General features: G+C 63.1%; 37 protein-coding genes, 1 tRNA gene, 1 pseudogene and 1 riboswitch. Of the genes and pseudogenes, 22 read left to right on the top strand and 17 right to left on the bottom strand.

Going from position 1 to position 42,749, the window contains the following annotated elements; genetic code table 11:
• On the top strand, window positions 1–353 hold a 353-nt coding region (locus GEU01_RS09450), incomplete at its 5' end, for an IS5/IS1182 family transposase (RefSeq protein ID WP_019085232.1).
• A 69-nt stretch (window positions 354–422) separates the two neighbouring features.
• Here the strand turns inward: GEU01_RS09450 and eda are convergent.
• The 3 genes from eda to GEU01_RS09435 form a co-directional block, all read right to left on the bottom strand.
• Window positions 423–1,037, bottom strand: coding sequence for a bifunctional 4-hydroxy-2-oxoglutarate aldolase/2-dehydro-3-deoxy-phosphogluconate aldolase (gene eda / locus GEU01_RS09445; RefSeq protein ID WP_019085887.1), 615 nt, complete (start codon window positions 1,035–1,037; stop codon window positions 423–425).
• Between the two features lie 46 nt (window positions 1,038–1,083).
• Window positions 1,084–2,922 (bottom strand): phosphogluconate dehydratase, encoded by a 1,839-nt coding sequence (gene edd, locus GEU01_RS09440; RefSeq protein ID WP_010507177.1) that lies wholly within the window; start codon window positions 2,920–2,922, stop codon window positions 1,084–1,086.
• 618 nt (window positions 2,923–3,540) lie between these two features.
• On the bottom strand, window positions 3,541–4,098 hold the full coding sequence (locus GEU01_RS09435; RefSeq protein WP_019085886.1) for a recombinase family protein: 558 nt from the start codon (window positions 4,096–4,098) through the stop codon (window positions 3,541–3,543).
• A 309-nt stretch (window positions 4,099–4,407) separates the two neighbouring features.
• On the opposite strand from GEU01_RS09435, the gene GEU01_RS09430 reads away from it, so the two are divergent.
• Window positions 4,408–4,620 (top strand): hypothetical protein, encoded by a 213-nt coding sequence (locus tag GEU01_RS09430; RefSeq protein WP_010513978.1) that lies wholly within the window; start codon window positions 4,408–4,410, stop codon window positions 4,618–4,620.
• Between the two features lie 614 nt (window positions 4,621–5,234).
• Here the strand turns inward: GEU01_RS09430 and GEU01_RS09420 are convergent.
• The 6 genes from GEU01_RS09420 to ssb all read right to left on the bottom strand — a co-directional run bounded on the left by GEU01_RS09420 (window position 5,235) and on the right by ssb (window position 11,442).
• Window positions 5,235–6,473 (bottom strand): tyrosine-type recombinase/integrase, encoded by a 1,239-nt coding sequence (locus tag GEU01_RS09420; protein WP_010513975.1) that lies wholly within the window; start codon window positions 6,471–6,473, stop codon window positions 5,235–5,237.
• A 110-nt stretch (window positions 6,474–6,583) separates the two neighbouring features.
• A tRNA-Lys gene (locus GEU01_RS09415) sits at window positions 6,584–6,656 on the bottom strand.
• A 225-nt stretch (window positions 6,657–6,881) separates the two neighbouring features.
• Complete coding sequence (locus GEU01_RS09410; RefSeq protein WP_010507175.1) at window positions 6,882–7,373, bottom strand: peptidylprolyl isomerase; 492 nt, start codon at window positions 7,371–7,373, stop codon at window positions 6,882–6,884.
• A 62-nt stretch (window positions 7,374–7,435) separates the two neighbouring features.
• Entirely contained in the window at window positions 7,436–7,948 is a 513-nt protein-coding gene (coaD, locus tag GEU01_RS09405) for a pantetheine-phosphate adenylyltransferase (RefSeq protein ID WP_010507173.1), read from the bottom strand.
• Entirely contained in the window at window positions 7,941–10,739 is a 2,799-nt protein-coding gene (gene gyrA / locus GEU01_RS09400; RefSeq protein ID WP_019085882.1) for a DNA gyrase subunit A, read from the bottom strand. Before gyrA ends, coaD begins: the two co-directional genes overlap by 8 nt.
• A gap of 163 nt (window positions 10,740–10,902) precedes the next feature.
• The gene (ssb, locus tag GEU01_RS09395; protein WP_010507163.1) at window positions 10,903–11,442 is read right to left on the bottom strand and encodes a single-stranded DNA-binding protein; all 540 of its coding nucleotides are present in this window, start codon (window positions 11,440–11,442) and stop codon (window positions 10,903–10,905) included.
• 295 nt (window positions 11,443–11,737) lie between these two features.
• On the opposite strand from ssb, the gene uvrA reads away from it, so the two are divergent.
• From uvrA to speE, 3 genes are all read left to right on the top strand, one after another.
• Window positions 11,738–14,776 (top strand): excinuclease ABC subunit UvrA, encoded by a 3,039-nt coding sequence (uvrA, locus tag GEU01_RS09390; RefSeq protein ID WP_019085881.1) that lies wholly within the window; start codon window positions 11,738–11,740, stop codon window positions 14,774–14,776.
• A gap of 159 nt (window positions 14,777–14,935) precedes the next feature.
• The gene (speD, locus tag GEU01_RS09385) at window positions 14,936–15,400 is read left to right on the top strand and encodes an adenosylmethionine decarboxylase (RefSeq protein WP_025437442.1); all 465 of its coding nucleotides are present in this window, start codon (window positions 14,936–14,938) and stop codon (window positions 15,398–15,400) included.
• 133 nt (window positions 15,401–15,533) lie between these two features.
• Window positions 15,534–16,394 carry a polyamine aminopropyltransferase gene (gene speE / locus GEU01_RS09380; RefSeq protein ID WP_019085880.1) on the top strand — a complete coding sequence of 287 codons (861 nt, stop codon included), beginning with the start codon at window positions 15,534–15,536 and terminating at the stop codon, window positions 16,392–16,394.
• Between the two features lie 84 nt (window positions 16,395–16,478).
• Here speE and GEU01_RS09375 read toward each other — a convergent pair whose 3' ends face one another.
• Window positions 16,479–16,790: an antibiotic biosynthesis monooxygenase family protein gene (locus tag GEU01_RS09375; RefSeq protein ID WP_019085879.1), complete on the bottom strand. Its 312-nt coding sequence runs from the start codon at window positions 16,788–16,790 to the stop codon at window positions 16,479–16,481.
• Between the two features lie 126 nt (window positions 16,791–16,916).
• Window positions 16,917–17,004, top strand: a riboswitch (glycine riboswitch).
• A gap of 259 nt (window positions 17,005–17,263) precedes the next feature.
• On the opposite strand from GEU01_RS09375, the gene gcvT reads away from it, so the two are divergent.
• The 6 genes from gcvT (at window position 17,264) to GEU01_RS09340 (ending at window position 24,784) form a co-directional block, all read left to right on the top strand.
• Window positions 17,264–18,397, top strand: a complete 1,134-nt coding sequence (gcvT, locus tag GEU01_RS09365) for a glycine cleavage system aminomethyltransferase GcvT (RefSeq protein WP_019085877.1) — start codon at window positions 17,264–17,266, stop codon at window positions 18,395–18,397.
• 48 nt (window positions 18,398–18,445) lie between these two features.
• Window positions 18,446–18,811, top strand: a complete 366-nt coding sequence (gene gcvH, locus GEU01_RS09360) for a glycine cleavage system protein GcvH (RefSeq protein WP_019085876.1) — start codon at window positions 18,446–18,448, stop codon at window positions 18,809–18,811.
• Window positions 18,812–18,852: 41 nt separating this feature from the next.
• Entirely contained in the window at window positions 18,853–21,738 is a 2,886-nt protein-coding gene (gcvP, locus tag GEU01_RS09355; protein WP_019085875.1) for an aminomethyl-transferring glycine dehydrogenase, read from the top strand.
• A 225-nt stretch (window positions 21,739–21,963) separates the two neighbouring features.
• Window positions 21,964–23,037, top strand: a complete 1,074-nt coding sequence (locus tag GEU01_RS09350; protein ID WP_019085874.1) for an ABC transporter substrate-binding protein — start codon at window positions 21,964–21,966, stop codon at window positions 23,035–23,037.
• Window positions 23,034–24,041, top strand: coding sequence for a FecCD family ABC transporter permease (locus GEU01_RS09345; protein WP_019085873.1), 1,008 nt, complete (start codon window positions 23,034–23,036; stop codon window positions 24,039–24,041). The genes GEU01_RS09350 and GEU01_RS09345 overlap by 4 nt, the downstream gene beginning before the upstream one ends.
• On the top strand, window positions 24,038–24,784 hold the full coding sequence (locus GEU01_RS09340) for an ABC transporter ATP-binding protein (RefSeq protein ID WP_010507140.1): 747 nt from the start codon (window positions 24,038–24,040) through the stop codon (window positions 24,782–24,784). The genes GEU01_RS09345 and GEU01_RS09340 overlap by 4 nt, the downstream gene beginning before the upstream one ends.
• A 101-nt stretch (window positions 24,785–24,885) precedes the next feature.
• On the opposite strand, the gene GEU01_RS09335 is transcribed toward GEU01_RS09340, so the two are convergent.
• The 3 genes from GEU01_RS09335 to GEU01_RS09325 form a co-directional block, all read right to left on the bottom strand.
• Window positions 24,886–25,188 (bottom strand): hypothetical protein, encoded by a 303-nt coding sequence (locus GEU01_RS09335; RefSeq protein ID WP_010507138.1) that lies wholly within the window; start codon window positions 25,186–25,188, stop codon window positions 24,886–24,888.
• A 156-nt stretch (window positions 25,189–25,344) separates the two neighbouring features.
• Window positions 25,345–27,225 (bottom strand): hypothetical protein, encoded by a 1,881-nt coding sequence (locus tag GEU01_RS09330; protein WP_019085872.1) that lies wholly within the window; start codon window positions 27,223–27,225, stop codon window positions 25,345–25,347.
• 163 nt (window positions 27,226–27,388) lie between these two features.
• Window positions 27,389–28,033 carry a class I SAM-dependent methyltransferase gene (locus tag GEU01_RS09325; RefSeq protein WP_010507134.1) on the bottom strand — a complete coding sequence of 215 codons (645 nt, stop codon included), beginning with the start codon at window positions 28,031–28,033 and terminating at the stop codon, window positions 27,389–27,391.
• An 89-nt stretch (window positions 28,034–28,122) separates the two neighbouring features.
• On the opposite strand from GEU01_RS09325, the gene GEU01_RS09320 reads away from it, so the two are divergent.
• From GEU01_RS09320 to ftsY, 4 genes are all read left to right on the top strand, one after another.
• Window positions 28,123–28,524, top strand: coding sequence for a VOC family protein (locus GEU01_RS09320; protein ID WP_010507132.1), 402 nt, complete (start codon window positions 28,123–28,125; stop codon window positions 28,522–28,524).
• A 73-nt stretch (window positions 28,525–28,597) separates the two neighbouring features.
• Window positions 28,598–29,422, top strand: coding sequence for a diaminopimelate epimerase (dapF, locus tag GEU01_RS09315; protein WP_019085871.1), 825 nt, complete (start codon window positions 28,598–28,600; stop codon window positions 29,420–29,422).
• Entirely contained in the window at window positions 29,419–30,666 is a 1,248-nt protein-coding gene (gene mtaB / locus GEU01_RS09310; RefSeq protein WP_010507129.1) for a tRNA (N(6)-L-threonylcarbamoyladenosine(37)-C(2))-methylthiotransferase MtaB, read from the top strand. The genes dapF and mtaB overlap by 4 nt, the downstream gene beginning before the upstream one ends.
• Window position 30,667: 1 nt before the next feature.
• A complete protein-coding gene (gene ftsY, locus GEU01_RS09305) occupies window positions 30,668–31,684 on the top strand; it encodes a signal recognition particle-docking protein FtsY (protein ID WP_019085870.1) in 1,017 nt (338 codons plus the stop codon).
• 127 nt (window positions 31,685–31,811) lie between these two features.
• On the opposite strand, the gene GEU01_RS09300 is transcribed toward ftsY, so the two are convergent.
• Genes GEU01_RS09300 through GEU01_RS09290 form a run of 3 tightly spaced genes read right to left on the bottom strand, consistent with a single transcriptional unit; the run spans window position 31,812 to window position 36,016 of the window.
• Window positions 31,812–33,035 carry a phosphoglycerate kinase gene (locus GEU01_RS09300; protein ID WP_019085869.1) on the bottom strand — a complete coding sequence of 408 codons (1,224 nt, stop codon included), beginning with the start codon at window positions 33,033–33,035 and terminating at the stop codon, window positions 31,812–31,814.
• Window positions 33,035–34,057, bottom strand: a complete 1,023-nt coding sequence (gene gap / locus GEU01_RS09295) for a type I glyceraldehyde-3-phosphate dehydrogenase (RefSeq protein ID WP_019085868.1) — start codon at window positions 34,055–34,057, stop codon at window positions 33,035–33,037. The genes GEU01_RS09300 and gap overlap by 1 nt, the downstream gene beginning before the upstream one ends.
• A 30-nt stretch (window positions 34,058–34,087) precedes the next feature.
• Window positions 34,088–36,016, bottom strand: a complete 1,929-nt coding sequence (locus GEU01_RS09290) for a transketolase-like TK C-terminal-containing protein (protein ID WP_019085867.1) — start codon at window positions 36,014–36,016, stop codon at window positions 34,088–34,090.
• A gap of 135 nt (window positions 36,017–36,151) precedes the next feature.
• Between GEU01_RS09290 and GEU01_RS09285 the strand changes: the two genes are divergently transcribed.
• Complete coding sequence (locus GEU01_RS09285; protein ID WP_019085866.1) at window positions 36,152–36,616, top strand: hypothetical protein; 465 nt, start codon at window positions 36,152–36,154, stop codon at window positions 36,614–36,616.
• Between the two features lie 135 nt (window positions 36,617–36,751).
• Window positions 36,752–38,081, top strand: a pseudogene (hemA, locus tag GEU01_RS22555) (5-aminolevulinate synthase).
• A 69-nt stretch (window positions 38,082–38,150) separates the two neighbouring features.
• Here the strand turns inward: hemA and GEU01_RS09275 are convergent.
• Entirely contained in the window at window positions 38,151–38,945 is a 795-nt protein-coding gene (locus tag GEU01_RS09275; protein WP_019085865.1) for a DsbA family protein, read from the bottom strand.
• A gap of 246 nt (window positions 38,946–39,191) precedes the next feature.
• Between GEU01_RS09275 and GEU01_RS09270 the strand changes: the two genes are divergently transcribed.
• The 5 genes from GEU01_RS09270 to GEU01_RS09250 form a co-directional block, all read left to right on the top strand.
• Window positions 39,192–40,613, top strand: a complete 1,422-nt coding sequence (locus GEU01_RS09270) for a gamma-glutamyltransferase (RefSeq protein WP_019085864.1) — start codon at window positions 39,192–39,194, stop codon at window positions 40,611–40,613.
• Window positions 40,614–40,790: 177 nt separating this feature from the next.
• Window positions 40,791–41,837, top strand: a complete 1,047-nt coding sequence (recA, locus tag GEU01_RS09260; protein WP_010507117.1) for a recombinase RecA — start codon at window positions 40,791–40,793, stop codon at window positions 41,835–41,837.
• On the top strand, window positions 41,815–41,946 hold the full coding sequence (locus tag GEU01_RS27315; RefSeq protein ID WP_265000616.1) for a hypothetical protein: 132 nt from the start codon (window positions 41,815–41,817) through the stop codon (window positions 41,944–41,946). Before recA ends, GEU01_RS27315 begins: the two co-directional genes overlap by 23 nt.
• Window positions 41,947–41,960: 14 nt before the next feature.
• Window positions 41,961–42,332 carry a hypothetical protein gene (locus GEU01_RS09255; RefSeq protein WP_010507114.1) on the top strand — a complete coding sequence of 124 codons (372 nt, stop codon included), beginning with the start codon at window positions 41,961–41,963 and terminating at the stop codon, window positions 42,330–42,332.
• A 116-nt stretch (window positions 42,333–42,448) separates the two neighbouring features.
• On the top strand, window positions 42,449–42,749 hold a 301-nt coding region (locus tag GEU01_RS09250; protein WP_039794389.1), incomplete at its 3' end, for an IS5 family transposase.

The following is a 42,749-nucleotide window of genomic DNA, read 5'->3' as shown; positions in this document are numbered from 1 at the left end:
TGGGCAATCTGGTCCGCTTTACGCTTATCCCCGGCCAGCATTACGATACGGTCGGGGTGGCGCCTCTCCTTGAACCGGCTGATTTTGAGGGACTTCTTGCTGACAAGGCGTTCGATGTCCACTGGATCGTGGACACCATACGCGCGCAAGGGGCCCGCGTGGTCATTCCCCAGCGTCGGAACCGCCTCGACAGGCGACCCTTCGATGGAGCCCTGTTCAAGGCACGCCATCTCATCGAGAACTTCTTCTGCAAGCTCAAGGAGTTCAAGCGCATCGCCATGCGAAGCGACAAGACCGACAGATCATTCGCAGCGATGATTTATCTTACCGCCGCAATCATCAATTCGCGTTAATTCCCAACAGGCCCTGAAAAAAGGCGGCACCCGGTAAACTTTTATTTTTATCAATGAGTTATGAGGAAATCAGGCTTTCAGGGCGGCTGCCTGCTTTGCGCGCGCCGTAATCGCCGCGACATCGGGCGTGCCCGCAGGTACCAGCCATGACCCACCCACGCACAGAACGGAGGGCAGGCCCAGCCAGTCCGCTGCCGTATCGGCCTTGATGCCGCCGGTGGGGCAGAAACGCGCTTGGCCAAACGGGGCGGACAGGGCCTTCAGCGCCGGGATGCCACCCGCAGCGACGGCGGGGAAGAACTTGAAATGCGTAAGCCCCAGGTCCAGCCCGCGCATGATGTCGCTGGCATTGGCCGTGCCGGGCAGCAGCGGGACTTCGCACGCATTCGCGGCATGGGCGACATTGGCGGTCAGGCCGGGGCTGACGATAAAGCGGGCGCCCGCGTCAACCGAACTTTTCAGGTCATCGCCATTCAGCACGGTGCCAGCGCCCACCACGGCGCCTTCCACCTTGGCCATATCGGCAATGACGTCCAGCGCGCATTCGGTGCGCAGCGTTACTTCCAGCGCACGCAGGCCACCGGCCACAAGGGCCTCGGCCACCGGGCGGGCATGGGCGGGATCGTGAATGACCAGCACCGGAATAACCGGGGCAAGGGTCATGATGTCTTCAATGCGGGCCATGTCGGCTTCCCTTTTTCACAACGTTTCGCGGCGCGTGCGCCGGGGTTCAGGCGTCTTCTTGTGCCGCCATGTGGTCCATGGAGGCAAGGATGGCCGACGCCCCCTGTTCTGGCATGTCCACATTTGCGCGCATGAGCGCGAACAGTTCACGCCCCGTGCCAAACTGCGGCGCGGGCGGGCGCGACGGCGTGCGGTTTGCCAGTTCCGTGGCCGACACCAGCGTATCGATCTGACCCGTCCGCGCGCATACGCGCACCATGTCGCCATCGCGCAGCAGCGACAGCGGGCCGCCGACATAGGCTTCGGGGCCGATGTGGATGGCGGCGGGCACCTTGCCGCTTGCGCCCGACATGCGGCCATCGGTCACCAGCGCCACCTTGTGCCCACGATCCTGCAGCACCGCCAGCGTCGGCGTCAGCTTGTGCAGTTCGGGCATGCCGTTGGCGGCGGGACCCTGGAAGCGCACGACGACAACCACGTCCCGGTCCAGCTTTCCATCACGGAAGGCCGTCAGCACGTCTTCCTGATGGTCGAACACGGCGGCCGGGGCTTCGATCGTCCAGCGTTCGGGGGCGACGGAACTGGTCTTGTAAATGCCGCGGCCCAGATTGCCGTCCATGACCTTCATGCCGCCATCGGCGCGAAAGGGGTTGGCGGGCGCGCGCAGGATGGTGTCGTCGGTGGAGGGGCCAGCCTCTTCCCATGTCAGCGCATCGTCCTTCATGCAGGGTTTCCTGCGGTATTCGGCAAAGCCACCACGGGCCACGGTCATGATGTCGGGATGCAGCAGCCCGGCATCCAGCAGGGAGCCGATCAGGCTGGGCATGCCGCCCACCGCATGGAAGGCGTTCACGTCCGCCGATCCGTTGGGATAGACACGGGTCAGTTGCGGCACGACGGAGGAAAGCTGATCCAGATCGTCCCAGTCGATCACGATGCCCGCCGCCCGCGCCATGGCGGGCAGGTGAATGGCAAGGTTGGTCGATCCGCCCGTGGCCAGCAGCCCGACGGCGGCATTGACGATGGCGCGTTCATCCACGCACTGGCCCAGCGGGCGATAGTCCTCGCCGCGTGCGCCGATTTCGCTTAGCCGGTGGATGGCGGCCCGCGTCAGTTCCTGCCGCAGTTTCGTATTGGGCGGCACGAAGGAGGAACCGGGCAGGTGCAGCCCCATCACTTCCATCAGCATCTGGTTGGTGTTGGCCGTGCCATAGAACGTGCAGGTGCCCGCCGCATGATAGGAATCGGATTCCGCATCCATCAGGCGTTCCTTGTCCACCTTGCCTTCGGCGTAAAGCTGGCGGATGCGCTGCTTTTCGCTGTTGGGCAGGCCCGATGGCATTGGCCCCGACGGGATCAGGATGGTGGGCAGATGGCCAAAGCGCAGCGCGCCGATCAGCAGGCCGGGCACGATCTTGTCACAGATGCCCAGCATGGCGACGCCTTCGTACATGCCATGACTCAGCCCCACCGCCGTGGACATGGCGATCACGTCGCGGCTGAACAGGGAGATTTCCATCCCCGGCTGCCCCTGCGTCACGCCATCGCACATGGCGGGTGTTGCCCCCGCGACCTGCGCCGTGCCGCCCACTTCGCGCGCGAACAGCTTGATCTGGTCGGGATAGCGGCCATAGGGCTGATGGGCGGACAGCATGTCGTTGTATGACGTGATGATCCCGATATTCATGCCGCGCGCCGATCGCAGCCCCGTCTTGTCATCGCCCGATGCCGCGATGGCGTGCGCAAGGTTGCCGCAGGCGAGGCGGGGGCGGCTTATGCCGTTTTCACGCTCACGCGCGATCAGGTCCAGGTAGGCGCTGCGGCTACGGGCCGAACGGGAAATGACCCGTTCGGTCACGGCGGTCAGGACGGGGTGCAGGGTCATGGGCTCTCACAGACATTGATAGACCTGCCCCGAAAGCAGGGTGGGCAGGTTCGCCATCCATTGCACCGGCAACGACAGCGGGTTTAAAAGCGGCCGGAATGTGCGAATATCCTGTGACCGCACGGCGAATGGTGATTTATTTGAAAAAATAAGCGCAAATCAAGACATAAAATTATAAAAACAATCAAAAACAGATAACTTAATTATTAAATCGAACATCCATATGCCCGTGGGCGCGCATGATCGCCCCACCGCTCCCGCCCTGATGGGGCGGAGACAGGCGACGGTTTCCCCCGATGCCAGAGGGAGGATAGCCCATGAAATATTATGTTCTGGTGAACCGGGCCATGAACCCGGCCGGTTCGCATCGCGGTGCGCGAACGGGTCCGGCAACGGGTTCGAACGCCCGGAAAGGACGCGTGGCCCGAAGGGGACGGTCTGCATGGCATTGGAAAAGGGAAGACAGGAATGGTGAGCCGGGTGGGGTTCGAACCCACGACCATTCGATTAAAAGTGGAAATGGATTACGTATAATCATTTGAAAACAAACGAAAACACATATGAAAATATGCTAAATCTGCTACATTCCACAAAATAAAATGTAGATAGGCTCTACAATCACTTTTCCGTGATGCGATAAACTGTCATGCGGCTGATATCCAATTCACGGGCAATGGCTGTTGCCCCCATACCCGCCTGATGTCGTTCCATAACCTGTTTACGGATAGATTCAGCCAAGGGCTTGCGCCCTTTATAGCGGCCATCTGCCTTTGCCTTGGCGATCCCTTCCGCCTGCCTTTCCTTCATAAGATCGCGTTCAAATTCCGCCACAGCGGCAAGCATGGTTAGCATCAGTTTGCTGGTCGGATTGCGGGTATCCAATTCCTGACCTCCCATTGAAAGGATCAACAGGGCAGCGTCTTTGGCTTCAATATCTTTAACCAGAGCCAACAAATCCGCCGTCGAACGTGCCAGACGATCAGGCTTGGCAACCACCAGCACATCACCGGCCCGTAGGTTATCCATACAAGCTGTCAATTCTGGCCTACGGGCGGAGGTAGCTGATATCTGCTCCGCATACACCTTGGCACAGCCCTTGGCTTTCAGCTCCCTAACCTGACCTTCCAAACCGGCCACCTGATCCGTTGTGCTGGTCCGTGCGTAACCGATAAGCATGCGCCACCTCCGAATGTGTAACTTTAGGATTTAAGACCCTGACGAATATATGTCACATAAATCTAAAAACAACCCTAAAGTTACATAAAAGTGTCACATCCGAAAGGTAACTTTAGAGCAAGGTCTAAAGTTACAGATTGAGCCTTACCCCTTTTTAATTTGGCTTCCCCATTTGTTTTGATAAATCCATGAGCGGACGCATACCGCGTCTAACCCCAAAACTGAAGACAAATCCACCCGCACCTGTCGGGGCTTCAGCATGTTTAAAAAGGAGACTGAATGACATCAGAAGAAAAATTATTACATTTCATGTCCACACATAGCGCAATCGAATATGCGGCCATTAAAAGCGATTATGAACTGGATGAGTGGGATGGGGCCACTATCTGCTGTGGCCCCTATTCAGCGAATCTGGTGGATGAGTGCTACCAGATATGGGCCAGCAATGAGGGATTGCCCTACAACCTGTATGACTGGACACCTGAACATATCGGGAAGTTCCGCACATTCGTGATTGGATAACAAAAAGAGCCGGGGAATGAACCCGGCTCTTTTTTGAGCATTCACTTTTTAAGGTGTTACCTCTCTTAATCTGCCAAAATTTTAGCGAAAACCCTATTATATAATAGGTATTTCGCTAAATTTTTGGCAAGGCCCATCCCGTATGTTTTAGGAGTTTGGAGGTAAGGTCCTGGGTATATGAACGCTCATACCCCCCCCCTACAGGGGTCATTTTCAAAAAGGCATGCCTACCTAACGCAACAACCCCTTATTTTTTTGCGCGCGGGTTTTTTTGAAAAGTGGTTTCTTGGCAGTTATCCGGGAATGAATCGACGGGCCAAGACTAAAGCCAATCCTGCCATATGTCTGTGGCTCATGTGCCAGCCGGGGATGTCCCAGGCCATGGCTTGCCAGTGAGCAAGGGGTAGTTCTTAACCGGGTCTTCGGTAATCAGAGCCAAGGCGGTTGCTAGATATCCGCTCATGGTCCAACCGTTTTCCTTGAGGATGGCTTTAGCCTGTTCCTTGGTCTCACGCTCTATAGTGAAGCGTATGCGTGTCATCTTCATTCCAGTCCCCGACTTCAATATGAGGTTGCCCGAGGTCTCAAATCCTCACGCATGGATTCAAGAAATGTCATAGCCGGGAACCTTCGGGGCGTAGGCGATCCCGCATGGCCCCTAATGTCACATGAGAATAAAATTTTTCGATCATCTGGACGGATGTCCCGCAGTTCCTTGCCACATCATATATGTCCACCTTAGCGTTTAGCAGGTATGTGATATAGTAATGTCTGAAAGAATACGCCGTCCTCTTTGCTCCCCGGTAATCCATACGAAGATGACACTCATTGAGAAGGGCCACGACTTCCGGGTTAAAGGTCACAATGGGCTTCTGATGGACATTCCGAAAGATAAGATCAGAGGGCAGGGGTTGTTTGCCCCATAGGGTTGTCTGTGCGTTCCAGATGGACAGGAAATCAGCAATAACTCCATCAAGTGGCACAAATTCACGGGACTTGGATTTGCCATGAACCCGGATGGTCAGTTCCCCTTTTCCAATGGGAGAGGTCCGGCATTGCTCAAATCCAAGTAAGTCAGCCCAAGTTAGCTTCTGACATTCAAGGGGACGCATACCGCTTCCCCACATGATCCCCACGTATGCGAACAAGAGCATATGCGGGTAACGTTCTATCGGGGTCAGGCTTGGAGCCAACATCCTTTTGCGGAGCGTGCTGATAAGCAAATCCAGTTCGGCCTTTGAGAATCCGGGTCTGTTATGGACCTCCCCCTTTATCTTTTCGAATTTGGGGATTGTCTTGATTTGCCCGTGGTTCTGACACCAGGTCAGGAACTTCTTTAGGACCACCTGCTCACTTTTGAGCGTGGATGAACTTGGAACCTTACGGGTGGGCGGTCGTCTTATGGTTCTACCATCTCGCTGGTAGGTAATGAACTCAATGTCCTTGCCCGGTCCCTTGGTCCAATAGGATACCCGCCAATCCGTAAATTCCGTTAATGTTTTGTATGTGATTTCGGCAGGTTTCATGTCCCCGAAGAACTCAATCACATAACGGAGGGCAGATAGTTCAGGGGCTGTTAGCTTTCCCTCCTCCTTCCATTCCTCCACCAGCACGCTTACGGCCTTGTCACGGGCCTCTAAGCCCTGTTCGGCTCTCAAGAGGGCGGAGTAGTAAACTCTCGGGGCAATGGCATGGGCTTCGTGTTCATCGGGTGTCTGAAGGGATTTGCGAATCTGTCCCTGCCCCCGAATCGAAAATCGGATAAACCAATTTTGAGAATGTTTCTGGCGGAAGACAGTCCAAGGAGAACGAAGGAAAGCTCCCTTGGCTATGCTAGAACTATGCTGATCCACCCCATAACCCCTTGATTTCACATAAGCCGATTTGGCTATGCTAAGGCTATGCTAGGGCCCCTTTGCTATCAAGCAAAACGCTAACCGCTTGATAACAAAGGGGAAAATTATGAGCCGGGTGGGGCTCGAACCCACGACCATTCGATTAAAAGTCGAATGCTCTACCGACTGAGCTACCGGCTCACATCATCTGTATGAAGGGGCTGGCCATGGTCGGAAACCGTGGCGTTACACCTTGGGCAGGTCTCTAAACATCCCCGGCGGGGGTGTCAACCTGTGCGTGACCGCATAAGGCCCGCAAAAAAACAGGCCGGGACACCAGGGGCCCGCGTGAAACGGGCCACCCGTATCCCGGCCACTGACCGGACAGCCCGCATCCTGTGGGGGCCGTCCGGTCAGGCAGGATAATCAGGCTTCGGCGTCGGCCGGGCGCATCTTGATGATGCGGTCGGGATCCTGGACCATGCCGCTCTGGCCCGCGCCACGCTTGACCTTGTCAATGTGGTCCATGCCTTCGATTACCTGGCCCACGATGGTGTACTGGCCATCAAGGTGCGGGGAGGGTTCGAACATGATGAAGAACTGGCTGTTCGCGCTGTCGGGGTTCATGGTGCGGGCCATGCCGACCGTGCCGCGTTCGAACTTGGCCTTGTTGGTGAATTCGGCCTTCAGGTCCGGCAGCTTGCTGCCTGACGTGCCGGTGCCCGTCGGGTCACCGCCCTGCGCCATGAAGCCGTGGATCACGCGGTGGAAGGGCGTGTTGTCATAAAACCCTTCCGCCGACAGCGTACGGATGCGTTCGGCGGCCAGCGGGGCAAGGTCGGGACGCAGGCGGATCACCACCCGTCCTGTCTTGAGATCCATGTTGATCAGGTCGGACTTGTTTTCTGTAGCAGACATCGTGATCCGTTTCGTAAAGTGAAGGGTGGGAGGAACGGGACCAGACAGGCGGCCCCGGTCCATCAGCCACGCAGGCGGCCGAGGATGTGCCTGCGGGTAAAGGGCGGGACAAAACCGGAAATGTCCCCATCCAGCCGGGCGATTTCCTTGATCAGCCGGGAGGAGATGTACTGGTGCCCCTCCCGCGCCATCAGGAACAGTGCGTCAATGTCCGGTGCCATATGCTGGTTCATACCAAACATCTGGTTCTCGTATTCGAAATCCGCAACCGCCCGCAGCCCGCGAATGATTGCATGCGCCCCATGCGTACGCGCGGCATGCACCACCAGCCCGGTAAAACCGACCACGGTGATGGGAATGGCGCGCCCGGCATTCAGCGGTTCGATATCGGTGCGCAGGCACAAAAGCCGTTCCTCCAGCGGGAGGAGGGGATGCTTGTCCCGGTTTTCCGCAACCCCGATCACCAGCCGGTCAACCAGGGCTGCCGCACGTTCGATGATATCCATGTGCCCGCTGGTCACGGGATCGAACGTGCCGGGATAGAACCCCGTGCGGATGGTCGTGGCCTCAGTCATCCTGCCCTGCGTCGCGGGTGGGGGTGTCATCGGTGGGTTCGGTTACGTCGCCTTCACCGTCCTCGCCTTCCTCCCCGTCATCCATGACCGGGAAGACGCTGGTGACTTCTTCCGTGTCATTCAGGCGGAACAGGGTCACGCCACTGGCCTGGCGCGACATGATGCGCACCTGGTTGATGGGCAGGCGGATCAGCCGACCCGCATCGGTCACCAGCATGATGTCCGTGCCCGCCAGCACCGGCAGCGTCGCCACCACGGCATTGCCACGCTTGTTGGCGGAGAAGGTCATGTTGTTGATGCCCTGCCCGCCACGTCCGCTGACACGGTAATCATAGGCCGAGGACCGGCGGCCAAAGCCCGCGTTGCTGACGATCAGCAGCACTTCCTCCGCCGCCTCCAGTTCGGCAAAGCGTTCCGGCGTCAGGGGCAGGTCATCGGCCGGGATTTCGGCGTCATCGGCAGGCGTGACCTCATCCGCCTCCTCGCCTTCCATGGCGGCTTCGGCCCGGCGGCGGGCATTGGCCATGCGCAGGTAGGCGGCGCGTTCCTCCACCGTGGCCTCGACGTGGTTGAGCACGCACAGGCTGTTCACGCTGTCGCCTTCGGCCAGCCTGATGCCGCGTACGCCCGAACTGCCGCGCCCGGCGAACACGCGCAGCGTGTCATCGGTGATCTGGAAGCGGATGCAGCGCGCGTTGCGGGTGCCCAGGAACACGTCCTGACCCTCGCGGCAGGTGGCGACGCCGATCAGGCGGTCATCCTCATCCAGCTTCATGGCGATCAGGCCCGATGAGCGGATGTTGCGGAAATCGCTCAGCCGGTTACGCCGCACGCTGCCCGATGCGGTTGCAAAGACAAGGTGCAGGTTTTCCCACAGTTCCTCATCCTGCGGCAGCGGCAGGACGGCGGTGATCGTGTCGCTGCCAAGGTCGGGCAGCAGGTTGACCAGCGCGCGGCCCTTGGCGGTCGGGCTGGCTTCAGGCAGGCGCCAGACCTTTTCCCGATACGCTTTCCCGCCCGAGGAGAAGAACAGCACCCACTGGTGCGTATGCGCGTTGAACGAACGGACGATGATGTCATCGCCCCGCCGTCCCGCCGCCGTCCGGCCGCGTCCACCACGGTTCTGGGCGCGGAAGACATCCAGCGGAGTGCGCTTGATGAAGCCTTCGCGCGTGATGGTGACGACCATCTGTCCCGGTTCGATCAGGCTTTCATCGGTCTGGTCGCCGGCGTAATCGGCAATGTCGGTGGCGCGTGGCGTGGCCAGTTCGGCGCGGATGGTGGCCAGTTCGTTGCGCATGACCTCCATGCGGCGCGGGCGGCTGGCGATGATGTCCAGCAGGTCGTTGATCTTGACCGCCACTTCGGACAGTTCCTGCTGGATCTTGTCGCGTTCCAGCCCGGTCAGGCGCTGCAGGCGCAGTTCCAGTATGCCGCGCGCCTGTGCTTCCGTCAGGTGGACCTTGCCATCGATGATGACATTGCCCTCGTCATGGATCAGTTCCAGCAGCGGCGCGACATCGGCTGCATCCCATGCGCGCGCCATAAGGGCGGCACGGGCGGATGCCGTGTCGGGGGCGGCGCGGATCAGCGCGATCACCGCGTCGATATTGGCGACCGCGATGACAAGGCCGACCAGCAGGTGGCCACGGTCACGCGCCTTGTTCAGGTCAAAGCGCGCGCGGCGCAGGATCACGTCCTCGCGGAAGCGGATGAACGCTTCCAGCACGTCCTTCAGGCCCATGAGCCGCGGCTGGCCACCATCAAGGGCCAGCATGTTCACGCCAAACGAGGTCTGGAGCTGCGTGAAGCGGTAGAGCTGGTTCAGCACCACCTCCGGCGTCGCCTCGCGCTTGATCTCGATGACGATGCGCATGCCCGAACGGTCGCTTTCGTCACGGATGTCGGAAATGCCCTCGACCTGCTTGGTGCGCACCAGGTCGGCGATGCGTTCCTGCAGCGTGGCCTTGTTCACCTGGTACGGGATCTCGGTCACGATGATCGCGCGGCGGTCCTTGCGGATTTCCTCGATCTCGGCCTTCGCACGGATGATGACCGACCCGCGCCCCGTCTCGAACGCGCTGCGGATGCCCGCGCGGCCAAGGATGGTGCCCCCGGTGGGGAAGTCCGGGCCCGGCACGTATTCCAGAAGGTCATCCAGCGTCATGTCTGGCCGCGCGATCAGCGCCAGGGTCGCGTCAATGATTTCGCTGGGGTTGTGCGGCGGGATGTTGGTCGCCATGCCCACCGCGATGCCGGATGCGCCGTTGACCAGCAGGTTGGGGAAGGCGGCGGGCAGGATCTTGGGTTCCTGCTCGCTTTCGTCATAGTTGGGCTGGAAATCGACGGTATCGCGGTCGATGTCATCCAGCAGGAAGGACGCGGCCTTGGCCAGGCGTGCTTCGGTATAACGCATGGCGGCGGGCGAATCCCCGTCCACCGACCCGAAATTGCCCTGCCCGTCGATCAGCTTCACCCGCATCGACCACGACTGCGCCATGCGCACCATGGCGTCATAGATCGAGGAGTCGCCATGCGGGTGGTATTTACCCATCACGTCACCGACCGCGCGGGCCGATTTGCGATAGGGCTTGTCGTGGGTGAACCCGCTTTCGCGCATGGAATACAGGATGCGGCGATGCACCGGCTTCAGCCCGTCGCGCACGTCCGGCAGGGCGCGGCTGACAATGACGGACATCGCGTAGGCGAGGTAGGAGGAGCGCATTTCCTCCTCGATCGTAACCGGCAGCATGTCGGACGGGGGCAGGGGATCGTCGGGTATCTCGGTCAAGGCAGTTCCGTCATGTCAGGGTTATCCGCCCCCATGGTCGTGGTGGCCATGGGGGTGGAACGGAAGGCAAGGCTATGGCCGGGGCGCGGCCACCATGTCCCTGCGTGTGTATAGCATGTCCTGTCCCCCGGCGCGAAGCGCCACGCGGGGGATAAGTGCGGGCCTAGAAGGGGATTTCGTCGTCCAGGTCGCTGCCGCCGGCGGGCGCGTCCCAGCCGCCGCCACCGCCGCCGCCCGTGGCGGGGCGTTCGTTACGCTGGGGCTGCTGGCGCGCGGGCGCGCTGTAGCCGCCACCGCCACCGCCGCCATAGCCGCCGCCCATGTCATCGCCACCCCCGGCGTCACCGCCGCGGTTGCTGTCCAGCAGCACGAGGTCGCCACGGAAACGGTCCACCACCACCTCGGTGGTGTAGCGGTCCTGGCCGCTCTGGTCGGTCCATTTGCGGGTCTGGAGCGAACCTTCCAGATAGACCTTGCGGCCCTTGCGCAGGAAACGCTCGGCCACGTCGCCAATGCGTTCGTTGAAGATGACGACACGGTGCCATTCCGTCCGCTCGCGCCGCTCACCCGACGCGCGGTCATTCCATGTGTCGCTTGTGGCCAATGTCAGCGAGACGATCTTCGCCCCGCTCTGGCTGGTGCGGACTTCGGGGTCCTTGCCCAGGTTGCCGACCAGAATGACCTTGTTGACGCTGCCCGCCATATGCTGTCCTGCTGCAGTTCGAGTATGGGACCGGCAGCGGGCCTGCCCCCTGCCGGATGCCGCCACCGGCCGCCGGATGGCGGTCGTGGCGAATAGATGCGGCGATCCTACCGGATACGACTTTGAATTGCGAGTGCGCGAAGGAGATCGCTATCGTGCCGCAGTCTGCCCTGCGCGCATGCAGGCCCGTGCATTGCTGCCCTTGTCGTAATGGACCGTCGGGACCAGATATGGGATGGCCCAAGATGGCGGCCGGTATCCGCTTTCCCGCACGGGAACGGAACAGGGAGAGTTCATGAGCGTTTCTTCGCGTCCGGAACAGGTTCCGGCGGCACAGCATGTCAGCCCGCAATCCATCCGTGTACGCGGGGCACGGGCACATAACCTGAAAAATGTCGATATCGACATACCCCGTGACGCGCTGACGGTCATGACCGGGCTGTCGGGGTCCGGCAAGTCGTCACTGGCGTTTGACACCATCTATGCCGAAGGGCAGCGGCGGTACGTGGAAAGCCTGTCGGCCTACGCGCGGCAGTTCCTGGAACTCATGGGCAAGCCGGATGTCGATTCGATCGAGGGGCTGTCGCCCGCGATTTCCATCGAACAGAAGACGACATCGAAGAATCCCCGCTCCACCGTCGGCACAGTAACGGAAGTGCATGATTACATGCGCCTTTTGTGGGCGCGTGCGGGCGTGCCGTATTCGCCCGCCACCGGCCTGCCGATCGAGGCGCAGACGATCAGCCAGATGGTCGATCGCGTCATGGCCATGCCAGAGGGCACGCGCCTCATGCTGCTGGCCCCGGTGCTGCGCGACCGCAAGGGCGAATGCAAGAAGGAACTGGCCGAACTGCAGCGCAAGGGCTTCACCCGCGTGAAGGTGGACGGCACGCTGTACACGATTGACGAAGTGCCGGAACTCAACCGCCGCCTGCGCCATACGGTCGAAGCGGTGGTGGACCGCATCGTGGTCAAGGAAGGCATCGAAAGCCGTCTGGCCGACAGTTTCGAGACCGCACTCGGCCTGTCCGACGGTCTGGTCTATGCGGAGGAAGTGGTGAAGACCCTGCCGGAAGGCGAGGAAGCCCCGCGCACGGTGTTCTCATCGCGCTTCGCGTGTCCCGTCAGCGGCTTCACGCTGGAGGAGGTCGAACCGCGCCTGTTCTCCTTCAACGCGCCGCAGGGTGCGTGCCCGGCGTGCGATGGCATCGGGCAGGAAACATTTTTCGACCCGCGCCTGATCGTGCCCGACGAATCGCTTTCGCTGGCTGCGGGCGCCATTGCGCCCTGGCGCAACAGCCAGAGCCCCTATTACACCCAGACGCTGGCCTCCATTGCCAAACATTATGGCGTGTCGATGGACACGCCGTGGGAAGACCTGCCCGAAGGCGTGCGCGACGTGATCCTGGAGGGCGGAAAAGACCCGATCGAATTCACGTATCGCGATGACCGTCGCGCCTATAGCCTGACCAAGCCGTTCGAGGGCGTGGTCAGGAACCTGCGCCGCCGCATGGCGGAAACCGACAGCGTATGGGTGCGCGAGGAACTGTCGCGCTACCAGTCCGAAAAGCCATGCCATGTGTGTGATGGCGCACGCCTGCGGCCCGAAGCCCTGTCGGTCCGGGTGGCGGGGCTGAACATCGCGCAGGCATCGGACATGCCCATCCGCAAGGCGCTGGACTGGTTCGGCACGGTGGAGGCGACGCTGACGCCCCAGCGGGCCGAGATCGCGCACCGCATATTGCGTGAAATTCTCGATCGCCTGCGTTTTCTTGATGATGTGGGGCTGGACTACCTGACCCTGTCACGCGGATCGGCCACGCTGTCGGGCGGGGAAAGCCAGCGCATCCGGCTGGCCAGCCAGATCGGCTCGGGGCTTACGGGCGTGCTGTATGTGCTCGATGAACCGTCCATCGGGCTGCACCAGCGCGATAATGAACGCCTGCTGGGCACGCTGGACCGGCTCAAGAAACTGGGCAACACCCTGATCGTGGTCGAGCATGACGAGGACGCGATCCGCGCCGCCGACTGGCTGATCGACATGGGGCCGGGTGCTGGCGTGAATGGCGGCACGGTGGTTGCCGCCGGCACGCCGCAGGAAGTGGCCGAAAACCCCAACAGCCTGACGGGGGCGTATCTTTCGGGGCGCAAGTGCATTCCCGTGCCGGCAGAACGCCGGAAAATCGACCCGAAGCGGGAACTGGTGCTGCGTGGGGCGACGGGCAACAACCTCAAGGACGTGACGGCAAGGTTCCCGCTGGGCACCTTTACCTGTGTGACCGGGGTATCGGGTGGCGGCAAGTCCACGCTGGTGATCGACACGCTGTACAAGGCCCTGTCGCGCAGGCTTATGGGGTCAGGGCAGAATCCGGCGCCCTATACGGCCATTGACGGGCTGGACCAGCTCGACAAGATCATCGATATCGACCAGTCCCCCATCGGCCGCACGCCGCGTTCCAACCCGGCGACCTATACCGACCTGTTCGGCCCCATCCGCGACTGGTTCGCCGAACTGCCCGAAAGCAAGGCGCGGGGCTACAAGCCGGGCCGTTTCTCGTTCAACGTCAAGGGCGGGCGGTGCGAGGCCTGTCAGGGCGATGGGGTGCTGAAGATCGAGATGCACTTCCTGCCCGACGTGTTCGTCACCTGCGATACCTGCAAGGGCGCCCGCTACAACCGCGAGACGCTGGACGTAAAGTTCCGGGGCAAGTCGATTGCCGACGTGCTGGCCATGTCGGTGGATGAAGCGCTGCCCTACTTCTCCGCCGTGCCGCGCATCCGTGACCGTCTGGCCATATTGCAGAAGGTGGGGCTGGGTTATGTCGCCCTGGGCCAGCAGGCGACCACCCTTTCAGGTGGTGAGGCGCAGCGCGTCAAGCTGTCCAAGGAACTGGCGCGCCGGGCCACGGGCCGCACGCTGTACATCCTTGATGAACCCACCACCGGCCTGCATACCGAGGACGTGCGCAAGCTGCTGGAGGTGCTGCACGCACTGGTGGACCAGGGCAACACGGTCGTGGTGATCGAACATAACCTGGAGGTCATCAAGACCGCCGACTGGGTGATCGACATGGGGCCGGAGGGCGGTGATGGCGGCGGCCGGATCGTGGCCTGCGGCACGCCCGAACAGGTGGCGGCCAGCCCCGACAGCCATACGGGACGATTCCTGCGCCCGCTGCTGGAACACAGGCCGCTGGTGCCGGTTCCCGAACCGGACGGGAAGCCTGCGGGCAAGACAAAGGCACGCGGCAAAAAAGCCACAGCGGCCAAGGCGCCCGATACCGTCAAAAAGAAGGGGAAACCGGCAAAAACCGGTCGTAAATCTGTAAAATAGACGTCTATTTTCGTGGGTGCTGATGGCTGGGCGGAAAAAAACTTTGGCGGGGGTGCGAAAAACACTTGCGCCATAAGGCCCGCAGGCCCTATCAGCGCCTCTCTTGGCCCAAGGGGGCAATCTTGCCCAACAGGCTGTCTACTGGTTTGGGGGTACGTGATGAACGCACTTGCTCAACTGGGGATGGTCTCGGAACACCCGAGCGATAACCAGATCTCTTCAGCGCCGTTTTCGTCCGAGGACGACCGGAAGGATTATTTCGTCGAGAAAGACGGAATGAAGTTTGCGGGAACGCACCTTCTTGTCGATCTTTGGGATGCCCGGAATCTTGATGATCCCGAGCAGATCGACCGTACCCTGTGCGAAGCCGCCGTGACGGCCGGGGCTACGATTTTGCACAGTCACTTCCATCACTTCACGCCCAATGGCGGCGTGTCGGGCGTGGTCGTGCTGGCGGAAAGCCATATCTCGATCCACACATGGCCCGAGCGGAATTTCGCCGCCGTGGATATTTTTATGTGCGGGGCATGCGATCCGCATCTTGCGATCCCGGTCATGCAGCGCCTGTTCCAGGCCGGCCGGATCGAAGTGGATGAGCAGCGCCGCGGGCGCGTGCAGCTTTAACCGGCTGCGGTCGGGGCGGGGTTTCCTCCGTGTCCCGATGTGACTTTCACGAAAAAACGGAAGTGCCGGGCCGGATTGATTTCCGGCCCGTGCTTTTTCATGTGCATTGATTAGGACGGAAAGGGGGATCGCAATGTCCCGTGAGTGGATCAGCGAAGGCCTGTACGAAGGCTGGCGGCAGGAACTGCGTGTGGACCGGATGCTGGCGCGCAAAAAAAGCGCGTTCCAGGATATCGCCGTGTTCGAGAACGTCGATCTTGGCCGTGTGCTGATGCTTGATGGCGTGGTCCAGATCACGGAACGCGATGAATTCGTCTATCAGGAAATGCTGACCCACGTGCCGCTGCTGGAACATGGCGATGCGAAGCGCGTGCTGATCATTGGCGCGGGCGATGGCGGCGTGCTGCGCCGCGTGCTGGAACACGGCACCGTGGAAAAGGCCGTGATGGTCGAGATCGATGGCGACGTGATCGCGCTGTCCAAGGAATTCCTGCCCTCCATCGCGGGGAATGCATGGAATGACCCGCGCGCCGAGGTGATCGTGGGCGACGGAATCGAATACGTGACCAATGCGGCGGATGGGTCGTTTGATGTCATCATCGTGGACAGCACCGACCCGATCGGTGTGGGCGAAGTGCTGTTTACCGATTCGTTCTACAAACACTGCGCACGCATCCTGACGGCCAACGGCATTATCGTGAACCAGTGCGGCGTGCCGTTCATGCAGGCGGATGAACTGCGTGACACCAGCGCGCGGCGGGCACAGTTCTTTGATCATGTGTCGGCCTATGTCGCGGCGGTTCCCACCTATGTCGGCGGGTTCATGACGCTGGGTGTCGCGGCCAAGGGCAGCGTGCCGGGTCGCCAGCCGGTCGATGTGATCTGCGCGCGCGCGCAGAAGGCCGGTATCAGGGGCACGCGGTACTGGACGCCTGAAATGCACGTCGCATCCTTCACCCTGCCGCCCTATATCGCGCAGAACCTGCCGCGCTAACGCTGTGGTGCGGATGAAATGAAAAAAGGCCGGAGGGCATGTCCCCCCGGCCTTTTTTGTTTTGTTGCGGCGTCAGGCCGGTCGTCAGGACCTGGGCGCAATGCGCGCGGTCTTGCGCAGGCTGACCAGGTCCACGCCCAGTTCCTTCACGCCCACTTCGAAGACCTTGAAGTGGGGGGTGGCGAGATGGGTCTCGAACGCGTCCTCGTCATCATAGACTTCCATCAGGATGACGGTCTGCGGGTCATCCATCGGGCTTATGGCCTCAAAGCGCTGGCAGCCGCTTTCATCCGCCACGGAATGCGCGCTGTCATAGGTGCACAGTTCGAGGAAGTGGTCACGGTTTTCAGCAGGAACGCGGAATTCGGCCACGACGGTCAGCGGGCTTGTGGTCATGCGGGTGGATCCTTTTTTATATTACGGACTCAGAACGTAATGCCTGAATGCCGTGGTGTCACGGTGTCCGGAAGATGGGATGGTTTTCATGGATTGACTTGGCGCGTCCGGTCATGTCAAGTCAGCTTTGTCGACACGGGAGAGACTGGCCCCGCGCCAGCGCCGAAGGAGCAACCGCCCCGGAAACTCTCAGGCCAAAGGACCGGTCGGCCGAGAATTCTGGAAAGAGGCGCCCTGATCCGGGCACCCGCCGACGGGATAGCGATCTCAGGCACATGCGACAGAAGGGGCACTTTTGAATCCATCCGGATTCGATAGGAGTGCCTCATGTCCACGCCATCGCCCGCCCGTGTTTTTTCCCGGTCCTGGCTTCCCATTCCCCGTTCCGCTGGCGCGTATCGTGCCATGTCGCCCGCATGCCGTGCATGTGGGGGTGCCTGCGCGCATGCGGACATGCACAAGGCCCAGCCCGCATGACCCAGCCGCTGCTGCGAACCCCGCTTTATGACCTTCATCTTGAACTCGGCGCGCGGATGGTGCCATTCGCGGGCTATGACATGCCGGTGCAGTATCCTGCCGGGGTCATGGCCGAACACCTGCATACCCGGGCAAAGGCGGGGCTGTTTGATGTCTCGCACATGGGGCAGGTGCGCATCCGCCCGAAATCCGGCCAGGTCGCGGATGCCGCCCATGCGCTGGAGGCACTGGTGCCCGCCGATATCGTCGGCCTGAAACCCGGTCGCCAGCGTTATGCGGTGTTCACCACGGCGGATGGCGGCATCAGCGACGACCTGATGGTCACCAACATGGGCGACTGGCTGCTGCTGGTGGTCAATGCCGCGTGCAAGGATGCCGATTTCGCGCATGTGCGTGACGCGCTGGGGGCGACCTGTGATGTGGACATGCTGGCTGACCGCGCCCTGATCGCGGTGCAGGGGCCCGCAGCCGAGGCCGCCCTTGTTGCCCTTGACCCCAGGGCCGCCGGGATGCGCTTCATGGATGTGGCTGAGATGGAACTGGCGGGCGTGCCCTGCATCGTCTCGCGTTCCGGCTATACGGGCGAGGACGGATTTGAAATCGGCATGGCGAATGATGGTGCCCTCACCGTGGCCCGCGCCCTGCTGGCCCATCCCGATGTCGCGCCCGTGGGCCTTGGCGCGCGCGACAGCCTGCGGCTGGAAGCCGGGCTGTGCCTGTACGGTTCCGATATCGACCTGACCACGACCCCGGTTGAGGCCGCCCTTGAATGGTCCATCCAGAAAAGCCGCAAGCCCGGTGGCGCGCGGGCCGGTGGCTATCCCGGGGCGCAGGTCGTGGCCGACCAGCTGGCTGATGGCACGACGCGCCGCCGCGTGGGCCTGCGTGCGCAGGGCCGCGCGCCGGTGCGCGCAGGGGCCGAACTGTTTGCTGACGAAGCGGGCACGCAGCCCGCGGGCCGCGTGACGTCGGGCGCGTTTGGCCCCAGCGTAGGTGGTCCCGTCGCCATGGGCTACGTGGCGGCTGACCATGCCACCGTCGGCACATCGCTGTTCGCCAGCGTGCGGGGCCGGTTGCTGCCGGTGGCGGTGACGGCGCTGCCCTTCGTGGCGGCGACGTTCAAACGCTAGGTTTCCCGCTGTTTTTTCAAACATATTTCAGATCAATGGAGCATGGACATGACCGTTTATTACACCCGGGAACATGAATGGCTGCGCGTTGACGGTGATGTCGCGGTTGTCGGCATTACCGCCCATGCGGCGAACGAACTGGGCGAACTGGTGTTTGCCGAAGCCCGCGACCCCGGCACGACGGTGGAACAGGGCGACAGCGTGGCCGTGGTGGAATCGGTCAAGGCGGCATCCGACATCTACGCGCCCGTGACGGGTGACGTGCTGGCGTTCAACGATGAGCTGGGCGATGACGCCGCCCTGGTCAACCGCGATCCCGAAGGCGAGGGCTGGATCGTGCGCATGACCATTGCGGATGCATCCCAGCTTGAGGGCCTGATGGACAGGGCCACCTATATCGCGCTGGTTGGCTGATTTTCCTGACCGTCCCCTTGTCTTTACGGAGTACGCTGGCCGTGACGTCTTCCCCGTGTGGTTCTTCTTCCCTGTGGCATGATCTGGGTGATGATGCCGGTGCGTTCTGCGCCCGTCATGTCGGCCCGGACGCGCATGACGTGGCCGACATGCTGCGTGTGGTGGGGGCGGACAGCCTCGATACGCTTATGGCGCAGACCGTGCCGGACGCCATCCGCCTGTCGGGCGCAATGGGTCTTGGCGCGGGTGTGCCCGAACATGTGGCGCTGGCCCGCCTGCGCACGATCGCGGCGGAAAACCGGGTCCTGACATCGCTGATCGGGCAGGGGTATTACGACACGATCCTGCCCGGCGTGATCCAGCGCAACGTGCTGGAAAACCCGGCCTGGTACACGGCCTATACCCCGTACCAGCCCGAAATCAGCCAGGGACGGCTGGAAGCGCTGCTGAACTTCCAGACACTGGTGATCGAACTGACCGGGCTGGACGTGGCCAATGCCTCGCTGCTGGACGAGGGGACGGCGGCAGCCGAAGCCATGGCCATGGCCCGTCGCGTGGCCAAAAGCAAAGCCAACGCCTTCTTTGTCGATGTCGACTGCCACCCGCAGACCATCGCGGTCGTGCGCACCCGCGCCGAACCGATGGGCTGGCAGGTCGTGGTGGGTGATCCCGCCACCGATCTGGACCCGCAGGCGGTGTTTGGCGCGCTGTTCCAGTACCCGGGGTCATCGGGTGAGATCCGTGATCCGCGTGCATGGATCGAAAGCCTGCATGCGACGGGTGCGATTGCGAGTGTCGCGGCGGACCCCATGGCGCTGCTGCTGCTGGAAAGCCCCGGCGCGCTGGGGGCGGATATCGCCATCGGGTCCATGCAGCGTTACGGCATGCCCATGGGGGCCGGTGGCCCACATGCGGCCTACATGGCGACGCGCGATGCATTCCGCCGCAACATTCCGGGGCGGATCGTGGGTGTATCCATCGATTCGCGCGGCAATCCCGCCTACCGTCTGGCGCTGCAGACGCGTGAGCAGCATATCCGCCGTGAAAAGGCGACATCGAACATCTGCACCGCACAGGCGCTGCCCGCCATCGTGTCGTCCATGTATGCGCTGTACCATGGCCCGGCGGGACTGAGGGCCATCGCCACGCGCATCCACAGGCTGGCCACCATCATGGCCGCCGGCCTGCGCGCGCTGGGGGCGAAGGTGGTGACAACGGCGTTCTTTGACACGGTCACGGTTGCAACCGGCACGGAGACGGACGCCGTGATGGCGCGCGCGCTGGATGCGGGCATGAACCTGCGCCGGGTCGATGCGACCCATGTGGGCATCAGTCTGGATGAGACCTCCACGCCGGACACGGTGCGCGCGGTCTGGACCAGCGTCAGTGGCGACGGCGCAGGAGTGGCCGGGGTCGAGGCCGGCCTTGCCGCGGTCGGCAGCCCCATTCCCGTGGGCCTTGCCCGCACGGGTAACATGCTGACGCAGCCCATCTTTTCCGCCTGCCGGTCGGAAACCGACATGCTGCGCTACCTGCGCCGTCTTGCCGACCGTGACCTGGCGCTGGACCGGTCCATGATCCCGCTGGGTTCATGCACCATGAAGCTGAACGCCACGGCGGAAATGCTGCCCATCACGTGGCCGGAATTCTGCAATATCCATCCCTTCGCACCTGCGGACCAGATGCGGGGCTATGCTCGGCTGTTTGCCGATCTTGAACGGATGCTGTGCCGGATCAGCGGTTATGTCGCCGTCTCGCTCCAGCCCAATTCCGGCGCGCAGGGGGAATTCGCGGGGCTCATGGCCATCCGTGGGTACCACCGCGGGCGTGGCGATGTGGGGCGTGACGTGTGCCTGATCCCGGCATCGGCCCATGGCACCAATCCCGCATCGGCCCAGATGGCGGGCATGCGTATTGTGGTGGTGGCGTGCGATCCGCAGGGCAATGTCGATATTGACGACCTGAAGGCGAAGATCGCGAAACATGCCGACCAGCTTGCCGCGATCATGATCACCTATCCCTCCACCCATGGCGTGTTCGAGGACAACGTGCGCGAGATCTGTGCGCTGGTGCATGCGGCGGGCGGACAGGTCTATGTCGATGGTGCGAACCTGAATGCGCAGGTGGGGCTGGCGCAACCGGGCGTGTATGGCGGTGATGTCAGCCATTTCAACCTGCACAAGACCTTCTGCATCCCGCATGGCGGGGGTGGTCCGGGCATGGGACCGATCGGGGTGGGCGCGCATCTTGCCCCCTACCTGCCCGGTGCGCCGCAGCTTGGCGCGGCCAACGCCATTTCGGCTGCTCCCTTCGGGTCTGCCGATGTGCTGCCCATTTCGTGGATGTACATGGTCATGATGGGCGATGCGGGGCTGAAGCGTGCGACCGAGGTCGCAATCCTGAACTCCAACTACATCGCAACGCGGCTTTCGGCGCATTATCCGGTGTTGTACCGGGGTGCGAACGGGCGGGTCGCGCATGAATGCATCATCGACCTGCGCCCGCTGAAGGACAAGGTCGGGGTTACGGTGGATGATATCGCCAAACGCCTGATCGACCATGGCTTCCATGCGCCGACCGTCAGTTTTCCGGTTGCGGGCACGTTCATGATCGAACCCACCGAATCCGAAAGCCGGACCGAACTGGACCGCTTCTGTGATGCGATGATCGCCATCCGCGCCGAAATCATGGCGGTTGAAAATGGCGAACTGACCATCGACGACAGCCCCCTGCGCCACGCCCCGCACACCGTGCGTGACGTGACTGACCCGGACTGGGCCCATGTCTATGACCGTGCGCAGGCCAGCCTGCCGGGCGCCGTGGCGCCAGCCAGCAAATACTGGTCCCCGGTCAACCGGCTGGACAATGCCTATGGGGATCGCAACCTTGTCTGTTCGTGCCCTGATATCAGCACCTATGCTGGTTAGGGGCATTTCAGGATAATGGGTTGACCGGAAATAAAAGAAGTTTTCGGGTGCCGTCTTTTTTTCAGGAAGGCGGCGTTCCCGGAAGCTTTTTGCAAAAAACGTCATCCGAAAACTTCCGTTATTTTCAGCCTTCTTTCGGGGTGGTCTGTCGGCAGGCCTGCCCCCGGGGCTGATTGCGTCCCGGTGGTTCATGTATATATCTGTTTCGATATAATACGTTGGACCATGGAAGGGGACAGCACGGTGAAGATTGGCAGACGCAGGCTGGGCATCGGGGCACTGGCGTGCATGATTGCGGCAGGTGGCCCCATCCTGTCGCCCGCCATGGCGCGCGAGGTGACGGACATGGCGGGCGTTGCCCAGTCCGTGCCCGACCATCCCGCGCGGATTGCCGACCTGTGGTTCGCCCATAACGAACTGGTGCTGATGCTGGGCGGCGCACGGCAGATTGTCATGACCGTGGACCGCCCGCAGGCACGCCCGTGGATGTACAAGGTCTTTCCCACCCTGTATCAGGCACAGGTGGTCAATGGCCCGCAGGTCAATGCCGAAACCCTGCTGCGGGACCGGGTGGACCTTGTATTCATGCCAGATGCCTCGGCTGCCATCGCGGCGTTCCGTGGGGTCGGGGTGCCAACCCTTGTTTCCGCATTCCATGACGTGGACGGATTGCTGCGGGTCATGGACATGACGGCGGCCGCCCTGGGCACGGAACAGGCGCATGTGACTGCCACCCGTTACCGCACCATGATGCTGCAGACCGTCAATGACGCGCGCGACAGGCTGTCCGGCCTGTCCGACGCCCAGCGCCCGCGCGTGCTGCATATCCAGTCGCTGCACCCGCTGAAGGTTGATGGTGCGGACAGCATTGTCGATGAATGGATCACCCTTGCCGGTGGCCGCAACGCCGCGCAGGGCGTAAGCGGCAACATGAAGCCGGTTTCGGTCGAGCAGGTGGCGGCATGGGACCCGGATGTCATCATCCTTGGCCCGGATTGCGGCACGCTGGACCCGGCGGCCAATGGCGGCGTGTGGCAGCGCCTGCGCGCGGTGCGGGAGGGCAGGGTGCATAACAACCCGTCGGGTGTTTTCCCGTGGGACCGGTATGGCAGCGAACTGCCGCTGCAGATCAGCTGGGCTGCCAGGACCCTGCACCCCGACCGGTTTGCCGATGTGGACCCGCTGACCCTGACACGTGAATTCTACGATACCTATTTCCATTATGCCCTGAGTGCACAGGACGCGGCCCGCATTCTTGCGGGGCAGCCACCCGAACCCGTGGCGGACAGGACGCCGTGAACCTGCGCGCGCGCGTGGTCGGGTGCCTGTGTGTGGTGGGCCTGCTGGTGCTGGCGCTGCTGTCGGCATGTATCGGGCGCTTCCCGTTGCAGCCGGGGCAGGTGCTGCATGCCCTGCTGACGGTGGGGCATGTCCCGGCGCAGGGCGATATGGTGCATACCGTCCTGTTTGGCGCGCGCCTGCCCCGGATCGGGGGGGCGATGTGCGTGGGGGCGGCGCTGTCGGTGGCGGGGGCTGCGTACCAGGCGGTGTTTCGTAATCCGCTGGTCTCTCCCGGCCTGCTTGGCGTGCTGGCGGGTGCCGGCATGGGGGCGGCGCTGGGTATTGTATGGGGCATGGGCCATGCCGGTGTGGCCGCCCTGTCCTTCCTTGGCGGTCTGGCGGCGGTGGCGTTCGGGGTGGGGGTGGCGCAGATGTTTGATGCGACGTCCATGCTGATGCTGATATTCGGCGGGCTGATCAGTTCGGCGCTGTTTACGGCGCTGCTGTCGCTGCTCAAATACGTGGCGGACCCGCAGAACCAGTTGCCCGATATCGTATTCTGGCTGCTGGGCAGCCTGACGCAGGTGACACCGCAGGCGCTGGTCGTGCTGGTGGGGCCGGTGGTGATGGGGATCGTACTGCTGTCGGCATGTGGGCGGATGCTGGACGGGCTTGCCATGGGCGATGAGGAAGCGCGCACGCTGGGCATACCGGTCATGGCGCTGCGATACGGGGTGATTGGCGGGGCTACGGTGCTGGCGGCCATGACGGTCGCGGTCGCGGGCATGATTGGCTGGGTCGGGCTGGTTGTGCCCCATGTCGCGCGCCTGCTGGTCGGGCCATGCAACATGCGCGTGCTGCCGGTCAGTGCCTGCGTGGGGGCGATGTTCCTGCTGGTCTGTGATGACCTGGCGCGCACCCTGTCGGCGGAGGAAATTCCCGTGGGCCTGATTGCCGACCTGCTGGGGGTGGTGGTGTTTGTCGCGGTGCTGCCGCTGTTGCGGCGCGGGTGGCGGGCATGAGTGGGGGCAGCGCCATCCTGCGGGTGGACCATGCGGGTTTCCACCGGGGACATCGCACGGTGCTGCATGATGTCTCGCTGGATATCCGCACGGGTGAGATGACGGCCCTGCTGGGGCCAAATGGCGCGGGCAAGACCACGCTGCTGCGCCTGCTGCTGGGTCTTGCCCGCCCGGATTCAGGCCGGGTCTGGCTGGATGGCAGGCCCATGGCGGACTGGTCCCGGCGGGACATCGCGCGCCGCATCGCCTATGTACCGCAGGGGCATGTGCCGCTGTTCCCCTATAGCGTGCGTGATATCGTGGGCATGGGACGACTGGCGGAAACGCCGTTTGCGCCCACGCTGCATGAACGCGATCGTGAAGCGGTAGCGCATGCGCTGGCGCAACTGTCGATCACCCATCTTGCCGCGCGGCCCTATACCGAACTGTCCGGCGGGGAACGGCAGGCCGTGCTGCTGGCCCGTGCGCTGGCGCAGGGGGGGCAGGTCCTGATTCTGGATGAACCGGAAACCGGTCTTGATTACGGGCAGAAACAGCGGCTGTACGCCCTGCTGCGCCGGCTGTCGGCACAGGGCCGCGCCATTGTCGCCACCACGCATGACCCGGTTCAGGCTGCGGGCATATTCGATCGGGCCATCCTGCTGCGTCATGGCCGGGTCATGGCGGATGGACCGGCCGCATCCCTGCTGGCGCCGCCCATGCTGGATCAGCTTTATGCGCCACAGGAGCGGGAAAAAAACTGAAGAAAGTTTCTGGTGAAGCTTTTTTCAAAACGCTTCGGGAAACGTCACCTGTTTGAAAAAAGGTGGCGCCCAAAAACGTTTATTGTTTTCCAGACAGTCTTTTAGCGGCCGTACGGGTTGGTATCGACACGCACGGCCTTGCCGGTCCGGTCATAATACAGGACGGCGGTGCCGCGTCGTTCCGCATAGCCGTCCGGTTCCCCCGTGGGGGTCCAGAACAGCAGGCGGTTCAGGTCCGGCTGTTCCTTGATCTTGTCACCCGGCGGGATGTAGCGGTACTGGCTGTAATCCATGTGCAGCCGTGGCAGCGGCGGCTTCTTGGAAAGCTGATGCATGGAAAAATGGCGCTGCGAGGCCTCGCCGGGGTCTTCGTTGCCAGCGTCGGCATGTCCCCCGTCGGCCATTGCCACACCCGGCACGACAGGGGCACATAATACGCCCAGCAGAACCAAGTGCCGTAACCTGATTGACATGAGCGCTGGCCTTTCCATCATTCCTGATTGCGGGCCACCATCCTCCTTTTCCATGCCGGACGCAATATCCCCCACCGCAAGGGGGGATTACTGGAATGGCAGGTAGCGGAAGTCAAAGAAGATTTCGCTCAGGCTGGTTGTCGGCGCGCCACCCATGCCGCCCCATGTATGCACGCGCGAATAGGCCAGCTGCGTGCCCGCCTGCACCGTGCCGTACTGGCCGTGGATGAAGCGGTACCATGCGCCGATGGTGAATTCCTCCACCGAACGGATGTTGGCGGTGCAGTTGCCCAGGGCGGCGCTGACCGCATCGGAGGTTTCCGTCTCGCACCCGGTATTGTTCGCCATGGGGTTGCCATAGCCATAGGCCTGCCCATCCGAATCAAAATAGCTGCGGCCTGAACGCTGCATGCCGAAATAGCCATAGACGTCCAGGACCTTGTTCGGGTGCGCGATCACGCCCGCGGTTGTCTGCGCGCTGGACAGCAGGGCCGGCGCGCCATTGGCCCGCAACGTGGCGTCAGGCAGCAGGACCGAGCCGTAGCGGCCAATGCCCCGGCCCGCCAGTCCCGCCAGCCGCACTTCCAGCTTGTGCGGAATGACTGGCAGGATCATCGACCCACCAGCCCCCCATGCAATGGCGGTATGGTTCTGGCCCGTGCCATTGATGACGGAACGGTCGTGGGGGAAGTGCAGCAGTCCCTCGATTTCGTAATGGCCCCATGTCGGGTCCCATGCCACCTTGCCGATGATGTCGGGGGCGATTTCGTTGGAATAGTTGGTGGTGGAACTGGTCAGCCCCACACCGTTCGAGCCGACCTTGGCATAGTTGCCGCTGCCCGGCAGGCTGTATTCCCCGTTATCCCCCGAAGCGGAGAAGCCGGTCGTGTCATAGATGGTGGCCGGGTTTTCAATCGAGAAACCCGTCCAGACGCGATGGTTCATGAAATCCTTGACCACGCGCACCTGCCACTGCCGCGACCATGTCTGTCCGGCGAGGATGGAGGATTCGATTGTTTCGGGCAGGCTTTCCTGTCGCGGCACGATGCCCACGCGGTCAGGCGTCAGCATGGTCCAGGCCTGACCGATCAGGAAATGCATGTTGGCGTGCGAATCATCCAGCGTCAGGTAAGCCTGCCGCAGCCGGGGCACGTAGGAATTGCTTTCATACGGGTTGGTGGTTTCGGCACTCGCGCCAAAATCCGTTTCCACGAACCCCGCCACCGTCAGGTGCGGGTTGAGCTGTCCCCGCGCCATGAGCGAGAAGCGCGAATACCGCGCATCCCCATTGAAGTTGGTGGTGTGGAAATTCGAGCTGTCGCGGAAGGGGATCGCGTTCCAGTAATTGAAGATGCCCGATGAAACCTGCCGGTTTTCCACCATCGCTGCCGCATCGAAGAAACCGCCAAGGATGATGGACACGGGACCAAGGTGGAACACCTTGCTGCCCAGCGCGCCTGCCGACTGCGCGCCCACCGTTTCGCGGTTATGCGGGCCGACATTATTGTTGGCCATGTGGGAAATCAGGTCTTCCTCACGGTGCGCCACGACCGATTCATAGGTCGGCTGGTCGCCCAGTTCGGATACCGGGTCGGAATGGCCGCCGATATGCGGGCGCGCCATGGAGGCGATCCCCGCCGTCTGGGACGGTGCGGGGCTGTGCCCTTCCACCGGCGTCCAGCCGCCGTGTACATGCCCGCCCGACCCCGTGACCTCCAGCGGGTGGCCGCCATGGGCCGCCGTGCCACCCATCTGGGCGCGGTGCTGGATGATCTGCTGGCGCATGGCCTGCAGGCTTTTCTGTAGCGCCATCTGCTGCTGCTGCAACTGTTCCATCTGGCGTTCCATGATATCCAGTGATTCTGGATCTTCATCGGCCCAGACGGGCAGGGGGGCCAGAACGGAACACACCAACAGCACGTGCGACAGACGCACATGCCGGGTTATGGAAAAGGACGGAATCCGCATGTATTGTCAGGGGGCCCCAAATCAGGTTTCACAGAATATATGTCAAAACATTTCCAGATAAAGGGGTAAATGATAATTTCTTTTAATATCGGCCCACCCACTGGCCTGCGCTGTGTATCAGCATGATAATATAACGGCACAGGGTCGTATTATTGATCTAATGTTACAAAATGTCAGGACGGCGCGCCGTCATGGCGTGAACGGCGTCATGCCAGAACAGGTCCTCGGGCGCAGGGGTGACATTGCCATTGTCCACCGGGCCAAAACCGGCGCGCTGCAGCAGGATTGACAGCATGCGGCGGCGGTCCCCTTCATCAAGCGCCTGCCACAGGGCCGTGGCCTTCTGCGGGATGAAGCGGTCACCGAATGTAATGATGATCAGGCCGCCGGGTTGCAGCACGCGGGCAATGTCGCGAAAGACCTGCGTCGGCTGGCGCAGATAGGGCACCACGTCGCACAGCAGGGCGGCATCCATGCTTTCATCCGCCAGTGGCAGGTCGGGCGTTTCGTTTATGTCTTCCACCACACGGTCGGTCAGGCGCGGATTGCTGTCCAGCGCCTGCGTGTTGACGCCTATGCCGATCACGCTGTCGAATTCCATGTCGGGCGGCAGGTGGCTGTCCGGTCCGGCCATGATGTCGAGGATATTGCCATCTTCGGGCAGCAGCGTGCGGTACAGCGCGGTAATGGCCGTAAGCGCCCCCTGGTCCAGCATGGGTCCGGCCGGCCTGCGGGAATGGAATGCCGTATCGGATTCAGTCGAGGCGACTGTGAAGGAATGCGGGTGGAACCCGTGCAGGTCGTTCATGAATGTGCCAGACAGTACGGAAGTAACAACGCCATGTGCGGTGGGCGTATTATCACGCGCTCCGCCATGGGGAACAGGAGAAAAGCAGAATGGCCCGTATGATCCATTCGATGATCCGCGTGCGTGATGAAGCCGCGAGCCTTGCATTCTATGATACGGCTTTTGGCCTGAAGGTGGCCGACCGGCTTGTTTTCGATACTTTCACCCTTATCTACCTGTCCAATGACGAACAGACGTTCGAGCTGGAACTGACCGTCAACCACGATCGCACGACGCCCTATGACCTGGGTGATGGCTATGGCCACCTGGCGGTGTCGGTTGCGGATGTGGACGCGGAACATGCCCGTCTTGCGGCTGCGGGCCTGTCGCCGCTGGCGGTAAAGGACATGTCGTGCGGGGAGCGGTTCGTGGGGCGGTTCTTCTTCATTACCGACCCGGATGGCTACAGGATCGAGGTGCTGCAGCGCGGCCGGCCGGGGCGTTTTCTCTGATCGGGCTTGCAAGGCCTGGCGCGGGGTGCCATCCCGCTCGCATATATGGATGGGTTGGCCCTATACAGGACGGATGATGACCGGTTTTCTCAAGATGCATGGGCTGGGCAATGATTTTGTGGTGGTGGATGAACGTGTCCACCGCCATGACCTGACACCTGCCCGCATTGCCGCATTATCCGACCGCCATACCGGCATCGGCTGCGATCAGTTCGTGACCCTGCGCCCCGCCTGTGCGGAAGGCGCGGATGTATTCGTGCGCTTCTTCAACGCCGACGGCACGGAATCGGGGGCGTGCGGCAATGCCTCGCGCTGCATTGCCGATCTTGTGGCGCATGAGACGGGGCAGGATCACGTCGGGCTGCAGACCCGCGCGGGCGTGCTGCATGCCACCATTATCCGCCCCGGCCTGGTCACGGTGGATATGGGAACACCCGCGCCGGACTGGGCGGATGTGCCGCTGTCCGGACCGATGGACACGCTGCACCTGCCCATTGCGGGTGATCCGGCGGCCGTGTCCATGGGCAACCCGCATGCGACCTTTTTCATGTCCGGTGCCGATGCGATGGATCCATGCGTGGCGGGGCCGGAACTGGAACATCATCCCCTGTTCCCTGAACGCGCCAATATCGGGTTTGCCCATGTGACGGGCCGTGACGCCATGCGGCTGCGGGTATGGGAACGTGGCAGCGGCCTGACGCGGGCCTGCGGGTCGGGCGCGTGTGCCGCCGTGGTCAATGCCGTGCGGCGCGGGCTGGTGGACCGGACCTGTACCGTGGCGATGGATGGCGGCGAACTGACCATTACGTGGCGCGAAAGCGATGGCCATGTGTTGATGACCGGCCCCGCGGAAACCAGTTTCACGGGCACGTTCAACCCGGAAGACTACCCCCGATGAAGAAGCCGGAAATCCTGACCTTCGGCTGTCGCCTCAATACATATGAAAGCGAGGTGATGCGCAATCACGCCGCCGCGCTGGATAATGTGGTGATCGTGAACACCTGCGCGGTCACGGGGGAGGCCGAGCGCCAGGCCCGGCAGGCCGTGCGCCGCGCCCATCGTGACCGGCCCGACGCGCGCATCGTGGTCACGGGCTGCGCCGCCCAGATCGATCCGGACCGCTGGGCGGCATTGCCCGGCGTGACCCGCGTGCTGGGCAATCGCGAAAAGCTGGACGCCGCAAGCTGGAGCGAGATGGCGCTGGGGCAGGGCAATGCCGTGTCCGACATCATGGCCGCGCGTGAAACCGCGCCGCACCTTGTGACCGAATTCGCCGGTCGCACCCGCGCGTTCGTGGAAGTGCAGCAGGGCTGTGACCACCGTTGTACCTTCTGCATCATTCCCTTCGGGCGCGGGCCATCGCGTTCGGTCCCCGTTGGCGCGGTAGTGGAACAGGTGCGCGCGCTGGTGCAATCGGGCTACCGGGAGGTGGTGCTGACGGGCGTGGACATTACCTCTTGGGGGGATGACCTGCCGGGCAGGCCGCCGCTGGGGCAGTTGTGCCGCAGGCTGCTGGCCCTGGTGCCCGAACTGGAGCGGCTGCGCCTGTCCTCGGTCGATCCGGTGGAGATTGACGCGGATATATGGAAACTGCTGGAAAACGAACCGCGTTTCATGCCTTACCTGCACCTGTCGCTGCAGGCGGGGAGTGACATCATCCTCAAGCGCATGAAGCGCCGCCACCTGACGGCGGATGCGCAGGCCGTGGTGGCGCGGGCGCGGGCGCTGCGGCCCGATATCGGCATCGGGGCGGACATCATCGCCGGTTTCCCGACCGAGGACGAGGAACTGTTTGAACAGACACTTGATTTCGTGCGTGCGAACGCCCTGCCTTACCTGCACGTCTTTCCCTATAGTGAGCGACCGGGCACGCCGGCGGCCCGCATGCCCGCCATTGCCGTGCCACAACGCAAGGCGCGCGCGGCCCGCCTGCGGGCGGCGGGCGCACGGGCGGCGCGTGATTTCCATGCGCGCCTTGTGGGCCGCGCACTACGGGTGCTGATGGAAACGGACACGGCGGGACATAGCGAGGAATTCGCCCCGGTAAGGCTGGTGGATGGCGCGGTGTCCGTGGCCGGACGCATTGAAACGGTGCGCCCGGTGGCGGTTGACGATAACGGACTGGTTGCGGAAATTCTCTGACATGGCACTTGGTTTTTTCTCACGTCTCAAGGCGGGGCTGTCGCGCTCCACACAGAAACTCAGCGGCGGGCTGAGCGCGGTCTTTACCCGGCGCAAGCTGGATGACCAGGCGCTGGAGGATCTTGAGGACCTGCTGATCTCCGCCGACCTTGGGCCCAGCGTGGCGGAAAAGGTGATTGAATCCTTCCGCCGTTCCAAGTTCGGCAAGGAAGTGACGGATGAGGAAGTGCGCCAGGCATTGGCGGAAGAAATCGCCACCATCCTTCAGCCCGTCGCCATCCCGTTTGAACCCGACCCGAAGCACCGGCCGCATGTGGTGCTGGTGGTGGGGGTGAATGGCACCGGCAAGACCACCACCATCGGCAAGATGGCCCGTTTCTATGGTGAACAGGGCAAGAAGGTGATGATGGTCGCGGGCGATACCTTCCGCGCCGCAGCCGTCGAACAGTTGCAGGTATGGGGCGAGCGCACGGGTGCGCCCGTCATTGCGGGAAAGCCCAACGCCGATGCGGCGGGACTGGCGTTCGAGGCGCTGAAGCGCGCCACGGCGGAAAAGGCCGACCTGCTGCTGGTCGACACGGCGGGCCGCCTGCATAACAAGAGCGCGCTGATGGAGGAACTGGCCAAGATCATCCGCGTCATGCGCAAGTTTGACGAAACCGCACCCCATTCCGTGCTGCTGGTGCTGGACGCCACCACGGGGCAGAACGCGGTGGAACAGGTGCGGGTATTCAAGGAACTGGTCAATGTGACCGGGCTGGTCGTGACCAAGCTGGACGGTTCGGCCCGTGGCGGGATCGTGGTTGCACTGGCCGATGCGTTCGGCCTGCCGGTGCATCTGGTGGGCGTGGGCGAACAGGCCGATGACCTGCGCCCGTTCTCTGCCGAGGCGTTCGCCAAAGGGCTGGTTGGCGATTCGATCAAGGTCATCGAACGCGACGACAGGCCCGTCGAAGATCAGGCGGAAGATGCCGAAGCGCCTCCGTCCGGGGCGGAACACCCGCAACAGCAGGGCTGATTTCGCAGAACCATCCCGGCATGAAAAAAGGGACCACCCCACGGGATGGTCCCTGACCTGAAAAAAGCCTCAGGGAACGCCGCCTTTTTGAAAAAAGGCGGCACCCGGAAACTTTGGTTACTTTTCCTCAGATCGGCAGCGCGCGTTCAAAGATGTTTTCCAGCGCCATGATGCCCGGCAGCGTCTTGCCTTCCATCCATTCAAGGAAGGCCCCGCCCGCGCTGGAAATGTAGGAGATATGCTTCTCCACCCCCGCATGACGCAGGGCGGAAACCGTATCCCCGCCACCCGCGATGCTTTTCAGCGCGCCGGAATCGGTCAGGCGCGCCACGTCGCGCGCCACCGCATTGGTCGCGGCGTCAAACGGCGTGATCTCGAACGCGCCCAGCGGGCCGTTCCAGACCAGTGTTTTCAGCGTCGCGATCTTCTGCTCGATCAGCCTGACCGTTTCCGGCCCGACATCCAGCATCATCGCATCATCGGGAATGGCGGTGACGGGCACGGTGCGGGTCGGCACATCGGCCCTGAAGTCCGTTGCGGTCACGGCGTCAACCGGCAGCACGATCTCGCAACCCTTTTCCTTTGCTTTCGCAAGGATGTCGCGCGCGGTGTCGTGCATGTCCGCTTCCTGCAGCGACCGGCCCACATTCACCCCCTGTGCCGCAAGGAACGTGTTGGCCATCGCGCCACCGATGATCAGCATGTCCACCTTGGCCAGCAGGTTGCCGATCAGGTCCAGCTTGGTGGAAATCTTGGACCCGCCCACGATGGCCCCAACCGGACGGGCGGGGTTTTCCAGCGCGATGTTAAGCGCGTTGAGTTCCGTTTCCATCAACCGCCCGGCAAAGGATGGCAGCAGGCGGGCCACCCCCTCGGTCGAGGCATGGGCGCGATGGGCGGCGGAAAACGCATCGTTGACGTAATAGTCGGCCAGTGATGCGAATTCCTTCGCCAGCGCGGGATCGTTCTGTTCCTCACCGGGGTAGAAGCGGGTGTTTTCCAGCACCACGACATCCCCGTCCTGCATCGCGTCCACCGCCTGCTGCACCTTCGGGCCGATACAGTCATCGACAAAGGTGACCGGACGGCCCAGCGCATCGCCCAGCGCATCGGCGATCGGGCCAAGCGACATTTCCGGCACGGGCTTGCCCTTGGGGCGGTCGAAGTGACTGACGACAATCACCTTCGCCCCCTTCTGCGCCAGTTCCTGTATGGTGGGCAGCAGGCGCAGGATGCGGGTTGCATCGGCGATCTGGGCGTTCCTGACCGGAACGTTCAGATCGGCGCGCAGGAGAACCTTCTTGCCCGTGGCATCAAGGTCATCCAGCGTCCTGAAGGATGTTGCGCCCATTACAGTGCCCCGAATACGGCAGCCGTGTCGGCCATGCGGTTGGAGAAGCCCCATTCATTGTCATACCAGCTGCAGATGCGCACCAGCCTGCCACCGTCGATCACGGCGGTCTGGGTCGCGTCAAAGGTGGAAGACGCGGGGGAGTGGTTGAAATCCGTGCTGACCAGCGGCGCGGTGTTGTAGGCGAGGATGCCCTTCAGCGGCCCGGACTCGGATGCCCTGAGCAGGGCCTCGTTCACTTCCTCGACCGAGGCCGGGGCTTTTTTGGGCACGAAATCCAGCGAGACGAGCGAGACATTGGGCGTGGGCACGCGAATGGCGGTGCCGTCCAGCCGGCCCTTCAGGTGCGGCAGCACCAGCCCCACGGCGCGCGCGGCCCCGGTGGAGGTCGGGATCATGTTCAGCGCCGCCCCGCGTGCGCGGCGCAGGTCCTTGTGCAGCGTGTCCACCGTGCGCTGGTCGCCGGTATAGGAATGGATGGTGACCATGTAGCCGCATTCGATGCCGAACGTGTCGTCCAGCACCTTGGCCACCGGGGCCAGGCAGTTGGTGGTGCATGACGCGTTGGAAATGACGGTCATGTCGGGTGTCAGCACATCCTGGTTCACGCCGAACACGATGGTGGCGTCCACGCCCGACGCGGGGGCGGACACGATCACCTTGCGCGCGCCCGCCTTGATCAGTTGGGTGGCCTTTTCCTTGTCGGTGAAGCGGCCCGTGCATTCCAGCGCCACGTCCACGCCCCGGAAGGGCACCTTCGTCGGGTCGGCCTCGGCCGAGACGGTGATGGGATCATAGGTGCGGCCATTGGCGGTGATGATGATCTGGTTGCCATCCACCTTTACATCGGCGGGAAAGCGGCCATGCACGCTGTCATACGACAGCAGGTGTGCGTTGTCTGCCACGCTGCCGAGGTCATTGATGGCCACGGGCACGACATCGGTGCGCCCGCTTTCGATAATGCCACGCAGTACAAGGCGACCAATGCGACCGAAACCGTTTATTGCGACTTTGACAGCCATTTTCTTATTTTCTCCGTAAGGTCAGACATTTCACACACTGGCATCGACCGATGCCATCCCGGACGGCGCGCCGTTTCCTCCCGTGGTTTCAACCAGGGCGTCGGATGGGGGGCGGACCAGACGCAATGCGTCGCGGCAGATCCGTTCTGGCGTGATGTCGGCCGCGCTGTCCGGCTGGTCGGGGGTGGAAGGCGCCCCGAATCCATCAATGCCGACAAACAGCCCGTCCGTTCCAAGCCATCGTTCCCATCCAAACCCTGAAGCGGCCTCTATTCCGATCCGGGGTGCCGTTCCCAGCACGGCGGCACGATACGTCATTTTTTGCACGGCGAACAGTTCCCAGCACGGAAGGGAGACGACAGCCGCGGCAATTCCCGCCTCCCGCAGCAGTTTGCGCGCCGCCAGCGCCAGTATCGCCTCATGCCCCGTGGCGATCAGCGTGACCTGCCGCGCGCCTTCGGCTTCGGCCAGCACATACCCGCCCCGCGCGCACAGGTTGGTCAGCCCGTGCTGTTCACGTTCGGGTGCCGTGGAAGTTGCCAGCGCGGGGGCCGATTCCAGCGTCAGCAGGCTTGGCCCGCTGGTCCGCCGCAATGCCAGTTCCATGCATTCCATGGTCTCGCGGTGGTCGGCGGGGCGGAAAACCGCGACATTGGGCATGGCGCGCAGGCTGGCCAGCTGTTCCACCGGCTGGCCGCCGCCCCCGTCGCCGCGTCGCAGGTCGTCATCGGTCAGCAGGTAGATCACCTGCAGGTCCGTCATGGCGGCATAGCGCAGGGCGGGACGCATGCGGTCCACCGCGATGATGGTCGATGTGCCGAACGCCAGCCGCCCGTCATGCATGGCAATGCCATTGAGCAGTGCCGCCATGCCATGCACCTGCGTCCCGCATGACAGATCCATTTCGCCGCTACTGCGGCGGCTGGCGGGCAGGTCGGCCAGCATGCCGCGACGTGAACGCAGGCATGTCAGTTCGGGCAGGAGTTCATGCAGCGTCTCGAGCCCCCGCCGTGCCGCGAAGGTGGTGGAGACACGTGCGACCGCGCTGCCGTGTTCCCGCCATGACCGCTGCCAGTCGGGTTGCCAGAAGGCGGGACGCTGGTTGCGGGCCATGCGTTCGAATTCGGCTTTCTGCCGGTCTTTGAGCAGCCTGCGCAGCCACGAACGCCGCGCACTGGCCCCCCGGCGCGCGGCCCCCGCCCACAGGCCCGGATCATCGACGAAGGGCGGTGGCGGATCGGTTTCGGGCGCCGCGATACAGGCGATCAGGCAGGGCTTGTGCGTTCGCTGCGATGACGTGATGGCGGCCGCGATCTGTTCGGGGCTACCTGCGTTCACCTTCCTGACCGACCAGCCCGATGCGCTGTAGCGCGGCAGGATGGCGTCCACGGCTTCGCGCTCGCCTGACCACAGGCCGACGACCAGCGTGACGCGGTCCAGCCCCATCTGGCCCGCAAGTGCCGCACTTTCCAGCGCCACACCGGTGGAAAGTTCCGTCCAGCAGCCCAGCCCCCAGATACGGTGATTGACCAGCGAACGGCCAAACCGCGCCGCAAGGTGCTGTTCCGCCAGCGCCATGCCGATCGCGGCCCCCAGCCCCTGTCCGCTGGGGCCGCAGGCCTGCCGGTCATGGTGGGCGGCGGCATGTCCGTCCATGCGCGGCGGCAGCGGTGTCTGGCCTGACAGTTCGGCCATGATGCGCGGCAGGACACGATATCGTGGGGAGGAGACCACGAAGCGGTCCCGGTCCGGCCATTCGGGGCTGGCGGGGTCGAAGCGCAGGAAGCGACTCCACAACACCGCGCAGAAATCGGCCATGACCTGCGCATGCGGGGCGTAGCGGGGATCGGGTTCATGGGTGCCAATGGCATGGCGGATCGCCGTCGCCAGCCGCTGGGGCATGCCGGGGGCGGCATGCGGCGGCGCGAGGGGAAGCGTAATGGCTTGGTCTTCTGGCATCGGCATCGTCCATGGGGCGGGGTATGATCGGTCGGGGCCGCTTCTGCATGACTACTGCGCCGCGCGGATGGCGGCAACAATTGCGGTATTGTTCCACTATGCCACGGGTGGGGGATACTGTATCGGTAGGGGGTCATGTCCCGTCCGTATCCGCGCCCTGTCCGCCGTGCCGTCCTTGTCGCAGTCGCCTGCCTGCCGGTCATGGCCGGGTGCAAGCTGGTCAGCCAGAAGACATTCAACCGCCATGCGGGCGATCCGCCGAACCTGCCGCAGCACCCGCCGCCGCCGGTGCCCGGCATGGACCGCCCGGCGCTGGTCACGATCGTGGCCGGAACACCCGATACGCAGTGGAAGCCCGCCGTCCGCGCCGCCGTGGCCGATGCCCTGTCGCGCAAGCCCAATGCGCTGTTCACCATTGTGGTCAGCGTGCCCGACCGGGCCGATGGCAGCGTGCCGGACATGCAGAAAGTGGTGGACGCCAATGGCCAGCCCGTGTTGCAGGCAGTGATGGATGCGGGGGCAGGGGGCAGCCAGACGGAAATGGATGCCCGCAGCGTGCCCGCGAACAGCGCAACCCAGGTCTGCATTTACGCGGAGTAGTCCAATGCGGTTTTGCAATTCCCGCCTCCATCATGCCATAAAGAGTGGTCCGCTGGCGGTTAACCCCCGGCGATAGCGCCGCGTGAGGGGAACATCATCCCCCCGGCGCGGGTCACCCAACGCATGGTGACCATCATGAATGAAGACCCCGTGAACGATCCGGGGTGTGCATGGAGAAAAGCAGCAGTGTCCAGTAATCAAGTGGATGGGCATCCGTTCTTCCGGTTCTGCCGGACGGCGCTGGAGAATATCCGCGCGCAGGGTCGATACCGGCAGTTCACCCCACTGGCACGCCAGGCCGAACGTTATCCCCTGTATGACCAGCCGGAAACACAGGCCACTCCGTCAACGCCGGCCTGCCCGCAGGACCGGGAGGTCGTGGTCTGGTCCTCCAACGACTATCTGGGCATGGGTGTCGATCCCGTAGTGGTCGAAGCCGCGATCCAGGCCATACACGAACATGGCGCGGGCGCCGGCGGCACGCGCAACATCGCGGGCACCAGCCCGGTCCATACCGCGCTGGAAGCCGAAATGGCCGACCTGCATGGCAAGGAAGCGGGCCTCCTGTTCGTGTCCGGCTATGTCTCCAACCAGGCGACCCTGCAGACGATCCTGAGCAGCATGCCCGGCTGGATCTGCTTTTCCGACCGGCTGAACCATGCCTCCATGATCGCGGGGATCAAGGGCGCGCGCGGTTCGACCACCGTCATTTACGAACATAATGACCTTGCCGACCTGGAAGCCAAGCTGGCCGCGGCACCCAGGGACGTGCCCAAGCTGATCGCGTTTGAAAGCGTGTATTCCATGGACGGCGACATTTCCGACATCGCCGGGACATGCGCGCTGGCGCGCAAGTATGGTGCCATCACCTATCTGGACGAAGTGCATGCCGTGGGCCTGTACGGGGATCAGGGCGGCGGCGTGTCCGAACGCGACGGCGTGGCCGACCAGGTGGACATTATCGAAGGCACGCTGGCCAAGGGGTTTGGCGTGCATGGCGGCTACATCACCGCGACCAGCGATATTGTCGAATATCTGCGCCTTTCGGCTTCGGGCTTCATCTTCACCACCGCGCTGCCGCCTGCGGTCGTGGCGGCNNNNGGCCAGCGTGCGGCTGGTGCGCAAGGATGGCTGGCGTCGCGAACGCATGTTCGAGCGCGTCAACACCTTCCGCGAAAAGCTGCGCCGGGCGGGCATTCCCTTCACCATGACGCCAAGCCACATCGTGCCGATCCCGGTGGGGGACGCCCAGCGCTGCCGTGAACTGAGCGACCGGCTGCTCAACGATTACGGGATCTACGCCACCCCCATCAACTATCCCACCGTGCCGCGTGGCACCGAACGCCTGCGTCTGACGCCGGGGCCGTTCCACACGGATGAGATGATGGACGAAATGGTGACGGCCCTGTCTCACCTGCTGCGCATCAACGACCTGGCCGCACAGCCTGTCGCCGCCATGGCCTGATCGTCATGGTCCGGGCCGTGGGTCCGCGCCCGGCATGGCCGTGGCGCTGGTTCCGGTCTGGCTGGCGGGTCAGCGGCTCTGTGCAATCGCCTTTTTCAGTTCGTCATAGCTGACGGCGCCCGGAATGATCTGGCGGGCATTGAAGACGAAGGTGGGCGTGCCATCCAGCCCGATGGCGCGGGCGAGTTCCATGTTCGCCTGCAGGATGCCCGTGACCTTCGGGCTGTTCATGTCGCTGGCCAGTGTCGCGGCATTCAGCCCGGACTGGGTGGCCAGTGTGCGCATCCGGTCGGTTGTCGGGGTGACGGAATCATTCATGATGGCCGCCTGCATGCGGAAATAGGCCGCCTGCCCGCCCTGGACGAAGGCCGCCACCATTGCCTGTGACGCGATCAGGCTGTTCTGTCCCAGCACGGGAATGACCTTTTCCACGATCCGCAGGTCCCTGTCTTCCTTTGTCAGGCGATCAAGGTCGGGCAGCACCTTGCGGCAGTAGGGGCAGCGCGGGTCATAGAATTCCACAACCGTCGTATGTCCCGTTGCATTGCCCAGTATCGCATCACTGGCGGCAGGCGTCAGCAGGTCGGCGCGATGGCTTTCCAGCGCATTGCGGGCCGCGTTCTGCTGGGCGGCGCTGGCGTTGTTGCGCAGCGCCGTGATCGCGTCGGACAGGATGGTGGGATCGGTTTTCAGCGCGTTGCGCATGATTTCCACGATTTCCTGACGCTGTGCCGGGGTGAAGCTGCTGCTGTCGGCCGCGTGCCCCGCACCGGGTGCGGCGGTGGCCACAGCCGTCATTGCCCCCGCGGCCAGCAGGGCGTTCAGCAGGCGCGGGCGGTACCGGCGGGGGGAAATGAATGTCACGGGTTTGCTCCGTTGTCATGTCGGGATAATGTGTCTGTAGATGATCGGGCACACGAAAGGAATGGGCGATGGTGGGGAACGGGGCAGGCTGCCTGTTGCCGACGGCCCGTAAGGCCGTTAAGTCGTGATGGGTCTGCCATGATCGCGCGGTCGTGCAACGATCCGTTCAATTCATCAAAGCCGACCTGCCCATTGGAGAAGCGCTGCGTGCCTGAGCATTCGATCCCCCCTGTCGCCCGTCGGTATATGCGTACGGCGCTTTCGGCTGTTCTGGCCATCTCGGTTGCCGGTTGCGCCGGGCACCGTTATTCGCCCATGCGGCTTGTGTCGCATATGTTCGGTCCGTCGCCCGGAGCGCTGATCGGCACGGTTTCGTCGGATGAACCGCAGGCAACGCTGGTCGGGCGCGATATCCTGCAACGCGGCGGGAATGCGGCGGATGCGGCTACGGCCATGGGGCTGGCGCTGTCGGTCACGCTGCCTTCACGTGCATCGCTTGGTTCGGGCGGGGCGTGCCTTGCCTACCGCCCGGGTGACCAGAACGGGGGACGCGCCTTCATGTTCCTGCCCGTGGCGGGCACGGTGACAGCGCCCGACATGCCACATGCGGACCGTCCGGCCGCGGTCCCGATGCTGGCGCGCGGGCTGTACCTCATGCACCTGCAGTATGGATCGGCCGCGTTCTCGGAACTGGTGCCCGATGCGATCGCGCTGGCGGCCAACGGCATCAATGTCAGCCGGCAGCTGGCCGGTGACCTTGCCGCGGTGCAGGTGCCGCTGCTGGCCGATCCGGGTATCCGCGCGGTATTCAGCCGTTCGGATGGCAAGGCGCTGGCGGAAGGGGATGCGCTGGTGCAGACCCATCTTTCCGGTGCGCTGGACCAGATCCGCAGCATGGGCGTGGGCGATCTGTATAATGGTGCGCTGGGGCAGTCCTTTGTCGCGGGCAGCCAGGGCGCGGGCGGCGGATTGCAGATGTCCGACATGCGTAGCGCCATTCCATCCGAACGCCTGCCACTGAGCCTGAGCAGCGGGGAAACGCAGGTCGCCTTCCTGCCGCCACCGGCCGATGGTGGCCTGGGTAGCGCGGTAGCGTTCCGGGCCGCGTCCTCGTCCGACGCGGCAACGCGCGCGCAGGCCAGTGTCGCGGCGTGGCGGGCGCAGAACGGCAATCATGCCAGTGGCACGGGTGACGACATGACGGCCCGGGCGCAGGCCTTTGTCAATGGCGGCGGCGGAAGTGGCGGCGGGTTGCCCTCGCTTCCGGCTTCGACCTCGTTCACCGTGGTGGATCATTCGGGCATGGCCGTGGCGTGCAGCCTGAGCATGGACAACCTGTTTGGCACCGGGCGCATGGCGGGCAATACCGGTATCGTGCTGGGCGCGTCCCCCGCGCGCCTGCCGCTGCCGCTGTTCACGGCGGCCATCGCCAGCCAGGGCCGGGCCTTCCGCGCCGCGGCCGCCGGGTCGGGCCAGAATGACGCCGCCGCCGCCGTGGGGATCGCCATGCGCCAGATACTGGCGGGACAGACGCCCGACGCCCATCCGGTCACGGCCCAGGGCCGCATCAATGCCGTATCGTGCCCGCATGGCCTGCCGGGTGATGCCAGCACCTGCACCGCCGCAACCGACCCGCGTGGTGCGGGGCTGGCCATGGGGCCGCGCTAGGCCGTGGTTTCAGGTCCGCCGGGCATTATTATTCCCGGTGGAGGCGGACGGGGCCATTGTAAATGGTCCTGTTTTGTTCCATATTGACCTGCATGACCTGCCGCCTGTTTCCAACAGGTGGCGCAGGGCGGGATGCCCGTTCGGAATTCATCTTCTCAAGCATCAGGGTAGGCAACGATGGCACAGGCTCCGGGTATAGACAAAAGCAAGGCCCTGGAAGGGGCCTTGAGCCAGATCGAACGTGCGTTTGGCAAGGGTTCGATCATGCGCATGGGCGAACGCCCGACCGAGCAGGTGGACGTGATTTCCACCGGGTCGCTGGGTCTGGATATCGCCCTGGGAATTGGCGGCCTGCCGCGCGGCCGTATCATCGAGATCTATGGTCCCGAAAGCTCGGGCAAGACCACCATGGCGCTGCACGCCATTGCGGAAGCCCAGCGCAAGGGGGGCACCTGCGCCTTCATCGACGCCGAGCACGCGCTTGACCCCGGTTATGCCCGCAAGCTGGGGGTGGATGTCGACAACCTGCTGATCAGCCAGCCCGATGCGGGTGAGCAGGCGCTGGAAATTGCCGACACGCTGGTGCGTTCCGGCGCGGTTGACGTGCTGGTGGTCGACAGTGTGGCCGCCCTCGTGCCGCGTGCGGAACTGGAAGGCGACATGGGCGACAGCCATGTGGGCCTGCATGCGCGCCTGATGAGCCAGGCGCTGCGCAAGCTGACGGGTTCCGTCTCGCGTTCCAACACCATGCTGATCTTCCTCAACCAGATCCGGCTCAAGATCGGCGTGATGTTCGGCAGCCCCGAAACCACCACGGGTGGCAACGCGCTGAAATTCTATGCATCCGTGCGCATGGACATCCGTCGTATCGGCTCGATCAAGGACAAGGACGAGGTCACGGGCAACCAGACGCGCGTAAAAGTGGTCAAGAACAAGATGGCCCCCCCCTTCCGTCAGGTCGAATTCGACATCATGTATGGCGAAGGGATCAGCAAGGTCGGTGAACTGATCGACCTTGGCGTAAAGGCGGGCATTGTTGAAAAGTCCGGCGCGTGGTTCTCCTGTGACAGCCAGCGCATCGGGCAGGGGCGTGAAAACGCCAAGCAGTTCCTGCGTGACCACCCTGAAATGGCCGCCGATATCGAACGCCGCGTGCGTGAGCAGGCGGGTGTCGTGGCGGAAGCCATGCTGGTCGGCCCCGATGAGGACGGCGCCGAGCATTGATCCCCTTGGCCTGCCCCGTTATGGCAGGCTATCGTTTCCCGACCGTGCGCGCCCATGGCGGCGTACGGGATGGGAACTGGAAATGGGGGATTGGGGGCAGCCGGAATGAAACCGCGTCTTGCGATGATCGGATTGCTGGCCTGCCTTGCCGCCTGTAGCGGGGGGCAGGATGACAATAATGATCCGGCCGATGTGGATGAATCCCCGCCGCCGCTGGGCGCGCATGGTGGGGCGCGGCATGCCAGTCGCGCCCGTGATGACGCGCTGCGCCCGCTGTCGCGGCATCTGCCCGCGCCGCCTGACCCGACTGATGAAACCGCCACCGAAGCCTATCACACCCCGCCCGATGCGGCGGCGATGCAGATGATCTCGTCAGGGTATGATCCCAATCAGGCCGGGGACGATGATAACGGGTCCGGCAGCGATGACGGCAAGCATTTTGTCGTGCCCGATACCCAGGTCAGCTATGGCAAGCAGGGACAGGGCAGCCACTAAACCACAAGGGTTTCCGGCTGTTACCTTTGTTCAGAAAGGCGGCGTTTCCTGAAGCTTTTTGGGGTCTGTTGGGAATTGTGCTTTTTCAAAGTCACCAAATGTGATTCAAAATCCGTATGGATCGCTTCGTACTGACAGACGCCCAATGGGCGAAAATGGAACCGCTGTGCCTTGGCAAGAAAACGGATCGGGGGCGCAGCGGGCAGGACAACCGTCTTTTTATCGAGGCGGTCTTATGGATTGCCCGGACCGGCAGCCCATGGCGGGACCTTCCGACGTATTTCGGGCATTGGAACTCGGTCTATTCCCGTTACAGCGACTGGATGAAAGCCGGTGTTTTCAAACGGCTTTTTGAAGCGGTCTCTGACGAGGCCGACATGGAATATGCGATGATCGACGGCACGGTGGTCCGGGTTC

The sequence above is a fragment of the Komagataeibacter europaeus LMG 18890 genome (assembly GCF_000285295.1).
Classification (GTDB): Bacteria; Pseudomonadota; Alphaproteobacteria; order Acetobacterales; family Acetobacteraceae; genus Komagataeibacter; species Komagataeibacter europaeus.
This window is presented reverse-complemented; position numbering and strand designations above follow the sequence as displayed.

Coding starts and splice junctions, on each gene's coding strand:
- ssb (WP_010507163.1), bottom strand. CDS start 11,442: ATGGCGGGCAGCGTCAACAAGGTCATTCTGGTCGGCAACCTGGGCAAG.
- ftsY (WP_019085870.1), top strand. CDS start 30,668: ATGGCACTTGGTTTTTTCTCACGTCTCAAGGCGGGGCTGTCGCGCTCC.
- GEU01_RS09255 (WP_010507114.1), top strand. CDS start 41,961: ATGATCGGATTGCTGGCCTGCCTTGCCGCCTGTAGCGGGGGGCAGGAT.
- speD (WP_025437442.1), top strand. CDS start 14,936: ATGAACGCACTTGCTCAACTGGGGATGGTCTCGGAACACCCGAGCGAT.
- uvrA (WP_019085881.1), top strand. CDS start 11,738: ATGAGCGTTTCTTCGCGTCCGGAACAGGTTCCGGCGGCACAGCATGTC.
- gcvT (WP_019085877.1), top strand. CDS start 17,264: ATGACCCAGCCGCTGCTGCGAACCCCGCTTTATGACCTTCATCTTGAA.
- GEU01_RS09300 (WP_019085869.1), bottom strand. CDS start 33,035: ATGGGCGCAACATCCTTCAGGACGCTGGATGACCTTGATGCCACGGGC.
- dapF (WP_019085871.1), top strand. CDS start 28,598: ATGATGACCGGTTTTCTCAAGATGCATGGGCTGGGCAATGATTTTGTG.
- coaD (WP_010507173.1), bottom strand. CDS start 7,948: ATGACTGAGGCCACGACCATCCGCACGGGGTTCTATCCCGGCACGTTC.
- GEU01_RS09325 (WP_010507134.1), bottom strand. CDS start 28,033: ATGAACGACCTGCACGGGTTCCACCCGCATTCCTTCACAGTCGCCTCG.
- GEU01_RS09290 (WP_019085867.1), bottom strand. CDS start 36,016: ATGCCAGAAGACCAAGCCATTACGCTTCCCCTCGCGCCGCCGCATGCC.
- GEU01_RS09410 (WP_010507175.1), bottom strand. CDS start 7,373: ATGTCTGCTACAGAAAACAAGTCCGACCTGATCAACATGGATCTCAAG.
- GEU01_RS09430 (WP_010513978.1), top strand. CDS start 4,408: ATGTCCACACATAGCGCAATCGAATATGCGGCCATTAAAAGCGATTAT.
- GEU01_RS09375 (WP_019085879.1), bottom strand. CDS start 16,790: ATGACCACAAGCCCGCTGACCGTCGTGGCCGAATTCCGCGTTCCTGCT.
- recA (WP_010507117.1), top strand. CDS start 40,791: ATGGCACAGGCTCCGGGTATAGACAAAAGCAAGGCCCTGGAAGGGGCC.
- GEU01_RS09320 (WP_010507132.1), top strand. CDS start 28,123: ATGGCCCGTATGATCCATTCGATGATCCGCGTGCGTGATGAAGCCGCG.
- GEU01_RS09350 (WP_019085874.1), top strand. CDS start 21,964: ATGGAAGGGGACAGCACGGTGAAGATTGGCAGACGCAGGCTGGGCATC.
- eda (WP_019085887.1), bottom strand. CDS start 1,037: ATGGCCCGCATTGAAGACATCATGACCCTTGCCCCGGTTATTCCGGTG.
- mtaB (WP_010507129.1), top strand. CDS start 29,419: ATGAAGAAGCCGGAAATCCTGACCTTCGGCTGTCGCCTCAATACATAT.
- GEU01_RS09270 (WP_019085864.1), top strand. CDS start 39,192: ATGCGTACGGCGCTTTCGGCTGTTCTGGCCATCTCGGTTGCCGGTTGC.
- GEU01_RS09340 (WP_010507140.1), top strand. CDS start 24,038: ATGAGTGGGGGCAGCGCCATCCTGCGGGTGGACCATGCGGGTTTCCAC.
- GEU01_RS09285 (WP_019085866.1), top strand. CDS start 36,152: ATGTCCCGTCCGTATCCGCGCCCTGTCCGCCGTGCCGTCCTTGTCGCA.
- GEU01_RS27315 (WP_265000616.1), top strand. CDS start 41,815: ATGAGGACGGCGCCGAGCATTGATCCCCTTGGCCTGCCCCGTTATGGC.
- GEU01_RS09330 (WP_019085872.1), bottom strand. CDS start 27,225: ATGCGGATTCCGTCCTTTTCCATAACCCGGCATGTGCGTCTGTCGCAC.
- gap (WP_019085868.1), bottom strand. CDS start 34,057: ATGGCTGTCAAAGTCGCAATAAACGGTTTCGGTCGCATTGGTCGCCTT.
- gcvH (WP_019085876.1), top strand. CDS start 18,446: ATGACCGTTTATTACACCCGGGAACATGAATGGCTGCGCGTTGACGGT.
- GEU01_RS09435 (WP_019085886.1), bottom strand. CDS start 4,098: ATGCTTATCGGTTACGCACGGACCAGCACAACGGATCAGGTGGCCGGT.
- speE (WP_019085880.1), top strand. CDS start 15,534: ATGTCCCGTGAGTGGATCAGCGAAGGCCTGTACGAAGGCTGGCGGCAG.
- GEU01_RS09335 (WP_010507138.1), bottom strand. CDS start 25,188: ATGGCCGACGGGGGACATGCCGACGCTGGCAACGAAGACCCCGGCGAG.
- edd (WP_010507177.1), bottom strand. CDS start 2,922: ATGACCCTGCACCCCGTCCTGACCGCCGTGACCGAACGGGTCATTTCC.